This window comes from Rheinheimera lutimaris (genome assembly GCF_013283795.1).
GTDB classification, from domain to species: Bacteria; Pseudomonadota; Gammaproteobacteria; order Enterobacterales; family Alteromonadaceae; genus Alishewanella; species Alishewanella lutimaris.
The window spans coordinates 1-57,671 of sequence record NZ_JABSOD010000002.1 but is presented as its reverse complement, the minus strand read 5'-3'; the positions used below and the strand labels follow the sequence as shown (position 1 = coordinate 57,671).

56 protein-coding genes (1 of these 56 running past the window's edge) are annotated in these 57,671 nt (G+C 49.9%); 28 read left to right on the top strand and 28 right to left on the bottom strand.

What is annotated here, in order from left to right:
- From rnd to HRH59_RS01825, 3 genes are all read right to left on the bottom strand, one after another.
- Positions 1-306: the start of a ribonuclease D gene (gene rnd / locus HRH59_RS01835; RefSeq protein WP_173499573.1), read on the bottom strand. It extends 828 nt beyond the left edge of the window; the window shows 306 of its 1,134 coding nt (coding positions 1-306); its start codon is at positions 304-306; its stop codon lies off the left edge, out of view.
- Positions 307-372: 66 nt separating this feature from the next.
- Complete coding sequence (fadD, locus tag HRH59_RS01830; RefSeq protein ID WP_173499572.1) at positions 373-2,028, bottom strand: long-chain-fatty-acid--CoA ligase FadD; 1,656 nt, start codon at positions 2,026-2,028, stop codon at positions 373-375.
- Positions 2,029-2,182: 154 nt separating this feature from the next.
- Entirely contained in the window at positions 2,183-3,010 is an 828-nt protein-coding gene (locus tag HRH59_RS01825; protein ID WP_231702374.1) for a class I SAM-dependent methyltransferase, read from the bottom strand.
- 284 nt (positions 3,011-3,294) lie between these two features.
- Between HRH59_RS01825 and HRH59_RS01820 the strand changes: the two genes are divergently transcribed.
- Positions 3,295-4,593 carry an alkaline phosphatase gene (locus tag HRH59_RS01820; protein ID WP_173499571.1) on the top strand — a complete coding sequence of 433 codons (1,299 nt, stop codon included), beginning with the start codon at positions 3,295-3,297 and terminating at the stop codon, positions 4,591-4,593.
- 208 nt (positions 4,594-4,801) lie between these two features.
- Here the strand turns inward: HRH59_RS01820 and HRH59_RS01815 are convergent, their stop codons facing one another.
- From HRH59_RS01815 to HRH59_RS01785, 7 genes are all read right to left on the bottom strand, one after another.
- A complete protein-coding gene (locus HRH59_RS01815) occupies positions 4,802-5,314 on the bottom strand; it encodes a chalcone isomerase family protein (protein WP_173499570.1) in 513 nt (170 codons plus the stop codon).
- Positions 5,298-5,798, bottom strand: a complete 501-nt coding sequence (locus HRH59_RS01810; RefSeq protein WP_173499569.1) for a DUF2878 family protein — start codon at positions 5,796-5,798, stop codon at positions 5,298-5,300. Before HRH59_RS01810 ends, HRH59_RS01815 begins: the two co-directional genes overlap by 17 nt.
- An 11-nt stretch (positions 5,799-5,809) precedes the next feature.
- Positions 5,810-6,550, bottom strand: coding sequence for an SDR family NAD(P)-dependent oxidoreductase (locus tag HRH59_RS01805; protein WP_173499568.1), 741 nt, complete (start codon positions 6,548-6,550; stop codon positions 5,810-5,812).
- A 61-nt stretch (positions 6,551-6,611) separates the two neighbouring features.
- Entirely contained in the window at positions 6,612-6,914 is a 303-nt protein-coding gene (locus HRH59_RS01800; protein ID WP_173499567.1) for a hypothetical protein, read from the bottom strand.
- A gap of 128 nt (positions 6,915-7,042) precedes the next feature.
- Positions 7,043-7,741, bottom strand: a complete 699-nt coding sequence (gene tsaB / locus HRH59_RS01795; RefSeq protein ID WP_178089459.1) for a tRNA (adenosine(37)-N6)-threonylcarbamoyltransferase complex dimerization subunit type 1 TsaB — start codon at positions 7,739-7,741, stop codon at positions 7,043-7,045.
- A 1-nt stretch (position 7,742) separates the two neighbouring features.
- Positions 7,743-9,668: an ATP-dependent DNA helicase gene (locus tag HRH59_RS01790; RefSeq protein ID WP_173499566.1), complete on the bottom strand. Its 1,926-nt coding sequence runs from the start codon at positions 9,666-9,668 to the stop codon at positions 7,743-7,745.
- Positions 9,669-9,759: 91 nt separating this feature from the next.
- Positions 9,760-10,011, bottom strand: coding sequence for a hypothetical protein (locus HRH59_RS01785; RefSeq protein ID WP_173499565.1), 252 nt, complete (start codon positions 10,009-10,011; stop codon positions 9,760-9,762).
- 448 nt (positions 10,012-10,459) lie between these two features.
- On the opposite strand from HRH59_RS01785, the gene hisG reads away from it, so the two are divergent.
- From hisG to HRH59_RS01735, 10 genes are all read left to right on the top strand, one after another.
- Complete coding sequence (gene hisG, locus HRH59_RS01780; protein WP_173499564.1) at positions 10,460-11,368, top strand: ATP phosphoribosyltransferase; 909 nt, start codon at positions 10,460-10,462, stop codon at positions 11,366-11,368.
- 2 nt (positions 11,369-11,370) lie between these two features.
- Positions 11,371-12,690: a histidinol dehydrogenase gene (gene hisD, locus HRH59_RS01775; RefSeq protein WP_173499563.1), complete on the top strand. Its 1,320-nt coding sequence runs from the start codon at positions 11,371-11,373 to the stop codon at positions 12,688-12,690.
- A gap of 7 nt (positions 12,691-12,697) precedes the next feature.
- Complete coding sequence (hisC, locus tag HRH59_RS01770; protein WP_173499562.1) at positions 12,698-13,798, top strand: histidinol-phosphate transaminase; 1,101 nt, start codon at positions 12,698-12,700, stop codon at positions 13,796-13,798.
- Positions 13,795-14,865: a bifunctional histidinol-phosphatase/imidazoleglycerol-phosphate dehydratase HisB gene (hisB, locus tag HRH59_RS01765; protein WP_173499561.1), complete on the top strand. Its 1,071-nt coding sequence runs from the start codon at positions 13,795-13,797 to the stop codon at positions 14,863-14,865. The genes hisC and hisB overlap by 4 nt, the downstream gene beginning before the upstream one ends.
- A complete protein-coding gene (hisH, locus tag HRH59_RS01760) occupies positions 14,865-15,458 on the top strand; it encodes an imidazole glycerol phosphate synthase subunit HisH (RefSeq protein ID WP_173499560.1) in 594 nt (197 codons plus the stop codon). The genes hisB and hisH overlap by 1 nt, the downstream gene beginning before the upstream one ends.
- A complete protein-coding gene (gene hisA / locus HRH59_RS01755; protein ID WP_173499559.1) occupies positions 15,455-16,192 on the top strand; it encodes a 1-(5-phosphoribosyl)-5-[(5-phosphoribosylamino)methylideneamino]imidazole-4-carboxamide isomerase in 738 nt (245 codons plus the stop codon). Before hisH ends, hisA begins: the two co-directional genes overlap by 4 nt.
- A complete protein-coding gene (gene hisF, locus HRH59_RS01750; protein ID WP_173499558.1) occupies positions 16,174-16,947 on the top strand; it encodes an imidazole glycerol phosphate synthase subunit HisF in 774 nt (257 codons plus the stop codon). Before hisA ends, hisF begins: the two co-directional genes overlap by 19 nt.
- Positions 16,948-17,260: 313 nt before the next feature.
- The gene (hisIE, locus tag HRH59_RS01745) at positions 17,261-17,875 is read left to right on the top strand and encodes a bifunctional phosphoribosyl-AMP cyclohydrolase/phosphoribosyl-ATP diphosphatase HisIE (protein WP_173499557.1); all 615 of its coding nucleotides are present in this window, start codon (positions 17,261-17,263) and stop codon (positions 17,873-17,875) included.
- A gap of 96 nt (positions 17,876-17,971) precedes the next feature.
- Positions 17,972-19,669, top strand: coding sequence for a diguanylate cyclase domain-containing protein (locus HRH59_RS01740; RefSeq protein ID WP_173499556.1), 1,698 nt, complete (start codon positions 17,972-17,974; stop codon positions 19,667-19,669).
- Between the two features lie 162 nt (positions 19,670-19,831).
- Positions 19,832-21,985, top strand: a complete 2,154-nt coding sequence (locus HRH59_RS01735; protein ID WP_173499555.1) for a S46 family peptidase — start codon at positions 19,832-19,834, stop codon at positions 21,983-21,985.
- Between the two features lie 126 nt (positions 21,986-22,111).
- Here HRH59_RS01735 and HRH59_RS01730 read toward each other — a convergent pair whose 3' ends face one another.
- Complete coding sequence (locus HRH59_RS01730) at positions 22,112-22,543, bottom strand: CBS domain-containing protein (RefSeq protein ID WP_173499554.1); 432 nt, start codon at positions 22,541-22,543, stop codon at positions 22,112-22,114.
- Between the two features lie 214 nt (positions 22,544-22,757).
- On the opposite strand from HRH59_RS01730, the gene HRH59_RS01725 reads away from it, so the two are divergent.
- Positions 22,758-23,246, top strand: coding sequence for a fasciclin domain-containing protein (locus HRH59_RS01725; protein WP_173499553.1), 489 nt, complete (start codon positions 22,758-22,760; stop codon positions 23,244-23,246).
- 28 nt (positions 23,247-23,274) lie between these two features.
- On the opposite strand, the gene HRH59_RS01720 is transcribed toward HRH59_RS01725, so the two are convergent.
- The gene (locus tag HRH59_RS01720; RefSeq protein WP_178089458.1) at positions 23,275-24,165 is read right to left on the bottom strand and encodes an EamA family transporter; all 891 of its coding nucleotides are present in this window, start codon (positions 24,163-24,165) and stop codon (positions 23,275-23,277) included.
- Between the two features lie 315 nt (positions 24,166-24,480).
- Here HRH59_RS01720 and HRH59_RS01715 point away from each other — a divergent pair, with 315 nt between their 5' ends.
- Positions 24,481-25,764, top strand: a complete 1,284-nt coding sequence (locus HRH59_RS01715) for a DUF3422 family protein (protein WP_173499552.1) — start codon at positions 24,481-24,483, stop codon at positions 25,762-25,764.
- Positions 25,765-25,780: 16 nt separating this feature from the next.
- On the opposite strand, the gene HRH59_RS01710 is transcribed toward HRH59_RS01715, so the two are convergent.
- Positions 25,781-26,071, bottom strand: a complete 291-nt coding sequence (locus HRH59_RS01710; protein ID WP_173499551.1) for a YkgJ family cysteine cluster protein — start codon at positions 26,069-26,071, stop codon at positions 25,781-25,783.
- A 128-nt stretch (positions 26,072-26,199) separates the two neighbouring features.
- Here HRH59_RS01710 and HRH59_RS01705 point away from each other — a divergent pair, with 128 nt between their 5' ends.
- Positions 26,200-26,922 (top strand): lytic transglycosylase domain-containing protein, encoded by a 723-nt coding sequence (locus HRH59_RS01705; RefSeq protein ID WP_173499550.1) that lies wholly within the window; start codon positions 26,200-26,202, stop codon positions 26,920-26,922.
- Here the strand turns inward: HRH59_RS01705 and HRH59_RS01700 are convergent.
- The 3 genes from HRH59_RS01700 to HRH59_RS01690 are packed head-to-tail and all read right to left on the bottom strand — an operon-like array spanning position 26,919 to position 29,560.
- The gene (locus HRH59_RS01700) at positions 26,919-27,350 is read right to left on the bottom strand and encodes a CBS domain-containing protein (protein WP_173499549.1); all 432 of its coding nucleotides are present in this window, start codon (positions 27,348-27,350) and stop codon (positions 26,919-26,921) included. The two genes, HRH59_RS01705 and HRH59_RS01700, sit on opposite strands and share 4 nt — an antisense overlap.
- 26 nt (positions 27,351-27,376) lie before the next feature.
- The gene (locus HRH59_RS01695; protein ID WP_173499548.1) at positions 27,377-28,501 is read right to left on the bottom strand and encodes a PilT/PilU family type 4a pilus ATPase; all 1,125 of its coding nucleotides are present in this window, start codon (positions 28,499-28,501) and stop codon (positions 27,377-27,379) included.
- Between the two features lie 6 nt (positions 28,502-28,507).
- Positions 28,508-29,560, bottom strand: coding sequence for a type IV pilus twitching motility protein PilT (locus HRH59_RS01690; protein WP_173499547.1), 1,053 nt, complete (start codon positions 29,558-29,560; stop codon positions 28,508-28,510).
- Between the two features lie 30 nt (positions 29,561-29,590).
- On the opposite strand from HRH59_RS01690, the gene HRH59_RS01685 reads away from it, so the two are divergent.
- The 8 genes from HRH59_RS01685 to HRH59_RS01650 all read left to right on the top strand — a co-directional run bounded on the left by HRH59_RS01685 (position 29,591) and on the right by HRH59_RS01650 (position 36,175).
- Entirely contained in the window at positions 29,591-30,277 is a 687-nt protein-coding gene (locus tag HRH59_RS01685) for a YggS family pyridoxal phosphate-dependent enzyme (protein WP_173499546.1), read from the top strand.
- Between the two features lie 8 nt (positions 30,278-30,285).
- Positions 30,286-31,101, top strand: coding sequence for a pyrroline-5-carboxylate reductase (gene proC, locus HRH59_RS01680; RefSeq protein ID WP_173499545.1), 816 nt, complete (start codon positions 30,286-30,288; stop codon positions 31,099-31,101).
- A gap of 38 nt (positions 31,102-31,139) precedes the next feature.
- Positions 31,140-31,679, top strand: coding sequence for a YggT family protein (locus HRH59_RS01675; RefSeq protein ID WP_173499544.1), 540 nt, complete (start codon positions 31,140-31,142; stop codon positions 31,677-31,679).
- A complete protein-coding gene (locus HRH59_RS01670) occupies positions 31,676-31,972 on the top strand; it encodes a DUF167 family protein (RefSeq protein ID WP_173499543.1) in 297 nt (98 codons plus the stop codon). The genes HRH59_RS01675 and HRH59_RS01670 overlap by 4 nt, the downstream gene beginning before the upstream one ends.
- A 41-nt stretch (positions 31,973-32,013) precedes the next feature.
- Positions 32,014-32,436 (top strand): DUF4426 domain-containing protein, encoded by a 423-nt coding sequence (locus HRH59_RS01665; protein ID WP_173499542.1) that lies wholly within the window; start codon positions 32,014-32,016, stop codon positions 32,434-32,436.
- A 10-nt stretch (positions 32,437-32,446) separates the two neighbouring features.
- Positions 32,447-33,049 (top strand): RdgB/HAM1 family non-canonical purine NTP pyrophosphatase, encoded by a 603-nt coding sequence (gene rdgB, locus HRH59_RS01660; protein ID WP_173499541.1) that lies wholly within the window; start codon positions 32,447-32,449, stop codon positions 33,047-33,049.
- Positions 33,050-33,052: 3 nt separating this feature from the next.
- Positions 33,053-34,207, top strand: a complete 1,155-nt coding sequence (hemW, locus tag HRH59_RS01655; protein ID WP_173499540.1) for a radical SAM family heme chaperone HemW — start codon at positions 33,053-33,055, stop codon at positions 34,205-34,207.
- A 117-nt stretch (positions 34,208-34,324) separates the two neighbouring features.
- Complete coding sequence (locus HRH59_RS01650) at positions 34,325-36,175, top strand: DUF885 domain-containing protein (RefSeq protein WP_173499539.1); 1,851 nt, start codon at positions 34,325-34,327, stop codon at positions 36,173-36,175.
- A 54-nt stretch (positions 36,176-36,229) separates the two neighbouring features.
- Here the strand turns inward: HRH59_RS01650 and HRH59_RS01645 are convergent, their stop codons facing one another.
- The 8 genes from HRH59_RS01645 to HRH59_RS01610 form a co-directional block, all read right to left on the bottom strand.
- Entirely contained in the window at positions 36,230-36,766 is a 537-nt protein-coding gene (locus tag HRH59_RS01645) for a DUF924 family protein (RefSeq protein ID WP_173499538.1), read from the bottom strand.
- Between the two features lie 50 nt (positions 36,767-36,816).
- Positions 36,817-37,347 carry a DUF2569 domain-containing protein gene (locus HRH59_RS01640; protein ID WP_173499537.1) on the bottom strand — a complete coding sequence of 177 codons (531 nt, stop codon included), beginning with the start codon at positions 37,345-37,347 and terminating at the stop codon, positions 36,817-36,819.
- Between the two features lie 104 nt (positions 37,348-37,451).
- Complete coding sequence (locus tag HRH59_RS01635) at positions 37,452-37,811, bottom strand: Rap1a/Tai family immunity protein (RefSeq protein WP_173499536.1); 360 nt, start codon at positions 37,809-37,811, stop codon at positions 37,452-37,454.
- Positions 37,812-37,826: 15 nt separating this feature from the next.
- Positions 37,827-38,378: an AAA family ATPase gene (locus HRH59_RS01630; RefSeq protein ID WP_173499535.1), complete on the bottom strand. Its 552-nt coding sequence runs from the start codon at positions 38,376-38,378 to the stop codon at positions 37,827-37,829.
- A gap of 20 nt (positions 38,379-38,398) precedes the next feature.
- Positions 38,399-38,863, bottom strand: coding sequence for a methyltransferase family protein (locus tag HRH59_RS01625; protein ID WP_173499534.1), 465 nt, complete (start codon positions 38,861-38,863; stop codon positions 38,399-38,401).
- A gap of 56 nt (positions 38,864-38,919) precedes the next feature.
- Complete coding sequence (locus HRH59_RS01620) at positions 38,920-40,641, bottom strand: toxin-antitoxin system YwqK family antitoxin (RefSeq protein ID WP_173499533.1); 1,722 nt, start codon at positions 40,639-40,641, stop codon at positions 38,920-38,922.
- A 10-nt stretch (positions 40,642-40,651) separates the two neighbouring features.
- Positions 40,652-42,910: a hypothetical protein gene (locus HRH59_RS01615; protein WP_173499532.1), complete on the bottom strand. Its 2,259-nt coding sequence runs from the start codon at positions 42,908-42,910 to the stop codon at positions 40,652-40,654.
- A 95-nt stretch (positions 42,911-43,005) separates the two neighbouring features.
- A complete protein-coding gene (locus tag HRH59_RS01610) occupies positions 43,006-44,853 on the bottom strand; it encodes a cytochrome c/FTR1 family iron permease (RefSeq protein WP_173499531.1) in 1,848 nt (615 codons plus the stop codon).
- A 180-nt stretch (positions 44,854-45,033) separates the two neighbouring features.
- Here HRH59_RS01610 and HRH59_RS01605 point away from each other — a divergent pair, with 180 nt between their 5' ends.
- From HRH59_RS01605 to HRH59_RS01590, 4 genes are all read left to right on the top strand, one after another.
- Complete coding sequence (locus HRH59_RS01605) at positions 45,034-46,008, top strand: magnesium transporter CorA family protein (protein WP_173499530.1); 975 nt, start codon at positions 45,034-45,036, stop codon at positions 46,006-46,008.
- Between the two features lie 30 nt (positions 46,009-46,038).
- On the top strand, positions 46,039-47,388 hold the full coding sequence (gene mgtE, locus HRH59_RS01600; protein WP_173499529.1) for a magnesium transporter: 1,350 nt from the start codon (positions 46,039-46,041) through the stop codon (positions 47,386-47,388).
- Positions 47,389-47,519: 131 nt separating this feature from the next.
- Positions 47,520-48,437: a 30S ribosomal protein S6--L-glutamate ligase gene (rimK, locus tag HRH59_RS01595; protein WP_173499528.1), complete on the top strand. Its 918-nt coding sequence runs from the start codon at positions 47,520-47,522 to the stop codon at positions 48,435-48,437.
- Complete coding sequence (locus tag HRH59_RS01590; protein ID WP_173499527.1) at positions 48,437-49,492, top strand: succinylglutamate desuccinylase/aspartoacylase family protein; 1,056 nt, start codon at positions 48,437-48,439, stop codon at positions 49,490-49,492. The genes rimK and HRH59_RS01590 overlap by 1 nt, the downstream gene beginning before the upstream one ends.
- A 30-nt stretch (positions 49,493-49,522) precedes the next feature.
- On the opposite strand, the gene HRH59_RS01585 is transcribed toward HRH59_RS01590, so the two are convergent.
- The 4 genes from HRH59_RS01585 to HRH59_RS01570 form a co-directional block, all read right to left on the bottom strand.
- On the bottom strand, positions 49,523-50,284 hold the full coding sequence (locus HRH59_RS01585) for a DUF2884 family protein (RefSeq protein WP_331460141.1): 762 nt from the start codon (positions 50,282-50,284) through the stop codon (positions 49,523-49,525).
- 99 nt (positions 50,285-50,383) lie between these two features.
- Positions 50,384-52,042, bottom strand: a complete 1,659-nt coding sequence (locus HRH59_RS01580) for a FapA family protein (RefSeq protein ID WP_173499526.1) — start codon at positions 52,040-52,042, stop codon at positions 50,384-50,386.
- A 107-nt stretch (positions 52,043-52,149) separates the two neighbouring features.
- On the bottom strand, positions 52,150-52,485 hold the full coding sequence (locus HRH59_RS01575) for a hypothetical protein (protein ID WP_173499525.1): 336 nt from the start codon (positions 52,483-52,485) through the stop codon (positions 52,150-52,152).
- Between the two features lie 59 nt (positions 52,486-52,544).
- Entirely contained in the window at positions 52,545-53,207 is a 663-nt protein-coding gene (locus HRH59_RS01570) for a DUF2982 domain-containing protein (RefSeq protein ID WP_173499524.1), read from the bottom strand.
- A gap of 235 nt (positions 53,208-53,442) precedes the next feature.
- Here HRH59_RS01570 and HRH59_RS01565 point away from each other — a divergent pair, with 235 nt between their 5' ends.
- Entirely contained in the window at positions 53,443-54,495 is a 1,053-nt protein-coding gene (locus HRH59_RS01565; protein WP_173499523.1) for an efflux RND transporter periplasmic adaptor subunit, read from the top strand.
- Positions 54,496-54,497: 2 nt separating this feature from the next.
- Positions 54,498-57,623: an efflux RND transporter permease subunit gene (locus HRH59_RS01560; RefSeq protein WP_173499522.1), complete on the top strand. Its 3,126-nt coding sequence runs from the start codon at positions 54,498-54,500 to the stop codon at positions 57,621-57,623.
- Positions 57,624-57,671: the final 48 nt, after the last annotated feature.

The following is a 57,671-nucleotide window of genomic DNA, read 5'->3' as shown; positions in this document are numbered from 1 at the left end:
GGTATCAAACAATGGCGTTATTTGACTAATGCCGATAGTCGCCAGAGCCTCGAGATCCTCACTGCAGGAATGCAGCAATTTAATAATTCCCTTATCAGCAAACAGGCAGTTTAGCGGTTGCCAGTCGGTAATACGTAACGGATCAACCAGCGCCAGTGCCTGGCCGTCAAACAACTGAATTAAACCCAGCTTGGGATATAACGTACTTTGACGGATAAACTCGGTGTCCACCGCTAATACGGTATGGTTTGCTGCCTGGCTACAATAAGCAGCCAATGCCTCGTTATCGGTAATTAACGGAATCATGCGTTACCTGTTGTGTCTTGTGAAAACAAAAGCCGGCTTCAAGGCCGGCTTTTGCTGTAAAGCGTACTAACCACGAAGTTCTCGCCGTAAAATTTTACCGACATTGGTTTTCGGTAATTCTGTACGGAATTCTACCTGCTTAGGCACTTTATAGCCCGTTAAATGTTGCCGGCAGTGTTGGATCACTTCCTGCTCCGTTAAACTGGCATCTTTTTTCACGATAAATAGCTTCACTGCTTCGCCGGTAGCTTCGTTGGGGACGCCAACAGCAGCTACTTCCAGCACTTTATCGCTCATCGCTACGACTTCTTCAATTTCGTTCGGGTAGACGTTAAAGCCGGAGACTAAAATCATGTCTTTTTTACGATCGACAATATAAAAGAAACCTTCTTCGTCCATCCGCGCAATATCACCGGTATATAACCAGCCGTCTTTCAACACCTTGGCAGTTTCTTCCGGCCGGTTTAAATACCCCAGCATTACCTGTGGGCCCTTCACCAGCATTTCGCCAGGCTCTCCGGCGGCAACATCCTGGCCTTCTTCATCCACCAAACGAATATCGGTAGACGGAGCCGGCAGGCCAATACTGCCGTTAAAACTGGTTAAATCATAAGGGCTTACTGTTACCAATGGGCAGCATTCGGTCAAACCATAACCTTCCATTAACCGGGTACCTGTTACTTTTTGCCAGCGCTCTGCCACCGGGCGTTGTACCGCCATACCGCCACCGATTGAAGCTTTAAGGCCGCTAAAGTTTAACTCAGCAAAACCCGGCGTATTCAACAAGCCGTTATATAAGGTGTTAACACCGGTAAAAATAGTAAAATGAAACTTCTGCAGCTCTTTGACAAAGCCTTTCATATCGCGCGGATTCGTGATCAGCAGGTTAGTGGCGCCATATTTAAAGAAGGTGAAGAAATTCGCCGTTAAGGCAAAGATATGGTACAGCGGCAGCGCGGTAATAACCCGCTCCACACCTTTTTCCAGTAAATTATCTAAACAACCACTCACCTGTTCCAGGTTACCCACCATATTACGATGCGTTAACATAGCACCTTTTGAGACGCCGGTTGTACCGCCGGTGTATTGTAAAAACGCAATGTCTGAACCTTTCATTTCAGGCTTACTGTATTTTAGCGTTGCGCCTTTTTCCAGGGTGCTGTTAAAGCGAATGGCTCCGGGTAGTTTATAAGCCGGTACCAGCTTCTTAATATGCTTAACCACCAGGTTAACAATAGTGCCTTTAACCGCGCCTAAGCGATCACCCATGGTGGTTAGGATCACATGGTCCAGTTTAACCTTACCCGCAATTGCACTTAAGGTATGGGCAAAGTTTTCTACGATAATAATGACTTTGGCCTTGGAGTCGTTTAACTGATGCTCCAGCTCGCGCGGTGTGTACAGCGGGTTTACATTAACCACTACACAACCGGCACGTAATACGCCCATTAAGGCAATGGGGTATTGCAGTAAGTTAGGCATCATAATGGCGACAGCATCGCCCTTTTTTAGCCCCAACTCTGTCTGCAGATAAGCCGCAAACGCGGTGCTTTGCTGATCCAGCTCACGGTAACTGATACTTTTACCCATGTTGATAAAAGCGGTGTTATCCGGATAGGTTGCAATACTTTGTTCAAAAATATCTAATAATGACGGGTAATGATCGGCATTAATTTCTGCGGGTACGCCTGACGGGTAACGTTTTAACCAAACTCTATCCACCGTCCTCTCCTTTTGTCTAAGGTTATTATTGTATAGATATAAAACCACGCTCACGCAATCTGTCGTTGCGCTTAATTACTACAGTGGCTTTATTGGAGTTTTTACTCTAACGGCTAATCATCCCACAATTACAGGCGTTGCACAATTAGCCCTGCTATTCCTTCGGCTTTACGAACTTCAGCGTCATACGATCACTTTCACCAATAGCGACGTACTCTGCTTTGTTATACTGCCCCATCGCCAGGGTCGGAGGCAAGGCATAAACGCCTTTCGGATAGTTTTTCATGTCGGCGGAGTTGGCATTAATCTCACTGCTGGCGACCAATTCAAAACCTGCCATCTGCGCAGCCTGAATAATATAAGACTCATCCAGATAGCCATCGACGGCTGAGCTGGAGATATCGGATAATCGCGCCGCACGATGCTCTACCATACCTAAGGTGCCGCCGGGTTTAAGCGCCTGAAAAATGCTCTGTAAGGTGCCAAACAAATTACCGTCTTCATTCCAGATATGGGAATTGCGAAACGTCAGCACCATATCAAACTGCTCATCCTGTAATGGCAATAATAAGGGCGGATCTAACTCAATCATCGCCACATCGCCAAAATAATCTGCCTGCTCAGCGATGCGTTCAGCTAATTTTTGGCTTACACGCGCCCAAAAAATACTGCGATCATCCTTTAACGAACCATCATTGTGACGAAACTGCGCTAATGTCAGCTTACCCTGATCTTTAACAAAAGGTGCCAAAATTTCAGTGTACCAGCCATGGCCAGGCCAAATTTCTAAAACCGACATATTCGGTGTCAAACCAAAAAATTGCAGTGTTTCTGCCGGATTACGGTACTGGTTTCGTTGTTTATGCCCCTGGCTACGCTGCGCCGCGTCAGCCAGCTTGGTCAGTTGTGCAGTATAATCGGTATTTTGTGCAGCCGGCGAAAAACCTGAAATAGCGCAGAATAAAGCAAAAGAGTACAACATTGTCTTTCTTGTAATTTTTTTTGACATATACAACACCTTGGTTTTGTTGGCACTTTGAAAATCGGAATTTGCAAAGCGTAAACAGGGAACTGTACAAAATATGCACATAAGAGTCGGCAAATTCAATACAGTTCATTTTGTATTAAGTGTTCAGCGACATTTTTAAGCCGGAAATAAACCTCTGACCATAGAAAACCTGATAACCGTCGACATCTTTTTGCCATCTTGCCGCTATAAAGTACACTAGCTCACAAGAACATCAAGCTGTTATAAGGTAAAACTCTATGCGCATATCTTTGCTCACGCTGGCACTCTTGCTCTCTCCCGCTTTGGCATCTGCCGCACCCAAAAACATTATTTACATGATTGGTGACGGTATGGGGCCGGCTTACCTCGCCGGTTACCGGTATTTCAGTGATGACAAAGCCACAGCTGAAGTGGAAAACACCATTTTTGACGAGCTATGGTTGGGCATGGCCAGCACCTATCCGGACGACGATACCTATGTTACCGACTCAGCCGCCGGCGCTACCGCACTGGCTACCGGATTTAAAAGCTACAACGGTGCGATTTCGGTAAACCGCCAACATATCCCTCTTGGCACTATGATGCAGTTGGCGAAAAAACTGGGCAAAGCCAACGGTATTGTTGCCAGCTCGCAGGTAAACCACGCTACACCGGCATCTTTTTTAGCCCACAATAAAAGCCGGCGCAATTACGACGAAATCGCCGATATGTATCTGGATTACCGCATCGACGGTAAAACCGTTGCCGATGTTATTTTAGGTGGCGGCACCAAGTATTTTATCCGCGACGAGCGTAATCTGGTCGATGGTTTTAAACAGTTGGGTTTTCAGTACACCGATAGCTGGCAGCAGTTAAATACTTTAACTAACGCACCGGCGCTGGCATTATTGGCTGAAACAGCTTTACCGGCTGTGTTAAACAGCAATCAGGACAACCAACTGGCTACCCTGACAGAGAAAGCCCTGACACTGTTAACACCGGCTAAAAAAGGTTTTGTATTAATGGTCGAAGGTAGCCAGATTGACTGGTGCGGCCATGACAACGATATCGCCTGTGCCATGGCTGAAATGGACGATTTCGCCAAAGCTATTGCGGTGGCCAAAGCCTATGTGGATAAACACCCCGATACCTTACTGGTTATTACTGCCGATCATGAAACCGGCGGCATGTCGCTGGGTGCAGCTGGCGAGTACCAGTGGTTACCGGATGTAATACGCAAGGTAAAAGCCACCGGCCGCAGTATCGCAGAGCAACTGAAACAAGCCGATTCTGACGCCGCGGCATTGGCACTTTGGGCTGAGCTTACGTCAATCAACTTAACCGAAGCAGAACAGCAAAGCTTGCTGGCAACCCGGCAACAGGATGAAACTACACTACGTAAATTATCAAACCAATTGGTAGCAAAATACTCTTATACCGGCTGGACAACTGGTGGCCATACCGCTGCAGACGTTGCTGTACTGGCTTACGGTAAAAACGCAAAAGACTTTATTGGCTTTCAGGATAATACTCAGATCGCTAAAAAGCTGATGCAGTATATTCAGCAAACTAAGTAAGTTGCTTTCCGGTAATTACTCCGAAATAAGAACCGATTTGCTCTAAGCTAACCGTTGAAGGCATGGATGCCTGACAAATTCGCTGGGAGCGAATTTGAACAGCTCCGCTGGCCCGACGGGTAAACTTCAAGGAAGAAGTTTATAGTCGAGCCCCCATGGAAGGGTTTACGGCGCGTTAGCGTGGGCAAACCGGTTCGTTTGTATACTACTAATTAATCGCAATTAACTGGCGGCGCAACTTCGGTGCACTGGTATCCGGGTGCAACCAGATATCAAAAAACGCTGCACCAAAAGCGGTATCGTCCAGCACGCCGGTTTCAGCACCGTTCAAATAAAACCTGACACGGCCATCAGCTAACAATAACGCCGCCAGGGTATCGCCTTCTTTCACATCCTGCCACAGGCTTTGTAATTGTTGCGCCCACTGCTGTTGCTGCTCTTTACTGCTTTGGCCCAGCTTTTGCCATTCATCTACCGTGGCATCAATAAACTGCTGCTTACTGATATCACGTTTATAGGTCAGCTCCAGCAACAACGGCGTGCTTTGTGTATAACTTTCAAACTGGCCGCTTTGTGTCGCTAAACGCGCATCATACAGCTGCCAAAACAGGTAGCGGTAAGATCCCTCGCCCACTGTGGCCAGCTCCGGCACTGCCACAGCATTAAAACCGACACCGCCGGTAAGCCCCAACAGCAACACCACACTATATGGCTTTAACATACCACCTCCTGCTTTGCCCCAGCGCTATAGCAATCAGCGCCCATACAGCAATTAACACTGCTGCCGAGTATAGCGGCATCGGAAACTGCATAGCCCCACCGCTTAATGCGGCACCGCCCCAATAAGATAACGGCCCGCCACCGGCACCTAATAGCGCCGCCAACCAGGGTTTAGTCAGTACTTTTGCCATAAACTCCACCGCCGCCAGGGCGAATACGGCCCAAAGTAATACAAACCACAATGGCAACAGACCACCACTGCTAAACTGCAACACGTTAAGCTGTACCAACAGTGTATCGAGCACTACACCGGCACTAAGCGTTACAAGCACAGCAATGCGCCCGGCCGTGCTTAACCGCCACATGCCATAACACCAATACAGCAGCACCGGAATAATCGCAAGCTGCTGCCAATACACCAGTGCTAACCAGCACAATTCAAAACCGATAAGCGCCCGCCAATTAAAGGTTGTTTTGTCACTCATTACTTTACCGGTCACTGCTGTTTCATCCGCGTCGCTACACTGTTACGTAAGTTGTACGGCAACATTGATAGCAGCTTTAACATCACACTTAAGCGGCGCGGGAAACGAATACGACTTTTACCGCGCAGTAAACCGCTATAAATACGCTCAGCAGCGTCGCCAACGGATACTAAAAACGGCATCGAAAAATCATTCTTTTGTGTTAGCGGCGTGTCGACAAAACCCGGTTCAATCAAATGCACGCTGATACCACTACCGGCCAGGTCAACCCGCAAGCTGTCGGTAAAATAGCTGACGGCGGCTTTACTGGCACCATAGGCCTGACTGCGGGTAAACGGGAAAAAATGTACCATAGAACTGACGATAGCCAACTGTGGTGCTAACGAAGCTTTTAACAATGGCATAAAGTATTTGGTTGCTGCCACTACGGCATGAAAATTAATGGCGAAAGTGCGTTCAAACGCGGCTAAATTCAAATCATACGCATCGACATACTCACAGGTACCGGCATTTAGCAGCAGCAGATCCAACACCACGCCCTGCTCCAGCATATTTAAGGCTGTAGATTGCAAAGCAGTATTGTCAGTAAGATCAAGTGGTAAAGCATGAATGCCGGCATTTTTACTCAGCTCATCAAGCTTATCTGCAGAACGCGCCACCGCGTAGACTGTCCAGCCATTGGCAGCATAATGCAGCGCCAACTCGCGGCCAATGCCGGAGCTGGCACCGGTGATTAAACAAGTAGAAGTCATAATCATCTCAAAACAAGTAAGTACTGTTTAGATTACGACAGGAGCAGAGAATTGGATTTACTCAGGCGTAAAGATCGACGCCGAGAAGGTTTTGCACTTCACTGCGGCGCTGCTCATTGGCCTGGCTTTGATAAGCATCTATCGCTTGTTGGCTGCGCCGGTCATTGCCGGAGCTGAAATTGGTTTGCTGGCGGCGTTCGTCATCCAGCCGGTTTATTACCTCTGAGCTTGCCCGTACACCACGGCCTTGCGGCAACTCCGTTGCGGTGTCGTTGCGCGGCGTGGCACGGCGTGGCTCAGCACCGTTAAATACGGTACCGATGCTTTGGGTAGCATTTGCAGCAGCATTAATATTCAGTGTCATAATACGCAACCGAGCCTGACATAGCGCTAATTATAGCCAGTGCCGCCAACAAACCAAGCATTTTATGCCCCGGATAGCCAAACTAATTGAAGTTGCAGCCAACACCGCTGCAGCTTCAAGTAGGACGGTTATCGGCCGGGCAGTTTTTGCCAGGTCACATCATCACGCACATACACCGGCTCTGCCAGTTCAGCAGCAATAAACTGCCCGGCAGCAAGTGCCGGCAACGCCAGCGTCAACATATCCTGCGCCGACGGATATAAAATATCAGCAGCGATAACAGCAGGCTGCAGTTGTAACAGGGCCTCTGCATAAGTCTGCCAACCGGTACCGACAGCATGCACTTCACCACTGAGGCTAAAGCCGCTGATGTCCTGCGGTTTAATAGCAACTTCACTGCTGCCGGGCTGCATCAGACCATTTTGTAACACAAAGCTGCCGATATACACTTCTGCCATCCGTGCATCTATCGCAGCAATAACCTGCTTTGCACCGTGTAAACGCTGTGCCGCCTGTGCCATCGCCGCTAACGTTGACACGCCATACACCGGCACATCTGCCCCAAACGCCAGCCCCTGGGTAACACCGACACCAATGCGTACACCGGTAAAACTGCCCGGGCCACGGCCAAACACAATACCATCGAGCTGATTAAGGCTGATACCGGCCTGGCTTAACAGCTGCTGCACCATCGGCAATATACGTTTGCTGTGCTGCTGCGGGCAGACTTCATCCAGCGTTAAAATATCTGTGCCAACCTGCAAGGCTACTGAGCAGGCCTCGGTTGAGGTATCAAGGGCAAGTAGTTTAAGAGTGGCTATGTTCAACTTAATTGTCCTGTTTCATCTGTTGTAAAAAGTTTACCGCTTCATCCAGTGAGCGGGTGCGGCGCATTGGCGGTAAGCTGGTTAAAAATACTTCACCATAAGGTTTGGTGACTAAACGGTTATCACAAATAACCATTACGCCGCGATCGGTAACATCGCGAATTAACCGGCCCACGCCTTGCTTTAGCGTAATAACGGCTTGCGGTAACTGCACTTGCGCAAAGGGATCCTGGCCGCGCATAACGCAGTCTTCACTGCGGGCCTGCAGTAAGGGTTCATCCGGCGAGGCAAACGGCAGTTTGTCGATAATCACGCAGCTTAGCGTATCGCCACGTACATCTACGCCTTCCCAAAAACTGCCGGTGCCCAGTAGCACGGCATTATCCAGCTTAACAAACTGATCCAGCAGCAGCCGTTTACCGATACTGCCCTGCACCAACACCGGTTGACGGATCAGATCCGGCAACTGCTTTGCTACAACTTGCAGCATGCGATGGCTGGTAAACAAGAAGAAGCAGCGGCCGTTATTGGCTTCTATCAGCCGCACTGCAATTTGCAATAACTGTTTTGCCATGCCCTGCTCGTGCGGTTCGCTAAGGTAGCGCGGCACACAGAGCAACGCTTGCTCGCCATAGTTAAACGGGCTTTCCAGCAACAGCGTTTTGGCATTGTTCAGCCCCATCTGCGCGGTGTAATGGCTAAAGCCGTGATTTACCGACAAGGTAGCCGAGGTAAATACCCAGCTACGCTCATCAGCAGCGACAATATCGCGGAACTTGTCGGCAATACTCAGCGGCGTTAAATGCAGGCTCACATGCAAACGGGTGGTTTCAAACCATAAACTGACGCCGCTTTGCTGCATATCGGTCAGCTTTAATAAGCGTGCTTTGCACAGGGCTAAACGCTCAAAGGCATTATCAATTAAATCGCTGCGGCCAAGGCTGCTTTTCATTACCAGATACAGCATATCTATCGCTTCAGCAACACGGTTCAGCGCCGTTTGCATCTCAGGTTTCTGATACAGCTCGCGCCAGTTACCCTTAGCCGGTTCAGTACCAAATTGCAGCCGCCAGTCTTTAATCAATAAGGCAACTTTATCGGCAGTTTTGGCTAATTGCGGGTGGTCGCGCAGTTCCGTTTTGCAGGCGGTATTGATATCACGGCATAAATCGAGCAATAGCCGGCTGGAGACATTTTCACCAAAATAGTCGCTGGCAATATCCGGTAACTGATGGGCTTCGTCGAAAATAATCACATCCATTTGCGGCAACAGCTCACCAAAACCGGTGTCTTTCAGCGCTAAATCAGCGAAAAATAAGTGGTGGTTTACCACTACCAAATCAGCCGCCTGAGCCTTTTTGCGGGCTTTCAATAAGTGGCAGTCTTCATATACCGGGCAGTCTTTACCCAGACAATTGTCGGTCGTGCTGGTAACGTACGGCAAGGCTTTGGAGTCTTCACTGATATAACTTAACTCGCCAATATCACCGCTTTGCGTTTCGGCCGACCATTTTTTGATCAGGCTTAGATCCTGAATAAGCTGCTCATCCTGCATTGGCACATGGTTGTAATGCTGCTCTAAGCGAAATAAACACAAATAATTGCTGCGGCCTTTTAGCAGCGCCAGTTGCAACGGACTGGCCAGCGCTTTTACTACCTTAGGTAGATCGCGAAAATACAGCTGTTCCTGCAGGTTTTTGGTACCGGTAGACAACACGACTTTTTTACCGCTAAGCAGCGCCGGTACTAAATAAGCGTAGGTTTTACCGGTGCCGGTACCGGCTTCAACCACCAGAGCGCCCGGTGTTTCAATTACGTCGGCTACCGCCTGCGCCATTTCTACTTGCGCCTCGCGGGCATTAAAACCGGCAATGTGCGACGCCAAAGCGCCGCCCGGCGCAAAGGCGCTGACAACCTGCTTACGCATAGCAACTCAAAAGGTGATTAAATAGACCAGATAGCACTGCGACAACCAACAATAAAATAAGGCGGTTATTATGCCTTAATCGCGGGCAAATTCAGACAAAAATATCCAGATGGCCGTCTTTATCCACATGCTGATCTTCTTCCGGCGTGGTGTAAGGCGCATCCGGCCAGGCTTCCTGACGTGGATCACGTTTGCGCGCCTGTCGGGTTAAAATAAGGTACTTCTGCTCGTTAGGCTTGATTGGGCTTAAACGCGCATCCTTAAACACCGGCACCACCTGCTTTGGATCAGGCTCGACCGGCGTACCGGGTACGCGATGTATAAAGGGCATAAAAGCGTCCATCACCGTCTCCTGCAGGTAATTATCCCGTTATCGGCCTGGCGGGAATAAACTTAAACAATTGCCAACATTGACTATACAAGCTGACCACTATTTATGCATTAAATTCTGATTTTGGTATTTATGCTATAAAATAATTTTTCTGAAAAGACGATCAAAAAACACGAAGCAATTAAATTTCAACAACTTGCAAAATAATCACTTTTCAATTGTTATCAAAACCTACTTGCACTGCCGCCCTGTCACAGGTAACTTGTATAACATCTTAATAAGTAAGAAACCGAATATGAAGCTTGTTACTGTACTACACCATCATAGCGACTAGCCGTCCGGAATTTTCGGAGGGCTATTTTCTGGCGCTCCGGTGGTACAGCAATAAAAACCCCGAGCCCAGGCCCGGGGTTTTTATTTATTTGCATTATACATTTTAATTATCGTCACGGAGACCAGTATGAGTCCGGCAACAGAATCTAAACGCTTACGTATCGCCATGCAGAAATCCGGCCGTTTATCGGTCGACTCCCAGGCCCTGTTCACCAGCTGCGGCTTAAAAATCAATCTGCGCGAGCAGCGCCTTATCGCCCATGTTGAGAATATGGATATCGATATCCTGCGCGTGCGCGACGACGATATTCCCGGCCTGGTGATGGACGGTGTCTGTGATTTGGGCATCGTCGGAGAAAACGTGCTGGAAGAAGAATCACTGCAGCGCAAGCTGGATAACGACAGCTTTGATTACACCGTATTAAAACGGCTCGATTTTGGCGGTTGCCGCTTATCGATTGCCGTACCGCAGGAAGAAAACTACAGCGGTGTTGCCTCTCTGGACGGCAAAACCATCGCTACTACGTACCCGCGTTTGCTGGCGCGTTATTTAAAAGAACAAGGTGTCAGTGCCCGCATCGTTAATTTAAAAGGCTCGGTTGAAGTGGCGCCGCGTGCCGGCCTGGCCGATGCTATCTGCGATTTAGTCTCTACCGGCGCGACCTTAGAAGCCAACGGTTTAAAAGAAGTTGATGTGATTTACCGCAGCAAAGCGGTGCTGATTCAGCGCAAAGGCTTAACCGATGAGCGCCAGCTAAAGCTGATTAATAAGCTGATGCCACGTATTAATGGCGTAATGCAGGCCAATGAGAGCAAATACATTATGCTGCACGCGCCACGTGCCCGCCTGGATGAAGTGATTGCGCTGCTGCCGGGTGCTGAAAACCCCACTATGCTGCCACTGGCGGGTAACAATGACATGGTCGCCATTCATGTGGTCAGCAGTGAAACGCTGTTTTGGGAAACCATGGAGCAGTTAAAGGCACTGGGCGCCAGCTCCATTCTGGTACTGCCAATTGAAAAGATGATGGAGTAGCTATGACCCGCGTTATTAACTGGCCAGCCTTATCAGTAAGTGAGCAACAAGCTGCCTTGGCGCGGCCCAAGCTTGCCGACTCTGCTGCGTTAGGTGAGCAAGTACGGGCAATTATTAATACCGTGCGCCAACAGGGCGATGAGGCCTTGGTAGCTTATAGCCAGCAGTTTGATGGCCTGACGGCTAACTCACTGCGCTTAAGTGTAGAGACTAAGCTGGCGCAGTTAAATAAGCTTTTGCCCGAACGTAAAGCCGCCATCGAGCTGGCCTATGACAACATTCGTAAATTCCACGCGGCCCAGTTACCACGTGATATCGAGGTAGAAACCAGCGCCGGTGTGATGTGTCAGCTAAGAAGCCGCGCCATTGCCGCAGTGGGCCTGTATATTCCAGGCGGCAGCGCGCCACTGCCCTCTACGGTGCTGATGCTGGGTGTGCCGGCGCAGTTAGCCGGTTGCGAGCGTATTGTGCTGGTTACACCACCGGGCAAACCCGAAGCGGGCGATATTGCGCCAGAAATTCTGTACGCTGCAGAGCTGTGTGGCATTAGTGAGATTTACACTATCGGCGGCGCTCAGGCCATTGCTGCGCTGGCTTATGGCACCGAAACTATTGCCAAAGTGGATAAAATTTTTGGCCCGGGTAACCGTTATGTAACCGAAGCCAAACAACAGGTGAGCCAGGATGCCAGGGGCGCGCAAATTGATATGCCGGCCGGGCCGTCTGAAGTGCTGGTACTGGCCGACAACAGCGCTAACCCGGCCTTTGTTGCCGCCGACTTGTTATCGCAAGCCGAGCACGGCCCGGACTCACAAGTGATTTTAGTCAGCGACAGTACCGCATTAATCGAGGCCGTGCAGGCTGAAGTTGCCAGTCAGTTAGCCCAACTGCCACGTAAAGACATTGCAGCAGCCGCGCTTAGCCACAGCCGCTATATCTTAACTGCCGATTTAGCTCAGGCTGTGGCGGTAACCAATGCTTATGCGCCGGAGCACTTAATCGTGCAAACCGCGGCAGATGATGAGCTGACAGCACAATTTAACAGTGCCGCCAGTATCTTTGTTGGTAAATGGACACCGGAGTCGGCCGGCGATTACGCCAGCGGCACTAACCATGTGCTGCCCACTTATGGCTACAGCAAAACCGTGTCGAGTTTGTCATTGGCCGATTTTTACCGTCGCTTTACTGTACAAACATTAACGGCACAAGGTATGCGCAATATTGGCCCGGCCATAGTCACGCTGGCAGAAGCTGAAAGCCTGGATGCGCACGCTAATGCAGTGCGCCTGCGTCTGGCTGAACTGAATAATGTTGAGGGTTAAGCAAATTATGTCTGATAACACCCCTACTGGCGTGAATAACTTAGCCAGACAAATCGTCAAAGATCTGGTGCCTTACGCATCAGCGCGCAGCAGTATGAGTGGCGGCGCAGTGTGGCTAAATGCCAATGAAAATGCATTGGCACCGGGCTATCAGTTAGATGGCACTTTTAACCGCTACCCGTCCTGCCAGCCAAAAGCGGTAATAAACGCTTATGCAGAATATGCCGGTGTCGCGCCTGAGCAGGTACTGGTTAGCCGCGGCGCCGATGAAGGCATTGAGCTGTTGATCCGCAGCTTTTGTGAGCCTAAGCAGGACAGTATCACTATTTGCCCGCCGACTTATGGTATGTATGCGATAAGCGCTGAAAGTAACCAAACCATGGTGAATAAAGTGCTGCTGATTAATAACGAGCAACTGGATTTGGCCGGCATTTTTGCCACCAGCCCTAAACTGGTGTTTATTTGCAGCCCGAATAATCCAACCGGCGATCTGATCCCACGTGAGCAAATTATTGCGGTACTGCAGCACTTTGCCGGTAAAGCCTTAGTGGTGGTCGATGAAGCCTATATCGAGTTTGCCCCACAGGCGTCGGTAGTGAATTTACTTAGCCAGTACCCGCATTTAGTTATCCTGCGCACCCTGTCTAAAGCCTTTGGCCTGGCCGGTTTACGCTGTGGCTTTACCCTGGCCTCGGCGGAAATTATTAACGCGCTGAAAAAGATGATAGCGCCCTACCCGATTGCCGAGCCGGTAGCGCAAATTGCCGCCCAAGCATTGTCGGCAACGGGCATAGCGCAAATGCAGCAAAGCGTGGCAAGCATTAATCAGTTGCGTGATGACTTTATCGTCTTTGCCAAAACACAAAGCGGCATCAACAAGGTATGGCCCAGTAACGCCAACTATGTGCTGCTGCAGGTAGACAACGCCGCAGACTGTGTTAGTGCGCTGATTAAGTCCGATATTTTAATTCGCAATCAGTCCAGCCAGCTGGGCTTATCGCAAGTGGTGCGGGTGTCGGTTGGCACCGCGGATGAAATGCAGCGCTTACAGCAGGCGATGCAACAGTATTTTTTAAATAACCAAGCAACTAAGAGAGCACGCGCATGAGTGGCCAGCCTATTTTATTTATCGACCGCGACGGCACCATGGTAGAAGAGCCGCCAATTGACAAGCAGCTGGATAGCCTGGAAAAACTGGCTTACGAGCCTGGCTTAGTGCCCGCCTTATTAAAGCTGCAAACAGCCGGCTACCGCCTGGTGATGGTGACTAATCAGGATGGCTTGGGTACCAGCAGCTTCCCGCGCGAAACCTTTGATGCACCGCACAATAAAATGATGCAGCTGCTAACTTCACAAGGCATCGTGTTTGATGACGTGCTGATTTGCCCGCACTTTGACAGTGACAACTGCAGTTGCCGCAAACCGAAACTGGGGCTGGTAAAAGACTATCTGCAACAGGGTAAAATCGACTTTACCAACTCTTACGTGATTGGCGACCGCTTAACTGATGTGCAGCTGGCAGAGAATATGGGCCTGCCGTCGTTTCAATATAACCGCGATTCGCTGGGTTGGGCTGAGATCACCAAGCAGTTGCTCAGCCGCGGGCGTAAAGCCACCGTGCGTCGTACCACCCGTGAAACTGACATTGAAATCAGTGTTGATCTGGATAACAGCGGCAATAACTTTTTCGGCACCGGCGTGGGCTTTTTTGACCATATGCTGGAGCAAATTGCCACCCACGGCGGCTTTTCGCTGCAGGTAAAAGTTACCGGCGATTATCACATTGACGATCACCACAGCGTGGAAGACACCGCACTGGCACTGGGCCAGGCGTTAAAGCAGGCGCTGGGCAATAAACGTGGCATTAACCGCTTTGGCTTTGTGTTGCCGATGGATGAATGCCGCGCCGAGTGTGTGCTGGATTTATCCGGCCGGCCGTTGTTTGTGTTTAACGGTGAGCTGGGCGACGGCGCAGTTGGCGGTTTAACTCTGGAAATGGTGCCGCACTTTTTCCGCTCGTTAAGCGATGCCATGCTGATGTCACTGCACTTAAGCATCACCGAAGGCAATAAGCATCACAAGGTCGAAGGCCTGTTTAAAGCCTTTGGCCGTGCACTGCGCCAGGCCATTACCGTATCGGGCGAGGCGCTGCCAAGCTCAAAAGGAGTACTGTAATGCAACTGGTGATTGTTGATACCGGCTGCGCCAATATCAGCTCGGTGTATTTTGCTTTTAAACGCCTGGGCGTAGACGCCATTATCAGCCGCGATGCCAAAGTAATCAAAGCCGCCGACAAGGTGCTGCTGCCGGGCGTCGGCACCGCCCACAATGCGATGGCCAGGCTTGAGCAAGCAGAACTGATTGACACCTTGCAAGGCCTGCAGCAACCCTTGTTAGGCATTTGCTTAGGTATGCAAATGCTGACCAGCCACAGCATGGAAGGTGATGTTGGCTGTTTAAACCTTATTCCGGGCGAAGTACTGCCGATGCAAAGCGCTGGTTTGCGCCTGCCGCATATGGGCTGGAACACCCTGCACAGTATTAGTGAGCACCCGTTAATGAGCGGTTTTTCTGTCACAGACTATGTGTATTTTGTCCACAGCTTTGCCGTAGCACCCGGCCCGCACGCATTGGCACTGTGCCATTATGGCAGCGATTTTGCCGCAGTAATTGGTAAAGACAATGTCGCCGGCGCGCAGTTTCACCCCGAGCGCTCGGGTAAAACCGGCGCGCGTTTATTGCAAAATTTTCTGGAGTGGCAGCTATGATTATTCCCGCCATTGATTTAATTGACGGCACTGTGGTGCGGCTGTATCAGGGCCGTTACGACAATACCACGCAGTACGATTTCAGCCCGCTTGGCTTGCGTAATCAGTACGCCGGTGCAGGTGCCGATTGGCTGCATATCGTGGATTTGTCCGGCGCCAAAGATGCCACTAAACGCCAGCTGGCATTACTGACTGAGCTGATGACAGCTTCCCCGCTGCATATTCAGGTTGGTGGCGGTGTGCGCGCTGAGCAGGACGTTAAAGACTTACTCGACGCCGGCGCCGGTCGTGTTGTTATCGGCAGTTTAGCCATTCGCCAACGCGAGTTGGTGCAAGGCTGGGTGCGCAAATACGGCGGCGAGCAAATCGTGTTGGCGCTGGATGTGGCGATAAACGACAAAGGCGAGAAAACCCTGCCCTCGCACGGCTGGATTGAGCAATCCAATATTACGCTGGAGCAGGTGCTGGATGGCTATATCGAAGCCGGTGCTCAGCATGTGTTATGTACTGACATTAGTAAAGACGGTACCTTAACCGGCTCTAATGTGCAGCTGTATAAAGAGCTGGCAGCAAATTACCCGCAAATTCAGTGGCAGGCCTCCGGTGGCATCGGCAAGCTGGACGATATCCGCGCCTTAATTGGCAGCGGCGTCGCCGGCGTTATTTTAGGACGTTCACTGCTGGAAGGTAAATTTACGCTTGAGGAGGCCGTAGCATGCTGGCAAAACGGTTAATTCCCTGCCTGGATGTACGCGATGGCAAAGTGGTTAAAGGCGTGCAGTTTCGTAACCATGAAATTATCGGTGATATAGTGCCACTGGCACAGCGCTATGCCGAGGCCGGCGCGGACGAGCTGGTGTTTTATGATATTACCGCCTCCAGCGATGGCCGCGTGGTGGATAAAAGCTGGGTTAAACGCATTGCCGAGGTGATAGACATTCCGTTTTGCGTCGCCGGTGGCATTAAAACCGTGGCCGATGCCGGCAAAATACTGGAAATGGGTGCCGATAAAATTTCGGTCAACAGCCCGGCGCTGTCCAGGCCAGAGCTGATAAACGAGCTGAACCATAATTTTGGCCAACAGTGTGTGGTGATTGGCATCGACAGTTTTTTTGATGTCGCGTCGGGCCAGTATCAGGTATATCAGTTTACCGGCGATGAAAGCCGCACCAAAAAAACACAATGGCTTACCCGTGATTGGGTAGCAGAAGTGCTAAGCCGTGGCGCCGGTGAAATTGTGCTTAACTGCATGAACCAGGATGGCGTGCGCCAGGGCTATGATATCGCGCAGCTGAAAAGCATCCGCGATATTTGCACGGTGCCGTTAATTGCCAGTGGTGGCGCCGGTACTATGCAACATTTTAGCGATGTGTTTAACCAAGCCGATGTCGATGGCGCCCTGGCTGCCAGTGTGTTTCACAAAGGCATTATTGAAATAGCGGCGCTTAAAGCCAGGCTGATTGCTGACGGTATCAGCATCCGACCGTAACAAGGGCTGAAATTATGCCAGCTAAGGCGTATGTACTTTTTTCAGCGACCGTTGGAGGCCATGGATGGCCGGAATCGAGCCCCAGGGAAGGTTTATGGCGTGTCGCAGAAAAAATGTACGGAGTCTTTGCGATTTTCGAAGAGCCTGACTTTTGATGCAAGCTTTGAGACCTGACTACACGCAGAGACGCCGTAAATACCTCCCTGTAGGCTCCTCTGTGGCATCCATGCCACAGACGCTCTGCTTAGCAGTCAGGTCTCGCCGCTCATAATATTGCTGCGCCATCAACACAAAAAAGATACGAGAAAACACAATGAACATAGAACAGATCAAAGCGCTAAGCTGGCCCGATAACCAGTTATTACCCGCAATAGTGCAGCACGCCATCTCCGGCAAAGTGCTGATGCAGGGCTATATGAACACAGAGGCACTTGAGCACACACTGCAAAGCGGCAACGTGACCTTTTATAGCCGCAGCAAGCAGCGGTTGTGGACCAAAGGCGAAAGCTCAGGCCATACCTTACAACTGGTCAGCATAGACAGCGACTGCGATGCCGACAGTATTTTAGTGCTGGCACTACCACAAGGCCCAACCTGCCATGTCGGCACTGAAACTTGCTGGCATGACAACAGTGCCAACAGCCCGCAGCTGGCATTTTTATACGACTTAGAGCAAGTGATAAAAAGCCGTGAAGGCGCAGATCCTGCCAGCAGTTACACCGCCAGCTTATTTGCCAAAGGCGTAAAACGCATAGCGCAAAAAGTTGGTGAAGAAGGTGTCGAATCCGCACTGGCTGCGATGGCCGGTGACCGGGAAGAACTCGCCAACGAAGCGGCTGATCTGATGTTTCACCTGTTGGTGTTGCTGCGCAGCCAAAAGCTGGAACTGAACGATGTCATTAAGGTGCTGCAACAGCGGCATAAATAAGCAAAGCAACTGACGGCATCACTGTACAGCAGCAGACATAATTCATTTGCGTCAACTGTGGCGGCGCAACATTCTGCTAACTACACTTAAGCCGTCATGACAAACAAATCGCCGCATTTGCATCGCGAGGCAAACCTGATCCAAATGTTGGACCCCATGGCCACCGACTGGAATCAGGCATTGCCCACCCCTGATAGCACAGTAACCAGTAAGCTGGTTGCTGCGCTCGACTTTTCCCGCTTAAACACCTTATTTGAAAACTTCCTGCAGGTGATGAATGTGCCGATAGCGTTAATTGATCTGCACGGTAAGGTGCTTGCATCATCGCGCTGGCAACGGGCCTGCGTACAGTTTCATCGCCAGTCAGAATCCACCTTACAGCGCTGTCTGGAGAGTGATCGGGATTTAGCGCTACAGTTAGAACAAGGCAAAAACTATTCTGTTTACCGCTGTCGCAATGGTTTAACTGACTGTGCCACACCAATTGTGCTCGATGGCGAACATATTGCTAATTTGTTTATTGGCCAATTTCTGCTGCAGGAGCCGGATCCGGCGTATTTTACGGAGCAAGCCGCACAAGCCGGGTTTAACAAGGATGAATATCTGGCAGCGCTGGCAGAAGTGCCGATTGTCGATGAAAGCAAACTACCGGCAATGTTAAATATGCTGGCATCGTTGGCGCTGCAAATTACCGAACTTAGCCTGGTTAACCTGCAATATCAGCGCAACTTACAACACATCGAACAACAGGTACTGCAACGTACTCAGGAACTGACACTGCAAAATCAGATTTTAAGCCAGATCAGCGAAGGTGCGGCGTTAAAAACGGTATTACATAATTTGGTTACCCAGGTAGAGCTGCAGCACCCCGACATGCTTTGCTCAATCTTACTGCTGGATGAAGACGGCAAGACCTTGCGTCATGGCGCAGCTCCCTCGTTACCGGATGCATACAACCAGGCGCTGGACGGCGTTGCTATTGGCGTGGGTGTCGGTTCTTGCGGTACCGCAGCCAGTATCGGTGAAACCGTAATTGTGGCCGATATAAGCAGTCATCCATACTGGCAACCATACCAGGCACTGGCGGAAATGGCGCAGGTAAAATCCTGCTGGTCACAACCGGTTAAGAATGCCCGGGGCAAGGTACTGGGCACCTTTGCGATTTATCAGCGGCAAACAGCAGAGCCATCAACTGAACTGCTGGAAAAAATTAAAACCTATGGCAATCTGGCAGAGCTGGCAATTAGCCGTAGCCTTAGCAGCGCAAAAATTCGCCGGCTGGCGTTTTATGACAGCCTGACCGGCCTGGCGAACCGTCGCCTGCTGGAAGAGCATTTGCTGCAAGCTATTGCTGCCGGCAAACGCAGCCAGAAATACTGCGGTCTGATGTTTATCGATCTGGATAACTTTAAACCGGTGAACGATATTTACGGCCACCGCATGGGCGATAACCTGCTGGCCGAAGTAGCCCACCGTCTGCAAAGCTCAGTGCGCTCTGCCGATACAGTAGCGCGCTTTGGTGGTGATGAGTTTATTGTATTGCTACGTGATATTGATACTGACACCCACCGCAGCCAACAGCATATGCAACTTGTCGCAGCCAAGATAGTTCAGGAACTGTCGCGGCCCTACCCGGTTACAAACAGCAGTATGCACCAATGTGCCTGTAGTATTGGTTTAGTGCTGTTTAAAGGCGACACCGACTGTGACGAGCTGTTGCGCCAGGCCGATACTGCCATGTATCAGGCCAAACGTAAGGGCCGGAATCAACCCTGCTGGTATACAGCTCCTTAGGCACTGAAGCACTTTAAACTAATTGACGCAACTCTGAGCGCAATCATCGCATTAAAATGTAACAGCCTTTGTCTGCATCTTGACAAGCCCGCCGTTGAGACAGACTATAAGCCCCGTCTTGCGTTTAACACTTCTGTTAACACTAAAATAAAAAGAGTTTCTATGAAAAAATCCTTACTCGTACTGGCTTTAGCCAGTAGCTTCGCCATGGCAGATGAAGGCATGTGGATGCCTCAACAGCTGCCGGACATTGCTAAAGAATTAAAAGCCGCTGGTTTAGCACTTAACCCGGCTGATTTAACCAAGCTAACCGAATTTCCGGCAGCGGCCATTGTAAGTTTAGGCGGCTGCTCTGCCTCTTTTGTTTCACCCAATGGCTTAGTTGCAACCAACCATCACTGTGTCTACGGCAGCATTGCACATAATTCCACACCGGAAAACGACTTACTGGCCAATGGTTTTTTAGCCAAAACCCTAAGCGATGAAGTTGCCGCAGCCCCGGGCAGTCGTATTTTTGTTACCAAAGCCGTAGATAACGTCAGCGACAAAGTGATTGATGCCAGCACGGCTAAACTGAGCGGCAAAAAGCGTATTGATGCCATTGAAGCTAACCAAAAAGCCATTGTTGCTGAATGCGAAAAAGACGAAGGCCACCGCTGTACGGTGGCGGCCTATTACGGCAGTCTGGAATTTTACCTGATTAAACAGCTGGAAATTAAAGATGTGCGTTTAGTACATGCGCCGGCTGAGGGTGTGGGTAAATTTGGCGGAGATACCGACAACTGGATGTGGCCACGCCATACCGGCGATTACAGCTTCTACCGCGCTTACGTAAGCCCTGAAGGTAAATCTGCCGATTTCAGCTTGGATAACGTGCCTTATAAGCCAGATTATCACTTAACCCTGGCTAAAGACGGCGTAAAAGCCGGCGACTTTGTTATGGCACTGGGTTACCCGGGCCGCACTAACCGTCATCGGTTACCCAGCGAAGTCAGCGACACCTTCGAATGGGCCTACCCTAACACGGTAGCGCAATTTAAAAATACGCTGGACATTATCGGCCGCGAAACCGCCAATGATAAAGACGCTGAGCTGAAATACGCCAGCCGTGTCGCCGGTTTAAACAACTATATGAAAAACCGCCAGGGCATGCTGGACAGCTTTGCTGACAGCGATTTTCTGGCACGTAAAACAGCTGAACATGCTGAACTGACCAAATGGGTTAACAGCAGCCGCGACAATAAAAAAGCCTATGCTGATGACTTAAAAACCATCGAAAAGCTACTAAAGCAGCGCCAGGACAAAGACCATAAAGACTATTTACTGGATAACGCCAAGCCACGGCTGTTAACAGTCGCTGGCGCGTTATATCGCTTAGCAGAAGAAAGTACCAAACCCGATACAGAGCGTAAAGCCGGTTTCCAAAGCCGCGATTTACCGCGCTATAAAGCCTTTGTTGCCGGTATGGAGCGTAATTTTGCCGTTAGCGTGGAAAAAGCATTAGATTTATATAACCTGGGCCGTTATGCCGCCCAACCGAAAAAACTGCGCGATAGCGATTTTGATAAGGTGATGGGCATTAAAGATGGCATGACTGAACAGCAGCTTAAAACGCTGATCGACAGCTGGTATGCCAACACCACGTTAACTGCGTTGGATAAACGTAATGCTCTGCTTGAGATGACGCCGGCACAAATCGCTCAAAGCGACGATGCCTTTGTTAAAGCGGCAGTTGCACTGCACAAATGGAATTTAAAGCAAGAGGCGGCGGAAGAAGAGCTGGCCGGTAAAATTCAGCAGGCTTATGCCAGCTATATGCGCGCTAAAATTGCCTTTATGCAGTCTAAAGGCCAGGCGGTTTACCCGGATGCTAACAGCACCCTGCGCATTACTTACGGTAACGTGACAGGTCGCGGTCATGGTAATGAAGATGGCAACGCCTGGGCGCCGTTTACCACGCTGCGCGGTATTACCGCTAAAGCCACCGGTGAAGGTGAATTTAACGCACCGCAAAGCCAGTTAGACGCTATCAAAGCCAAACAATATGGCCCGTACAAGGTAGACAGCTTAAATTCGGTACCGGTTAACTTTTTGGCCACGCTGGATATTACCGGCGGTAACTCAGGTTCGGCAGTACTTAACAGCAATGCCGAGCTGGTTGGCTTAGCCTTTGACGGTACGTTGGATTCGATTATCTCTGACTGGGATTACAACCCGGACAACACCCGCTCTATTCAGGTAGATCACCGTTTTATGCTGTGGCAAATGCAGCTGGACGGCGCTGAAAACCTGTTAAAAGAAATGGGTGTTAAATAAACATCCGCCAAAAGGGCCGCAAGGCCCTTTTTAATTCACAGCTTCGAGTCGAACCGACTTGTCCACACAGACACGCCGTAAATACGTCCCTGTAGGCTCGATTCTCACTAAATCCGGGCCTTATCTCTAATTTGCCTTCTCCAATAATTCCGCCGCCAACCGGACAAAATCCGACGAAGTCAGAATACCTTTTAGCTTATTGTTTTCATCTACCACCGGCATACAGCCATGACGGTTCTTGACAAAAAAACCGGCTACGTCTTTTAAAGATTGCTCCGGTGTAATAGCAGCAAAGTCAGTTGCCATCATATCAGCCACCAGCTGTTGCTTTTCTTTGCGCTCCAGCGCGGTAGCACCATATTGCGCCATTAAGCCCATTACCTTAGCCACCATAATTTTCTGCGTTAGCATACCCACCAGCTCGCCTTTAGCGTCAATAACCGGGATGTGACGAATGTTTTTATTGCGCATTAAATCATGGGCGTCTTTTAAGCTGGCGTCCCGTGTTACGCATAGCGGATCAATCGTCATTAATTCAGCAACAGTGGCAATAGTCATACATAGCTCCTTTAGCAATATCCGGATATTAACTGATAGATATAGCGAAAAATGACCGCTGCTGCACCGAACTGGATCAACTTTTTTCGCGTACGGCCAATAAAATTGCCTAGTTTAGCAACAGCTGAAAAATATAAATCTGATCTTATTTTGCCGCCGTGGCGTTGTTATAGCCGACTGTTATGTCCAACTTTGCACTAAAAAAGGAAATATTATGAAACTGTCACATCTTATTACCGGTTCTTTATTACTTGGCTCACTGCTGATTACTGCTCAGGCGCACAACCATAAAATGAAGGCCGATATTGTTGACACCGCCGTGGCTGCAGGCAATTTCTCTACTTTAGTAACCGCGGTGCAGGCTGCTGAGCTGGTTGATACGCTGAAAAGCAAAGGCCCTTTCACCGTATTTGCGCCTAACGACGCTGCTTTTGCCAAAATCCCTGCAGCAGATTTAAATGCCCTGGTAGCGGACAAAGCTGCACTGACTAATGTACTGACGTACCATGTGGTAGCAGGCAAAGTAATGGCCGCTGATGTGGTAAATCTGACGTCTGCCAAAACAGTACAGGGCCAGGATTTAGCAATTGAAGTAAAAGATGGCAAAGTCTATGTAAACGGCGCTCAGGTGATTGCCACTGACATTGAAACCAGCAATGGTGTCATTCACGTGTTAGACAGCGTGGTTATGCCAAAATCTTAAGGTATAAGTCTTGATACGTAAGCCTTAATTACGCCGTTACCTCCTCTGAGGCAGGTTTTGCCTCAGAGGACGTTAACGAACTGCCAAGCGACGCCATAATTACCAAAGCAATCGCTAACCACTGCCATAGCGTCAATAGTTCGGCCAGTATCAAAAAACCCGCCAAAGCCGCAATAGCCGGCTCCATGCTCATAAACACACTGAAGTTTTGTGATGTCATATTTCTAAGCGCTACCATCTCTAATGAATACGGTAAGGCGCTGGATAAAATACCCACTACCAGCCCCAACGGCAACACTTCCCAACTCAGCAGCGCCATACCCTGACTGATGGCACCAACGGGCACCAAAAACGCAGCCGCCACCGTCATGCCCAGCGCCACCGTAATGCCGCCTGAGGCCTGCGCATTTGTTCTTTTACCAAATAATATATAGCCTGCCCAGCAGGCGCCGGCAGCCAGTGCTAACACCACACCAACCGGATCTAATGCATCCACACCGCGCATATCCGGCAACAACAATAAAATACCGGCGATGGCAAAACCGACCCAGATTAAATCGCGCTTACGCCTTGAGGAAAACAGCGCCACCGCCAGGGGCCCGGTAAACTCCAGCGCCACGCCAATACCAAGCGGAATACGCGCTATAGCCAGATAAAACAAAATATTCATTCCGCCAAGACATACGCCATAAGTAACGATAGCAGTCCAGTCGCGCCTGGTATTTGGCAAGCTGCGCCATGGCCGGAACACCAGCCACAGTACCAGCGCCGAAAAACCCAGCCGCAGCGCAGTAGTGCCTTCCGGGCCTATCAGCGGAAATAATTGTTTGGCGACAGAGGCGCCGGATTGAATAGTGATCATCGCCAACACCACGCTGACAATAGCCACAACGATACTGCGATTAAGCAACACAGGCATAAACGATATAGTCCAACAGGAAAGCACACCAGGATAAGACGCTAATTGTAGCCCGCGACAAGGGTAAAAGTATCGCTGCACGCACCGTATTGCGCCATTTTTGCGTTATTACAGGGCAAATGGTAGCCCACCGGCCGGCAGCCCGTCAGCATTTTCGCCACAGCGTCAGAAAAATATCATTAGTTAGCAATAATTTAGTCGCAAAGCCGCTCTACACTGCGCCAGACCATAGAGCTGGCATGGCGTCTGCTTTAGCCACACTAACGGTATTTATGCTCATCCGCGTGTTTTGTCCTCTGACTAAGGAGCATTTGTATGACCGGATTACATAACCGCAGCCATCCACTGCGCGATGTATTGGATAAAGAACTGCAACAACGCACTTTTCCGGCGCTCAGTGCCCCATGCCGCTTGTGCCAGTTTATGCTGACGGTGTCACCGGCATCGCGCAGCAGCGAACTGAGCTTTATGCAGCAGCTGGCCAGTCAGCAAGGCAGCCATTTCAGTGAAACCGACCATGATATTAATCTGCCACTGTTCGGTGGCACACTGCGCTTTGAAAAACACGGCGAGTTTTCCAGCTATGTGTTTATTCAACCGGGTAGTGAAAAACAGCTGTTTGACGATCCGCTGGATTTTTTACCCGGCAAAAACTGGCTGGATGATATCCCGGGTCAGGTTTTTCGCGTGGTGCAGCTAAGCGTGGTTACGCCGGCGCAGCTAAAAGCAAACGGCAATATTAATATGTTGTTTAACCCGGATAACTGCATCAGCAGCCTGCTGGCGGGACAAAAAGCACGTATCTGGACGGATTTTCAAAAACATGCTGAAGGCGCCGGCCGTATGCTGTTACTGGATCAGGGTTTAAGCCCGGCAGCGCTGGGGCGCCTGGTGCAGCAACTGTTCGATTTGGGTAACTACCGCAAGCTGTCTTTGCTGGGCTGGCCGATGTCACGCCAGGCGCTGGCCAAGCTTAATCTGCTGGAGCAACAGCTGTCAGATATTACCCAACGCATAGAACATCAGCGCAGTGATGACGAACGCTTACTAAACGAAATTACCACTATGGCGGCGCAAACTGAACATTTAATAGCCGAAACCAGCTCACGTTTACAAGCCACGGCAGCGTATTATCAACTTACGCTGGATAGAATAAAAGGCTTAAATGAAACGCCGATAGAGGGCTTGTTATCCTTGCAGGACTTTACCGAGCGGCGCTTAACGCCGGCCTTTCGTACCAGCGAGTCAGTGGTGTTTCGCCAAAATGCGCTGTCGGGCCGGCTTGGCCGCTCTACCGAGTTACTACGCACCCGCATCAATTTAAAATTAGAGCAGCAAAATCAGCAGCTATTAGCGTCAATGGATAAACGCGCCAAACTGCAGCTGAATATGCAGCAAATGGTAGAGGGTTTATCACTGGTGGCCATCAGCTACTACGCCGTGCAGTTGGCTGACAAAGCGCTGTATGCACTGAGTTACTGGTTACCCGGGCTTAATGTCGGTAAATGGCAGAGCATAAGTTTGCCATTGGTGGTGGTAATTGTCGCTGGCGTATTGTTGTGGATAAACCGTCAGTTGCACCGCGATAAATCAACTTGAATAACCGGGCTGCGGTTTAACTGTGTGCCGCGCGCTCATCCAGACACTCATAGGAGCCCATTTCAAATTCGCGGCAAATCCACGGCCGGTTGTCATAGATGGTACAGCTTAAGGTGTCGCGATCTAACGCTGAGCACCAGCCATCGGCTAAGCGCAGCATAGTTTCGCCACCATCGGCAGCAACGGCTATATGCTCTGCCGGCACACCGGTATCGGAGATCAGCATCACTTCCAGCCGGCAACAACTGGCGCGACAGTTAGTACAGCTGACTTGTGACGCCGGTAAGTTAGTTATATCAATTTGCATCAGGATCCAAGCTAAAGGTTAGTGGCGCCATCATACTCTCTCTGCGGCGCTGCCGAAACCTGAAGATGTAACACTGCTCTGCTTGAGATTTCGCCGGCTTAGTGCTTTACTTGCGATCCCCTGACGAAATGGATCTGACATCAGTGCTGCGCGTTATTCTGTTTGCTTGTTACTTTAGCGGAGCTTTAGCCAGCCTTGTAGTGCAATCTGCAGAGGTTGAAGCTGACAATGGCAAAAAACAACTGAAGTTATCCCCGGACGACAGGCCACAAGCACTGCCAATACAGCCACAGCGTAAAGCCCTGCCTCAGGTTGCGGTTTATAAATCATTAAAAAACGATGGCACAGCCATTTTTTCTGATCGCCAGCCATTAAACCGGCCTTACCAGGTAGTGCGGTTTGATTGCTTCGCCTGTGATCCGAAATCAAAGGTCAACTGGCACACTACCCCGCTTTACATCCGGCCTTATAACCGCTTAATCAGTGCTGCTGCCACAGAACATCAACTGGACCCGGCGTTAATCCGTGCAGTGATCCATGCCGAGTCGGCGTTTCGCCCGGCTGTAGTGTCACGCAAAGGTGCGGTTGGCTTGATGCAACTGATGCCGAAAACCGCAGCAGAACTGGGCGTAGCCAATTCTAGCGCACCGGAGCAAAATATCGCCGGCGGCAGCCGTTATCTGGCTCAGCTGTTAAAGCAATACAATGGTGAAATGGCGCTGGCACTGGCGGCTTATAACGCCGGTAGCAGCAATGTGCGGCGTTACAATGGTATTCCGCCGTTTGCCGAAACCCGGGCTTATGTTGAGCGGGTGACTATTTTACACAAGCGCTATCAGCAGGCCGGTTAAACCGCCGGCGCGGCTGGCCTGGTTAACGCGGCGCGCATAATATCCTTCCACGACACCAACCCTATTAAATGTTTTTGGCCGTCGACAACCGGCAAACAACCGATATTGTGTTGCAACAACAGTGCGGCTGCTTGTTTTACTGTGGTGTTTTCGTTAACGGTAATAACCGGTGACACCATAACCTGATGTACCTTGCGGCTGCGGATAAACAAGCTTATTGCCGGGTCACTGGCCGAGTCCATTACCGGGCTCAGCTCACGAAAGTAATCTTTCACTGACACTATACCCACCAACCGGTTGCTGCTGTCTGTCACAGGCACGTGCTGAAACCGGGCTTTGGCAAAAACATCACGTAGCGAGGCCAGGCTGGCATCAGCCGCAGTAGTTACAAGGCGGTTACGATGGGTCATAATTTGTGCAATGCTCATGTACCGCCTCCAAAGGTTGCAACCGCTTATTCGTCTTTGTTTTCAAAGCCTTCAATTGTCACGCCAGACAGAAAACCTGCGCCTTTGGTGTCGCCGCTACGCAGCTTGATCATCAAACGCAGGTCGTTTGGTGAATCGGCATGATGCAGCGCATCGGCGTAACTGATTTGACCGCGCTGATATAAGTCATACAGTGCCTGGTCGAAGGTTTGCATGCCCAGCTCACGTGATTTGGTCATTACCGCTTTAATTTCGCCCATTTCGCCCCGGGCAATTAAATCGGCAATCAGCGGCGAATTAAGCAACACTTCTATCGCTGCAACCCGACTTTGGCCATCGGCCGTCGGCACCAGTTGCTGTGCTACGATACCGCGCAGGTTAAGTGATAAATCGAACAACAGCTTCTGGTGCATTTCTTTCGGCACCAGGTGCATTATGCGGTCTATCGCCTGGTTAGCATTATTGGCATGCAAAGTAGCAATACACAGATGGCCGGTTTCGGCAAACGACAGCGCATATTCCATAGTGTCCTGGCTGCGTATTTCACCAATCAGGATAACGTCCGGCGCCTGGCGCAACGAGCTTTTCAGCGCAGCTTCAAACGACTCGGTATCAATGCCTACTTCGCGCTGGGTAATTAAGCTTTTATGGTGTTCATGCACGAATTCAATCGGATCTTCGATGGTAAGAATATGGCCCTTGGCATTTTTATTGCGATAACCCAACAGTGCCGCCAGCGAGGTTGATTTACCGGTGCCGGTACCACCGACAAACAGCACCAAACCACGCTTAGACATAATCACTTCTTTCATAATGGGTGGCAGGCCCAAATCATCCACGTTCGGAATTTGGGTAACAATACGCCGCACCACCATGCCGGCGCAGTCACGCTGCCAAAACGCCGAGATCCGAAAACGCCCCAACTCATTGGCTATGGCAAAGTTACATTCTTTGCTGGTCATAAACTCTTGTTGCTGCTTGTCGTTCATCGCCGACAACACCAGCTTTAATGAGCCGGCATCAGTTAGCGGTGTCTCGTCTATCGGCAACAGCTCGCCGTTGATCTTTGCCGCCACCGGCATGCCGGCGGTAACAAACATATCCGAGGCTTTTTCAGCCACCATTTTCTCAAGAAAGTCATCCAGTTGCATAAGCTGTTATATCCTGCCCATGGCGCCGAAAGTGTTTTTATCCTGGGCTTTGGCAGCCGCATCTTTTTGCGACACCAAACCACGGTTGACCAAATTAACCAGACACTGATCCATGGTTTGCATGCCGTGCGCGGCGCCGGTTTGGATCACTGAATACATCTGGGCAATTTTATCTTCGCGAATAAGGTTACGAATAGCCGGTAAACCCACCATAATTTCATGCGCTGCTATACGGCCACCACCAACCTTTTTTAACAGGGTTTGCGAGATAACCGCACGTAACGATTCAGACAGCATTGAGCGTACCATGTCTTTTTCTTCGCCCGGGAACACATCGATAATACGGTCGATGGTTTTCGGTGCTGAGGTGGTGTGCAAGGTACCAAACACTAAGTGACCGGTTTCTGCAGCTGTCATGGCTAAACGGATAGTTTCCAAATCACGTAACTCACCTACCAGGATAACGTCAGGATCTTCGCGCAGCGCTGAGCGCAGAGCATTGCTGAAACTGTGAGTATCACGGTGCACTTCACGTTGGTTAACCAGGCAGGATTTATTGTTGTGGACAAATTCTATCGGGTCTTCAATGGTCAGAATATGATCATGGCGCGTGGTGTTAATATAATCGACCATCGCCGCCAAGGTGGTACTTTTACCTGAGCCGGTCGGCCCGGTTACCAGCACCAATCCGCGTGGGTTATCGGCAATTTTTTTAAAGATATCCGGTGCGCCCAAATCGTCCAGTGTCAGCACTTCGCTGGGGATGGTACGGAACACGGCAGAAGCACCGCGATTCTGCACAAAAGCATTCACCCGGAACCGGGCCAGGTTAGGCACTTCAAAAGAAAAATCTGATTCCAGGTTTTCTTCGTATTCTTTACGCTGCTTGTCAGTCATAATCTCGTACACTAACGCGTGCACTTCTTTGTGTGACAAGGGTGGAATATTCAGCTTACGCACGTCGCCGTCGACGCGGATAAGTGGTGGTACACCGGCTGAAAGGTGTAAATCCGACGCTTTATGTTGCACACTAAAGGCCAATAATTCGGTAATATCCATGACAATTTTTACTCCGCTTTGCCAATTAATATGAATAACATAGCAGAACAACTGGGCCTCGCCTATCACAACCTGAACGAAAAATGCAGCGCGCTGGCCATAGTAGCCAATAAGCCGCTGTTACTGGCGGTAAGCAAAACCAAACCATCCTCCGCTATCGCGTCAGCGTACTTAGCCGGGCAGCGGCATTTTGGCGAAAATTACCCGCAGGAACTGGCAGAAAAAGCCGCAGCATTGCAGCAATACCGCGATATTGTCTGGCATTTTATTGGCCCGCTACAATCAAATAAAACCAAATTAGTGGCCGAACACGCGCACTGGGTTCATAGCATTGACCGGCTGAAAATTGCCCAACGCCTGGCTGCACAGCGTCCTGAGACTATGCCTGCGCTTAAAGTGTTACTGCAAATTAATATCAGCAATGAAGCCAGCAAAGCCGGTATAGCGGCAACAGAGATGCTGGCACTGGCAGATGAAATAAGTCAGCTTGGTACGCTGGAACTAAAGGGCCTGATGGCGATACCGGCTCCAGGGCAAAGCGAAACGGCATTTGCGGCTATGCAGACGTTATCCATCAAGCTGCAGAAAAAGTACCCGAACGCCACCGAATTATCGATGGGAATGTCAGATGACTGGCCGCAGGCTCTGCGATACGGCGCAACTATGATACGATTAGGCACCGCAATTTTTGGTGCACGGGACTACGACAAGGAATGAACACACAGATGAATGACAATATGGTCGCCTTTATCGGAGCCGGTAATATGGCGCGCTGCGTTATTGCCGCTATGGTCAACGCCGGCTATCCGGCCGACAACATTATTGCTGCCAACCGCAGCCAGCCCAAGCTTACTGCCCTGGCGGCAGATTTTGGCATTCACGCTACGCTGGACAATATTGAAGCGGTTAAAAAAGCCGATGTCATTGTGTTAGCTGTAAAACCACAAATGATGCAAGAGCTGTGCGAAGCATTAATCAGCGCCGCGCCGGAAATCGGCGAAAAACTGTTTGTTACCCTGGCAGCCGGTATTACCGTGGCACGCTATCAACAGTGGCTGGGCCAGGTGCGTTTAGTCCGGGCTATGCCAAATACTCCGTCACTGGTTGGCCTTGGTGTTACCGGTTTATTACCTACCGCCTGCTCAAATTATGAAAAAGCCTTTGTTGATCATATGTTCAGCGGCACCGGTATGAATGTTTGGTTAGACAACGAAGCACAAATTGACCACGTTATTGCCGTTACCGGCAGCTCTCCGGCGTATTTTTTCTTTTTTATGCAAGCGATGCAGCAAGTGGCAGAGCAACTGGGTTTTGATGCGACGCAAGCCAAAAAAATGGTGGCACAAACTGCACTGGGCGCCGCAACGATGGCACTTAACAGTGAGCACAGCTTTGCCGACTTACGCGCCCAGGTAACCTCTAAGGGTGGCACTACACATGAGGCTGTCACCACTTTTGCCAACCAGGGCCTTGAAAAAATGGTTTCAGATGCCATGTATGCCGCTATTAAGCGGGCGCAGGAAATGGCGCAGAGTTTGTAATTTTCATCGTTTTTATACTTTAAGTTGCGGAGAACCCGATGCAAGCTGTGCTATTTCTGATTGATACTGCCTTTAGTCTGTACCTGATGGTGGTTATTTTACGTCTGTGGCTGCAACTGGTGCGGGCGGATTTTTACAACCCGTTCAGCCAGTTTGTGGTGAAGGCAACCAATCCGCTGGTACTGCCACTGCGCCGTATTATCCCGAGCTTAGGCCGTCTTGATACCGCCACTCTGTTACTGGCCTATGCCATAATGCTGGCCAAACTGGTGATCCTGCAACTTATTCAATCCGGCCAGGTATTGCTGGTGCCAAGTCTTATTTTGTCGCTGATTTTCCTGCTGAAAGAAATCTTTACCTTACTGTTCTGGATCTTAGTGATCCGCGCCCTGCTCAGCTGGTTTAGCCAGGGCAGAAGCCCGGTAGAAAACGTAATGCTGCAACTTACCGAGCCGCTGTTACGGCCGATACGGCGTATTTTGCCACCGCTGGGCGGCTTAGATTTATCAGTGCTGGTGGTACTGATAGGTTTGCAGTTTTTAAATATTTTATTCAGCAGCTGGTTTCCGGGCCTTTGACGGCAGCCACACTTAACGGTACAACACTGCGCTTAAGGCTGTATATTCAGCCCAGAGCCAGCCGCGATGACTGGGTAGGTCTGCATGGCGATGAAATTAAAGTCGCCATTACCGCACCGCCGGCAGATGGCAAAGCAAACAGCCATTTGCAGAAGTTTCTTGCCAAAAGTTTTGCCGTGGCCAAATCACAGGTCGTGATTGAAAAAGGTGAGCAGAGCCGGCATAAAACCGTACTTATCCTGTCGCCGGTAACGTTACCGCGCCTGATAGAAAACCAACTGACAGACACCTGAGTAACTATACTTAACAGCCATAGCTGAAACCGGGATGAACTATGAACCGCATTATTATTACCCTGCTACTGAGCCTTGCTGTTAGCTTTGGCGCCGGCGCTGAGCAAAAAAAGCAACTGGGTAACTGGGATGTACACTACATTGCCTTTCCGGCTGCGCTGCTGACACCGGAAGTGGCGCTGCAATATAAACTGCAGCGCAGTAAATACAACGGCATTATTAATATTTCAGTATTGGATAGAACCACACAACAAGCGCAAAAGGTGGCAATCAACGGCATTGCCAAAGATCTCACCGGCCGGCAACGTACCTTACAGTTTAGCGAAGTAACCGAGGGCGATGCGGTGTATTATCTGGCACAACTGCCATTTCATCATGAACAACGATTCAGTTTCAGTATTAATATCATCAGCGGTAACAACACCGAACAGCTGACGTTTGAACAAACTTTCTACGTAGATTAAACAAAAACTTATGACAAACAAAATTGTACTTGCCACCGGCAATAAGGGCAAAGTGGCAGAGCTGTCACAGATGTTGGCCCCGTTGCAGTACCAGATAGTACCGCAAAGCGAACTGGCGGTAAGCGACGCTGATGAAACCGGGCTGACCTTTATTGAAAACGCCATTATTAAAGCGCGCCACGCCGCGCTGGCTACAGGATTACCAGCCATTGCTGATGATTCCGGCCTGGCAGTAGATGCGTTAGGCGGGGCACCTGGCATTTACTCGGCACGTTATGCCGGTGAAGCCGCCAGCGATGCCGATAATATTAAGAAGCTGCTGCAGGCTTTACAAAACGTGCCCAAAGCGCAGCGCAGCGCGCAGTTTCATTGTGTGCTGGTGTACTTACGCCACGCCGAAGATCCTACGCCATTGGTATGCCATGGCGTTTGGCACGGCGAAATTAGCCTTACTGCCACCGGCAGTGCCGGCTTTGGCTACGACCCGGTGTTCTATATCGCAGCAGAGGGCTGCACCAGTGCAGAGCTGAGCCGCGAGCGTAAAGCACAACTGAGCCATCGTGGTAAAGCGTTGGCACAGCTGGTCAGCCAGCTTACACAGTTGCAGGCTTAAGCCGTGGCGCTGCGGTTACCGCCACTGGCGTTATATATCCATATTCCCTGGTGTATTGAAAAATGCCCTTACTGCGATTTTAACTCGCATGCCGTAAAACAAGGTATACCGGAGCAGGAATACATAGCCCACTTACTGGCCGATTTAGACCAGGACTTGTCGCTGGTTAACGGCCGCAGTCTCAGCAGTATTTTTATCGGCGGTGGCACCCCAAGCGTCTTCTCTGCTGAGGGCATTGGCCAAATACTCGACGGCGTTAAGCAACGCTTACCTTGTGATACCGATATGGAAGTCACCATGGAAGCTAACCCCGGTACCGTAGAGGCAGAGCGCTTTGCCGGCTATGTTGCTGCCGGCGTAACACGGTTTTCTATTGGTGTGCAAAGCTTTCAAGCGGCGCAGCTAAAGGCGCTGGGCCGTATTCACGACAACGCTGAAGCAGTACACGCGGCACAGCTTGCCGCGGCACTAATGAAAAGTCAGCCATTGCAAAGCTTTAACCTGGATCTTATGCACGGCCTGCCGGGCCAGGATATCGACGGCGCCCTGGCCGATTTGCAACAAGCAATAACATTGGCGCCACCGCATTTATCCTGGTATCAGTTAACCATTGAACCCAATACCGCCTTTGCGTCGCGCCCGCCAATACTGCCGCCGGACGATACCTTGTGGGATATTCAGCAACAAGGCCTTGAGCTGCTGGCACAACATGGTTACCGCCAGTATGAAATTTCTGCTTACGCCAAACCCGGTCAGCAGTGCCGGCATAACCTGAATTACTGGCGCTACGGTGACTATTTAGGTATCGGCTGTGGCGCGCACGGTAAAATTACCCTGCCCTCACGCAATGCTATTTTACGCACGGTAAAAATTAAGCACCCTAAAGGCTATATGGATATCAGCCGCGGCTATATGGACAGCCGCGAACAAGTCGCAGCAGAAGACCGGCCGTTCGAGTTTTTTATGAATCGCTTCCGGCTGCTTGAACCCTGCCCGAAGGCCGACTTTACCGCCTACACCGGCTTACCGCTGAGCAATATCAGCAGCGCTATTGCAGAGGCAGAGCAAAAACAGTTACTGACGGTAACCGACAGCCACTGGCAAATTACCGACCACGGTGCGCGCTATCTGAATGACTTACTTACTCTGTTTATTTAATATTGCCCCGCGCTTATCCGGGGCTGATTAACATAGCAGCGCGATACTTTACCTTTTCATCCAGTGTCAGGCGGGTAGAATAAGTTAACTATTCTAACTAAAACCACAGGTATCACGATGAAAAAAACCACCTTTACACGGCTGGCGCTATTGCCGGCTGCTATCAGCATTGCCCTGCTGGCCGCCTGCAGCCCGCAACAAAACGAGCATCCGCAACAAACGGCGGCGGCAACTGTCGCCAGCACGCAAACTGAGTCAGAAAAAGCCAACGCGCTGTTTGAACAAATTTTTATGGACAATATCCGCCGCAACCCGGTGCAACTGACCCGGCTGGGTATTAAAGACGACTACGACAAGTGGCAGGACTTATCTGACGAACACTTTGAAGCCGGCCTGGCCTTAACGCGTCAGCATCTCACCATGCTGCAAGCCATTGATACAGAACAGCTGGACGACAACAGCCGTGTCAGCTACCTGCTGATGCAACAAGAACTGCAGCAAACGCTGGACGATGCGAAATGGCGTTTATACAGCTACCCGGTTAATCAAATGTTTGGTACCCATTCGCAGGTGCCTTCACTGCTGATCAACCAGCATACTATCAGCGACGAAAGCGATGCCAAGGCCTATATTGCCCGCTTAAATGCCGTGCCAACCTTGTTTAACCAACTGCAACAACAACTGGAAAACCGTGCCGCGGCGGGCATTATCGCACCAAAATTTGTGTTTCCGCTGGTGATTTCAGCCAGTGAAAACGTGATTAAAGGCGCCCCGTTTGACGATGGCGAAGATAGCACCTTACTGGCTGATTTCACGAAAAAAGTAAACCAGCTGACGCTGAACGACCAGGCAAAAAAACTACTGTTAGATGAAGCCAAAGTGGCGCTGCTTACCAGCGTAAAACCGGCCTACACCTCATTGATCCGTTACCTGCAAGGCCTGGAACAACAAGCAGGTACCGATGATGGCGTTTGGCGCTTTAAAGATGGTGCAGCATTTTATAACAATGCGTTACAGCGCACCACCACGACCAATTTAACCGCAGAGCAAATTCATCAAACCGGTTTAGATGAAGTTGCCCGTATTCATGGCGAAATGCGCGCCATTATGGCTAAAACCGGCTTTGACGGTGATTTAAAAGCCTTTTTTAACTTTATGCAAACCGATGAGCAGTTCTACTACCCTGACACGGCAGAAGGCAAAGCCGCTTATTTAGAGCAAGCTACCGCCGTCATCGACGACATGCGTTCCAGGCTGGACCAGCTGTTTTTGCTTAAACCCAAAGCAGAAATGATAGTGAAAGCCGTTGAGCCGTTTCGTGAGAAAAGTGCCGGTAAAGCGTTTTACCAACAGCCATCGATGGACGGCAGCCGGCCGGGCATTTACTACGCCAATTTATATCGTATGAGCGATATGCCCAAGTATGAACTGGAAGCACTGGCCTATCATGAAGGCATACCAGGCCACCATATGCAGCTGGCAATAGCGCAAGAGCTGGAAGATATGCCCAAGTTCCGCCGCTTTGGTGGCTACACTGCCTATATTGAAGGCTGGGGCTTATACACTGAACTGTTACCAAAAGAAATTGGCCTGTATCAGGACCCCTACTCCGACTTTGGCCGTTTAGCCATGGAACTGTGGCGTGCCTGCCGTTTAGTGGTTGATACCGGTATTCACGCGAAAAAGTGGAGCCGCGAAGAGGCTATTCAGTACCTGCTGGATAACACGCCTAATCCGCCAACTGCAGTGGAAAAAGCCATCGAGCGTTATATCGTGATGCCATCTCAGGCCACGGCGTATAAAATCGGTATGATTAAAATTATTGAACTGCGCGAAAAAGCCAAAACAGCGTTAGGCGATAAATTCGATATCCGGGTGTTTCATGATGTAGTGCTGAAAAACGGCGCCGTGCCGTTGGATGTGTTAGAGCAATTGGTAGACGAATATATCGTCGCCACTCAAGCCTGATAGCGTATCGCTGAACAGCACAAAAAAGCCGGTCAATTGACCGGCTTTTTAATACTAAAAACCTGAACCCGGCTGTTGCAGAAACGCCTGCTCTTCCGCTGTCGAAGCGCGGCCTGAAATAGCGTTGCGATGCGGATAGCGGCCAAAACGATCAATAATCACTTTATGCTTTAGCTCAAACTGATAATTATTCTCCGGGGCATACTGTTTAAACAGCGCTTCGGCTTGCTGATGAATAGCGCGCGACTCGCTGTGCATGTAGGGCATTAGCAAAAAGTTACGCTCATCAGCATTAAGCTGAGCCAGTGCTCCGGCTGCCACGGCTTCTTGTGCCAGCACCAGCGCCATAGCATCCTGCGCAAAAGCCTTAACAGTATTACGATAGATATTGCGCGAGAACTGATCCAACACGATAATTTCCGCTAAACGCCCGGCGGCACTTTCGCGCCAGCTAAATAACTCCCCCGCCGCAGCCTGTTGCAACAACGCTGAAAAACGCTGTTTAATCTGCGCATCAAAGCCAGGCTCCGACACCCACCACTGCTTGGGATCTGATTCTTTAAACCAAAAAGTGAGTACGTCTTTAAACATTATGACCTCTTTGTGGTGTTAATTATCAGATATAATTCCTGCAGCCAACTTTAAGCAGAAGTGCTGGCTTCACTGGTGTCTTGCTGCTGTAATTCCCCCGGTAAATGCTCAACAAAAGTGGCTTTAACCCTTTCGGACACTAACATATATGGCACCCATATCGCCGCGCCGATTAATACCCGAACAAATGCTTTTGTTGTTTCAGGATCAAACATAGGTTCGTCAGTAATGACAAATGAGCCAAACCAAGCGTCAAGAGGGATAAATATTATGGAAATCAAGGCAACAGCAATATAGGCTTTGGGGAAAAGATAGTGCTTCGAAAAAAACAGATAGATTAAGCCAACAGCCGCGGTCAGCATTAACACATTAAAAACCAGTTCAAACATCAGAAGCGGCCACCACAACTCATGGTATGCCTCTGTACCTGGTGTAGTTAAGTATTCAAAACTGCCATTTGTAAACAGCGAATAAAACAGTGGACCCATTTCAAGTATCAGACGAAAAGGGCTGACTATCACTCCAATGCCCACAAGAATCAACCAACCACCCAGCCCCTGTAAATCGCTATTTCCACTCATGATTTTTCCATAAATATATATGTACAAACTGCCAAAAGGACTCCGGGCAATAATCCCTGCACATTTCAGAGCCTTGATTGAAACAGATAATCAGAAATATTCTATCAGCAAGGATATGCTTTAATAAATGCGGCCAGAGCTGCACCAGCATTAGGTTCTGACTGTGACTTGGTATTAGTTTCTATGTACGACACCACTGTCTTTATTTTATCTTCTACCCCAATATCGGTAGGGATACAAAACAACCCTGTTCCACTTCCTGCTTTTATTATGGTATTTAAGTCAGTTATACCACCAATAAAACCAATGCAGTAGCCAGCGTGCATACTCTCGATTTTGTCTTTATCGATACCCGCACCGATATCAAGTGCCAGTTGGCAATAGTTGGACAACTGCTTCCCGTCTGCGTGTGCATTTTGCACCATCAGAAAGATAAGCGTAAATATCGTTAAAAACTTAATCATAGTTCCCCCTGTTTCTCATTCCCCACGAATATGTGCGAACTCGTGAATACTTCTTTCAATTTCAACCGCCGACTCTTGCACATTTAGTTCAGTGTTGTCCAGGTCGAATGTTTTTGTTCCGGCAATATCTACTGAAAAATCAAACCTGCTCAGATAATTTTCCAGGTATTCTTTGGACTGAATCTTGTTTGTATTTTTCCGGCTTTCACTGGTCACTCTGCGCACATGCTCATTAAAATCGCAGGACAACCGGACAAAATCTGCCTCGATTCCAAACTCTTTCAGTAGCTCAAACAGGCCATCGATAAAATAGTTGCTGGCCGGGTACACATAACAGAAAGTAAATACAATGCCAGAAACATTTCTTTCAATCAGCGCTCTGAACGCCTCCATACAAATTTTGCGCTGGTATTTCTCAAAGCCATTATTGCCAAAGCCAACAACAGCGCAAGCAATGTCAAAAGCCAGATGTTGCGGGAATAAGTGCCAGCCATTTCGCTTTGCCAGTTCACGACCCACACTTTCTTTTCCGATGCCGGATGGGCCGTAAATCATCACAAACTTCATATCATTCCTCCTTGAGTTACCTAACACAGCCAGCGCGGTACTTTGGCGCAGTAAGCGCTGAAGTCAGCAGCGAATTTTTGCTGCATATAACGCTCTTCCGGCCGGATTTGAAAGCGGTTGATATAAAGCACAAACAGCGGCAATAGCAAAAACGGCAGCATATGCTGCAGGTAACAGGCAAAGCCAAGCAAGATCAGTAAAAAGCCCAGATACATCGGGTTACGGCTTAGCCGATAAATGCCGGCTACTACCAGCGTTTCCGCCTTATCCGGATTGCGCGGATCTACCGTGGTGCAGGCCTGTTTAAACGCATAAACCCCAGCCAGCACTATGGCAGCGCCGGCCAACGCACAAACGGAGGCTACAGCAACAGCCGCCGGCAACGCAATGGCTAATACCGGGCTGGCAGTTGCGAGCAGCCACATGGCGCCGGCCCATATTATTACCAGGGCTAGCGGCGGTAACCGTAGTTCAAGCCATTGCATGTGTTACTCCTTTACAACTTACCGACGGGTAATAACACCGACATTACAAAAAGGGTTTATTCTGCCGGAACAAGGCTGCCATGCAAATAGCGGTAAACCGAAACCGGCTCGCCTTGTTGGTAATACACTGAGCGGCCATGGCGCACGTTATCAAGATACTCGTCACTTTCTATCAGGCTGCCATCTTCGTGAAAGCTGTAGCTTTTGCCCTGCAACCGGCCTTTATCATCATATTGCGCCAGCCCCAGTAAGTGGCCGTTGGCAGAAAATGCCTGCCAATGCCCCACCTGGTGTCCGGCTTTATAATTGCCCCGCCACAGTTTGTATTCTGCACGGTACTGGCTATCGGCATCTTGCAGCTGCCAGGCTCCTTCGCGCCGGCCGTCGATATAGCGGCCTTTGGCCTGCAACTGACCATCATAACCACGCTGTAGATAATCGCCGTGCAACTTAGCGTTTTTGTAGTACTCTTGCTTTATTACCGTACCGTCAGCGGCCACTTCTGTTTGTGCGCCCTCTTGTTGCCCCTGCTGGTTAAATTGTTCTGTCAGGGTTAGATCCGCGGTTTTTGACACCCATTTTCCTACTTTAATGCCCTGCCGGTATTGGCCGCTGACTATGCTGCTGCCATCTTCTGACTCTTCACGATAAGGGCCATGCATTTTACCGTCAACATAGTTTAGCCGTTTGGTTGCATCACCCCAGCCAGGGCCAATATATAGCCCCTGGTTCTGATACTTTATCAGCTCTTCACGTCCGGTAAGTTCACCGGCATCATTAAACCGTTCACGCAGGCTCCAGTCACGGCTGTTGTCACGCTGATATTTGTAACTTAGTTGCTGTGCATCATTAAAGTGCTGCTCTGTGATAAGCTCGCCGCCAACCTTGTACTGCGTATCAACTTGTACTGTTACCTTACCCTTGTTGTCATATTTAATGCGCTGTATCTCACGGCCATCGTTATCATACTGCTGCTCTTCAGCTAATAGCCCGGGGCCATTAAAATGCTGCTGCAACCCTACTTGTTTGCCATGCTGATAATTTTCCACTGCACGTAAAATGCCCTTTGCCTGGTAAGTGCGCTGTTCACCATGCTTGTTACCATCAACATAATATTCCTGACTGAACAGCCAGCCGTCTTTAGCCCAATACAACCGTTCGCCCTGATATTTACCGGCCAGCATGTTAACTTTCTGCTCCGGCTTGCCATTGTCATGGAAGGTTTCATACAGCCCTTCTATACCATCAGCACCATAGGTTCGGCGTGATGCCAACTGACCGTCTGCATGGAAGCTTTCTGCCAAGCCAAACTCGCTGCCGTTTCGCCATTGCTGATGGCGCTGCAGTTGGCCGTTTTGATAATAGCTTTTCTGCTCACCGTTTAACCGGCCGTTTTGGTACTGATATTCGCCTTTTAGTGTACCGTCCGGCCAATAATGGCGGTGCAGTCCCTGATAATTAGCCTTGGCATCGCTGCTGCCCTTGCGCGACAACTGACCATTGTCATAGAAAAATTCAAAATCGCCGACAATATCATGCCCGTTTAAATCAGGACCATTTAAACTGCCGATAAACAATGGCTTGTCGGTTGACAGGTGAAACACTTGCAGTGGCCAAACGCCGTTTTGCTCTGCCGGCGGCTGGTTAATGTAATACATGACTTCGCCCGGCATATCAGAAGGCTGCCACTGTTGATCAAGTAAGATGCGCTCTGCCGCCAGCTTAAACGATAAGCTAAGCATCAGCAGCGGCGCACAGAGCTGTAAAATGGCTTTCATCAAGCGCTCCTTAAGGTAAAGCCGGAAAATGGCTGTGCCATTGCTTACTAACCGGCTCACCGCTTACGCTAAGCTGCTCAATAGCCTGGCTGCGGCCCCACACAGCAAACCAACGCCCGTTGTGTAATATCTGCTGCAACGGTTGCTGATAAAAATCATCAATCTGGTGTGGCAACACTAAAGGTGCTAACGCCAGGCCCTTTGCATTTAAAAAGCGGTAACGTTGCATAAATTCTGCCACGCTTTGCTCAGTATCGACCCCCGGCAACTGGTTGATATCGATCAGCCAGCTTTGCTGCGGTTGGTAATCAACGGCTTGCCATTGTGGTGTGCCAGTGCAGTTTAAGCTGCTGCTTACCTTGATATCGTAAAAGTTGCGCCGGATGCCATCGGCCGTAGTCAATTGATAGCGGGCATGTTTATCCGGCGAACCGCTGAGGTTGTTGCTGCTTTTAAGCCGGGTCCACTTCAGGCTATGGCCGTTTACCTTTGGTGCCTCACTAATGTTTACTGCACAGACGGCAGCTTGCTCTGCACTGAGCTGCAGGCTTAAGCCGTAACGGTTAACTATTTGCGGCTCAAGCAAAGCCGGATCGGGCTGCGCCGGCGCGGTGTCTTTAAACTCATCATAAAAACCGTCATAGTTGTCTTCGTTATACAACAGCTGCTCATGCGCCGGCGGATAAGCCGCATTTTGCTCGTATTGAGCAACCGGCCAAAAGGTAATCTCTTTGCTAAACACGCTATCGTCAGACACGGCATTAACATACAGCGTCAGCGCCGGTGGCAGCTGTTTAAAAGTAAACAGCACGATGCGCTCGTGATGTGTTGAAGATGCCAGCGCCAGCATAGTTTGCTCTTGCGTGCTGAGCCAATCTGGCGCCGCACTCTGCTGTGCGGCAAGCTGTGGCCGGGCAAACTGCACGGTGGCACCTTCGGCACCGTCATAACGCTGTAGCAGCCAGTGCTTATCACTGCCGCGGCTGACCAGGCGGTAACTGAGCGGATCGCCCGGCACCGGAGATAATTCCAGCTGTAAATCTTCATACTGTGCTGTCACCGTTTTGGCTGGATCCGGCGTCAGGCTAAGCGGCACCAACTTGGCGGCGCTATATTCAGCGGTAGCAGTAAACTGCGTAACCTGCTGCAACAATTCATCCGGTGCATTCCAGCCCAGCAGCAGGTTTTGTCGCACAGATTTATATAAACCATCCTGCTCAGGGTAGCTGTAACTGCCCATAGCGCCCAACTGCAACGGCAGCGCAATACCCTCAGCATTACGGGCAATAATGTTGCTTAAGCGAAGCTCCCCAGCAGCAACCGGTTCAGTAAAATCGTGCTGATATACCAGATGTAACTGATGGTCCTGTTGCTGAAAATAACCGGCATCAAACGGAAATACCGTCTGTTGCGACAAGGCCTTATTGACGTCATCTAACGCTAAAACCGGTAGTGTTTCATATTCAAAGGCCGGAAAATCATGCTCAAAGTTAAAGCGCTGGCTAAGATCTGCTGTTTGTGGCTGTTGCTCCAGCATCACCACATTGCTACGCACAGTGCCGTTATAACCGTAGCGCTCAAACGGTGCTTCGGCGATCAGTGCCAGCCGCACTAACCAGCCGCGCTTACGCTCCAGCAGCATATGGCCATAAAATTTGCCGTCAGCCTGCTCACTTTCTACTTTAGCCAGCAGATGTGTGTCTGTGAGCTGCAGCACAGTAAGCGTTGCGTCGGCCCGGCCCTGATACGCCGGTAGTTGCACTATGGCGCCGGATTTCGCCGGAATTTTGCTGAGAAAAGCCGATGAACTGAACAGTTTTTTCATTTCCTGCTCCAGTTCAGCACCACGTTCAGCCAGCAAAGCCTGCCACACCGGCTTATTCAGCGCACTAAAGCCGGTTACGCTACCACTGCGCAAATTGGCATTAAATTCAAAACCTTGTGAAAAAATAGCACGCATTTGGGGGTTGCGTGCAGCCGGGGCGGTGCTGCTGACGCCGCTGCCCTGACCATCGCGCATCTGCAGATAATCAACATGCACTTGAAACCGGCTGTTGTTGCCGGTTTCAATTACCTTGTAGCGCAATAACTGATGCGATGTGGTGTTAAGGGTTTCCGTGCGCCGACCGGTATCCAGTGTCATACTTGCGCTGCTGTATACCTGATAACGCCGCTCTTCGCCTTGGTCAGGATTGAATTCGACGTCCGCATCGACAAAAGAGCAGGCCGATAGCCAACAACATATTGCGGCACTAACCAGATACTTCATGGTTGTTCCTTGTATCTAAACTATAAAGCGCCGCATTATGCCCGTTAATTACATGTAAATAAAATGCTTTACCTTAAAAAATCTACGTTGTGCAACTACTGCTGTTGTTTGCTACGCCAAAGCAATACCAATGCCAGAGCAAGCACTAACAGCTGTGCGGTAATGCCCTGTATGGTCGGATAAATACCTAACCAACTGACTGTCGGCAACTGCAATTGGCTTACCGCCATAATGCCGGCTTCCTGCAGTGCCATTACACCTTTGCCGACCATTACCATCGCCAGCACTATCATCAGCAGTGCTGTGCTGCCAAAAAAGGTTTTCAGCGGCAGTTTAAGCGCAAATTTAAACAACGCGACTCCGATCACCAGCAAAGCAAGCAATGCTGCTGCAATGCCAGCGGCAAAGGCAAATTGATGTGCGTTACCGCCCTGCAACCACAGCGATTGATAAAACAAGATGGTTTCAAATACTTCGCGGTATACCGCCAAAAACACCACCAACGCCAGGCCAAAGTAGGCACCTGATGTCATGGCTTTACTTACCTGACGGCTGATAAACTGCTGCCACTGTGCAGCGGAGGTTTTGCTGTGCATCCAAAAGCCCATGTAAAACAGCATGGCGGCAGCAATTAACGCCGTGTAACCTTCGGTCAGCTCGCGCGAGGCGCCGGAAATGGTAATAACAAAGCTGGCCAGTACCCAGGTTAATGCGCCTAATGCCAATGCCGCTATCCAACCATAATGCACAGAGCGTTTTAATTGTGGCTGCTCCGTTTTTACCGCTACGCTGTAAATGGCGGCCACAACTAACAGTGCCTCCAGGCCTTCGCGCAATAAGATAAGTAGCGCCAGTAAAAATACGTTAACACCGGCCAGTTCGGTACTATCCAGTGCTTGCTGCGCCTGCTGCAACAGCTGTTGTATAGTGTTGATCTCGGCTTCTAACCCGACAGGATCAGCTTGCTGCTTTATCAACTGGCGTAACTGCAACATCCGTTGTTCAATCTGGTCTTTTAATGCTCCGTCTACTGCTGCCAGGTTGTTCTCTATCAGCTCAAAACCATCCAGATAAGCTGCGACCGCATGGTTGTATGCCTGAGCATACTGCTGTTGTTGTACCTGTTGCTGTACCAGTTGCAGCTGTTGCTGCGCAATAGCCAGTGGCGACAGCTGTTTGGCATGAAAAAACTGCGCCGGTTCACGGCGAAACAATGCCATCTGCGCGGCGCCCTGCTCACCGGCAGCAAGCTGCATATCGTTTGGTGTCGCCGTAAGCAAACCACTGATAGCCGATTGCGTTATCAGTGCCGGTGCCAGCGCGCTGACATCGGTATCCTCTGCGGCGATGGCACCAACATAGAAGGCTAAATCCCAACGGCTTTGAGCATCCAAATGGGCAAAAGACGCCATACCGGTGTCAGCCACACCCAGGCTAATGGTATTAAATAAGCCAAACAAACTGCGGGCGTTGTAGCGCGCGGTTTCCTGAAAATTGGTTGGTGCAGGGTCCAGTGCACTGCCGGCAGGGCCATCGCCGGCGCCGCTACTGCCGTGGCAAACTGCGCAGTTTTGCTGATACAGCGCTTTACCGCGGGCATGGTCCGGCACCTGTTGCGGTAGCGATACTGCCGGCATTGCTGCAATCACCGCTTTACGCATAGCGGCTGTCAGCTGCTGAATTTGTGCCTCATCTGCGTGTGTTGCCACCATTTGCTGTAACTGTGCAGCCTGCTGCTGCAGCTCTGCATGCCCGGCGGGTAGTTGCGCCGGAATAAGGCCGGCAAACTCCTGCATCTCAGCAAACTCTGCAGCATTAACTACTTTGCCCTGCTGCACCGCTTCTTTATAATCTGCGCCAATATATTCAATTAATTGAATTAAAGAATCAGATGCCTGTCCGGGTAACGCAACCAGTAATAAACACAACAACAGCTTTTTCATGCGACAACTCAAGCTTTAAAAAGGAATGATTCGCATTATAACGATTTTTAACTGCAGGTCCCGTATGTTATTGCTTCAATCGACGTAAAAAATGCTCTTCCCGGCGTATTTGCCCGTAACCGGCTTTTATGCGTATGCTGTACCATAAGCGTTAAAGCCAGCTGAAGTTGGAGAAACAGTATGATTTTACTTAGCTATTTTGAACCGGAAACCAACAGTTGGCAGCAAACTACCGCTACACAGCTACCATCTCATGTGACAACAGTATTGCCGGCCGATGCCAGACTGTGGATTAACCTGAACGACGCCAACGCAGCAGAGATACAACAAGTATTGCAACATTTTGCTATCGCGCCAACCCTGGCGGAAGATTTCAGCCGCCAGCGTCACCCGCCAAAACTGGAAGCGCAACCGGAATTCAGCCTGCTTATTATGCGCGGCTATGCCGATGCCGACTTTGCTGAATACAGCGGCAGCGCCCAGGTTAACTTGTTGTATTCAAAACAAATACTAATAAGTCGTATGCATTGTCATAACCCGCATTTATTGCAACAACTTGAGCCCCAGCTTAGTAACGGGACACCCGGCGCTATAGCCGACTGGGTAAAGCAACTTATTTTGGCCGTATCGGCCAGTTACCTGGAAAAACTGATTAACTTTGAGGATGAACAGAGCGAGTTGGAAGATGTTATGCTACACCGCGGCAATGACGAATATATGTCTCGTATAATGCGTTACCGCTCGGTGCTGCGTAAAATTAATCGTAACCTTGCGTATCAGAAAGACATTTTTTCCGACGCTATGTATGAAGAACAAAGCCCGCTGCTGCGTCATTTCAGCACAGCCGATATCCGCGATTTTTACGAAAAGTTTGAACGACTGCATAGTATGACCGATTTATATTACGATCAGCTCAGCGATTTGGTGGAAGGCTATTTATCGACAACATCGCATCAGATTAACGAGCGCATGAAAGTATTAACTATTGTCAGCACCATTTTTATCCCGCTGACCTTTGTTGCCGGTATCTACGGCATGAACTTTATTTACATGCCGGAGCTGCAAATGCCTAATGGCTATTTTATGGTATTAATTGCAATGGCGTTAGGCGGCATTGGCGGGCTGATTTGGTTTAAAATACGCGGCTGGTGGTAACTGCCATCAGCACGGACCAGGGAGTTGTATATGGCTGAAAACCAGGCTTTGGATATTGAAGAAATTGTTCGCGACAGCTTTGATGAAAATGAAGCTGAACAACTGAGCGACAAACTAAGCCAACTGGAACCGGAAGAAATTGCCATAGCACTGGAGGCAATGCCGGTTGAACAACGGGTAAGCACCTGGCTGGGCCTGCATCCGGAAGATCAGGTCGCCGCGCTAACCTATATGCGCTCGGACGCGCGGGAAAACATCTTTAAACAACTGGACGAACAGCAACTGCGCAGTCTGGTTGAAGGCATGGAAGTTGATGATCTGATTGAGCTGCTGGACGAATTACCACAGCGCATCTACGACTACGCCTGTTCACGGCTGGATGAAAGCCAGCGCCGTTGGTTGGATACCGCCCTGGCCTATGACGAAGACCAATGTGGCCGTTACGCTGACCATGATATGTTGATTATTAACAAGAATGCTAAGGTACGCGACGCTATCCGTCTGTTTCGTCAACTTGCAGAAGATGCGGAGTATCATGATGCCTTGTTTGTGGTAGACCGCACCGGCCGTTATGTCGGCCTGGTGCATGCAACCCAACTGCTGGGTCTGGGTAGCCATTTACCGGTAGAAACCTTTATCGATGATGATGCCCCCGTGGTAGAAGGCGCGATGGAGCTGGACCAGGGCTCAGACATTGTGTCGCGCTCCGGCTACACCGCACTGGCGGTAACTGATGCCGAAGGCAAGCTACTGGGCCGTTTATCGATTGGTGAGGCGCTGGAAAACGTGCGCCGCAGCCTGGAAAGCCAATTTATGCATACCGCCGGTTTAGACGAAGAGGAAGACTTATTCGCGCCGGTATTTAACAGTGCCAAACGCCGGGCGCTGTGGCTGGGTATCAACCTGTTAACTGCATTTCTCGCCGCCTGGACCATTGGCCTGTTTGAGGCTACGCTGCAACAAGTCGTAGCGCTGGCCGTGTTAATGCCGATAGTCGCCAGCATGGGCGGTATTGCCGGCAGCCAAACCTTAACGCTGATGATCCGCGGCCTGGCGCTGGAGCAAATCACACCGAAAACCTATATGACGCTGCTGCGCAAAGAGCTGGGCGTCGGTGCCATTAACGGCGTGCTGTGGGCACTGGTCATCGCCGTTATTACTTATTTTTGGTTTGACGACTGGATTATCGGCGGCATTATCGGCATGGCAATAGTGATTAATATTGTGGTGGCAGCCTTATCCGGGGTACTGATCCCGATTTGGCTGGAAAAACTGGACATCGACCCTGCCTTATCCGGCTCGGTGATCCTAACCACCGTTACCGATGTGATCGGTTTTTTTGCCTTTCTCGGCCTGGGCTCGCTATTTTTGCTGGCCTAGACAGGCCGGCAACAGCTGTACAGCCATGGAAAAGCAACAGAATTATTTAGTTTAAACAGCAGTATTGTTGCTGCCTTCAGGCGCAGACACTTTTACAATAGCGGCTGAAATCACCGCTTATCGGAGAGCGCATGAAAATTGCGATTTTATCGCGCAACGCAGAATTGTATTCCACCAAACGTTTGGTGGAAGCCGCAACAGCTCTGGGCCATGAGGTACAGGTTATTGATCCGCTGGCCTGCTATATGAATGTCAACCGCAGCAATTCTTCTATTCACCACAAAGGTGAAGTGCTGACCGGGTTTGATGCAGTAATACCGCGTATCGGTGCTTCTATTACGTTTTATGGCACGGCGGTGCTGCGTCAGTTTGAAATGATGGGTGTGTACAGCTTAAATGAATCAGTCGCTATCAGCCGGGCCCGGGACAAACTGCGTAGTTTACAATTGCTGGCACGCCAGGGCATAGGTTTGCCGGTAACCGGCTTTGCCGACAAACCGGGTGATATCCCCGATTTAATTGACATGGTTGGCGGCGCACCGCTGGTAATCAAGTTACTTGAAGGCACCCAGGGCATCGGCGTAGTGTTAGCTGAAACCCGCACCGCTGCCGAAAGCGTGATTGAAGCCTTTATGGGTTTAAATGCGAATATTCTGGTACAGGAATATATCCGTGAAGCCAACGGCGCCGATATTCGCTGTTTTGTGGTGGGTAACAAAGTGGTAGCTGCGATGAAACGCCAGGCCAAAGCCGGTGAATTTCGTTCTAACCTGCACCGCGGCGGCTCGGCCTCTGTCGTGCGGCTGAGTAAAGAAGAGCGCAGCACTGCCATTCGGGCAGCCAAAACCATGGGGTTAAATGTGGCCGGGGTTGATTTACTGCGCTCTAACCATGGCCCCGTGGTAATGGAAGTAAACAGCTCGCCCGGGCTCGAGGGCATAGAAGCGGCAACCGGCAAAGATATTGCCAGTCTGAGCATTGCCTTTTTGGAACAAAAAGTAGCCAGCCATAAAACGCGGCGTAAACTGAACACCAAAGGAACCGGCTAATGCAAACCAGCAGCAGAGCACCTTTTACCCTGGGAAACAGCAATATACCACCCGGCAGCCGTGCGGTAGTGGATATTCCTTTTGGTAAGCTGTACACCCATACTGAGCTGAATATCGGTGCTCATGTGATCCATGGTCGTAAAGAGGGACCGGTACTGCTGGTTACTGCGGCTCTGCACGGTGATGAAATCAACGGTGTAGAAATATGTCGCCGCTTGCTGAAACTGCCACGACTGAATCAGCTCAAAGGCACCTTGATAGTAGTACCTATAGTGAACACCTATGGTTTTGTGCAGCAATCACGCTATTTGCCCGACCGGCGCGATTTAAACCGCAGCTTTCCCGGCAGTGAAAAAGGCTCGTTGGGCAGCCGGATGGCGTTTCAGTTTACCGATAAAATTCTGCAAAATTGCAGTCATGCCATAGATCTGCACACCGGCGCTATTCACCGCTCCAACCTGCCGCAGGTAAGAGCCAGCGCTAAAGACAAGGTAGCACTACGCATGGCAGAAGTGTTTAACGCGCCCATTATTATTAAAGCCGCCAGCCGCGAAGGCACTATGCGCGGTACAGCCAATAGTCTTGGCATCCCCATTTTACTGTTTGAAGCCGGCGAAGCACTGCGCTTTGACGAGCAATCTATTAATGTGGGTGTTCGCGGTATTTTAAATGTAATGACCGATTTAGGCATGCTGCGGGCAGGACGTAGACGGCCGAATACCAAATCATTATTCTCAAAGAAAAGTAGCTGGGTACGGGCCGAGCATGACGGCATAGCCCGGTACTATGTCGGGCTGGGGCAAACGGTTAAAACCGGCGATGTGCTGGCGCATATCTACTCGCCCTACTCTGATTTTGAAGTGGCAGTACATGCCAGCTTTGACGGTATCGTTATCGGCCGCAACAACCTGCCGTTGGTGAATGAAGGCGAAGCCTTGTTTCATGTCGCTGAAGTCAGTTCGCTGGAGGAGGCTGAAAAAACTGTGGATGCCATCAATGATGAAGTGGATAACGCGATGCCACCGGTGCTGGGTGAAGAGTACGGCGTAGTCTGAGCCGGCGACGGTTACAATATGGTGCTCTGGCTAGTCTTTTTGGGCCACCACATCATATCGTAATAACGCCGGTACCCGCTGATGCAATTGCAGCTCTATTTTATCCAGTGCCTGCATACGCTGACAAAATAGCGCCGATTTCTCTTCCAGCTCTACCGCTTTGGCATCCAGCCCGGAATTTATCTTATTGACAAGGGCGCCAACCGATTGCCACTCCTGATTGTCTGTCCGTTCAAAGTTATTATCAGAGTGGCGTAATGCATCACGCAACGCCCCCCACACCGCGCCGACAGTATGTCGGGCAAGATTATCTAACTGCGGTTTAAGTTCTCCGTGTAAGAAATAATCAAGCTCATTCAGACTCTGCGGTGCCAGGTAAAAATGCTCGTTGGTGCGGACAAAACGCGACATCCACTGAAACGTGGTCTCGTTTACCAACTCACGCCACTCCGCTTGCTGTGCTTCGCTGCCGATACCGGTAAACATCGCTTCAATACCGGATAAGCCCAACTCAACACCGTCTACGGCAATACTAACAATTTCCGGTACAAACTTGCGTAACCCCTGACTGTAACGCTGTAATAAAGCGGTATCCTCTGCATTAAGTGTGGTCCATTCGCCGCGGATAAACAGTTGGCTGTCAGCGTTGATCTGCACATGGGTGCGGTTATTTTGCATAATACGAATATGTTCAGGCGCTATCAAAATACCATGCGCAAAAGCCATATTGCACTCTGCCGCTTGCAGCAAGGGGGTAAATAACGGTATTAACAGCAAATAAAAACGTTTCACACTTTGTGTCCGGCTACCTGATCATTTACAGCTTAAGCCAGCGAAGCAGCTAACGCATTACGCCGTGCCGCAGCTAAGCTGCAAACTGTCGAAACAACGTTAGAAGAAAGGTTCAATAGCAGGACTACCATCAACCAACAACACTTTAGACGGTCCATACTCCCGCCGGCTGCGCATCACATCCTTGCCAAAGTGCACCTCTACCGCAGAAAACAACTGTTGGCGTACCACAATAACCGTAGCCGCCAGCTTTTCTTTACGTTGCTGTTCCAGTTGCTTCACATCTTCAATCAGCGCGAGGGCGACGCTTTTATGTTCATCAAACTCGCTTTGCAACTCTTGCCGGCGCAACTCAATTTGAGCATTGCCTTCAATTTTTTTCAGCTTTTCCAGCTGCTCGCGAATATCTTGCATATCATTTTTGGCTGCAGTAATGCTGGCACGCAATACGTCTTGTTTTTCGGCTATCGGGTCAATCTGCCGGTTAAGTTCCACCAATACGTTGCTGCTTGACGGCGCGCCTAAATTGCCGGTAAAGATACCGTAATCCAGATAAAAATAACCGCCGATTAATTTACCATTCGGGTTGTCTTCAGGGCCGGCATATACTTTCGCAGCAGCAACAGCACAGTGCATCATCTGTTTATTAACATACACATTACCATCACACGACAACCTGGCATACTGGGCAATATTGCACTGAATATCACCTTTGGCTTTTAGCTCGGTGCTGTATTCGCTGTCTTTTTCTGCGGTTGGTAATTGGTGGCCAATTACCGAGCCACCGATTTTAATATCACCACCGGCCTCAATCAACGTGCCCTCAACAAAGCCTTTAACAAATATATTGCCGCCGGCAATAACCTTCATACCTTCGGTAACATCGCCGTTTACCACCACAGAACCGCGAAAAATAATATGTCCGGTGGCTAAATCAACATTCTTCACAGTAAATACTTCATCTACTGTAGCACCGTGCTCAATAACTCTGGGTAAGCCGTCACGTGCAGCTTGCAGTAAATCCGCGTCGGTTGCTGATAATTCACTGCCTTCGGCAACATTCCAATCAATACTTTGGCCGGGCACGGCCTGGATAGCGGTACCGGTAACCGTCATACCATCGATACCGGCTGTCGGCGGATGACGACGCATTAAAGGCTCACCGGCACGAATAGCCGGTATTACGCCAAAATCACGTAAGTCGGCTTTTTCATCGGATTGCAGCAGCGGCTTGTTACGCCGGCTTTCCATATCAGCAATAAGCGCTTCAAAGCGCGAATTCTCGCCGTTGACCACCGCCCGGCCACGGGCAATTACCAACTTCACCTTACTGCCGGGTTCAGCTTTACTGGCGTGGGTTACCAGCTTAATGATGTGTTCTTTACTAAAGCCAAACACTATGCCGGCTTCCTGCGCACCTTTCACCAGTGAATTTGCCGATACCGGAGCACCGCCCCAGGCGGCAGTGATAATTGCAGCAGCAGACATAGCATCGTCGGCAATATCAAAGCTGAGTTCAGCATCACGTTTTTCCGCTATACGATAAGTTAAGGTAGTACCTTCCGGTTGCAGTTGCTCTTTAACTTTTATTTGAATTTGCTGATATTCTACCAACAGATTAGTTATTTGGTCCTGAATAACCAAGCAGCGGCCAAAACCGGCAGCCTGCAGAGACGTTACTACGACATCAGCGCTTAACGCGTCTGAGGTGACAGGCACGGTTATTTTTATACTATTGTTGTGCTCGGTAAATTGCATAAGGCATCACACTTTTGATTACTGCAAGAAAGCTCAACTAATGAAACAAATAACCGCGCTAAAGGCAAGCTCTGTTTGGGGTTGCAGGGCCAATACAGCAGCAAACATCAAATATAGTTTTCCTGATGGATACGGATAAACAGATCTGTACCTTTTTTGCTGTAATCTACTTTGTATTCTTTATTATTAATCGCCTGAATAAACAATAATGTCTTAACTTCACTAAATACATCTGAACTGGAGATATCTACCACTTCCATATAACGGTCTTTTGCTTCACCACGATTGGCCGGTACGCTTTCAGTAAAAATTTTAACACCATGCCGAGTAACGATGACTGTCGGATCATCGTCGTCATTCACAAGCACTAAATCCAATTTTTTATTTTTATGGATCAGTGTGTTACGACCACTAACCAAATAAGGTTTTTCGTAATTATTCATTCACTAGCCTACGTAATATCCGATAATGCCAATATTATGATACAGACAGCCCAGAGTGTCTAGGTGACTGTATTTTGTATTAATTGTAGCCGGGCCTGATTAATCTGCCGACACAAATGTTCGCTATCGCTTTCAGCAAAATTTACCGGTACAAAAATGTCAAAACCGGTTGCAGCAGATAAGTGCTGCATGCGCCAGCCAAACGCGGCTTTAATACCGCTATATTGCTGCTGAGCTGTGCAAAACCGGCTGCTTTCTGCCAGAAATTCACTGGCACACTGGCCACTGCTGCAGCTTTGCCGCACGGCTTCTATGTATAGGGCACGTTGCTCTGTCATAATCCGCACCGCCAGGCGCAGCGGTAAATGCGCCAGAAAACTGTCGTAATCAGTCACTTTAAAGCCGATATAGCCAAGGCGCTGTTGTTGATACTGCGGTACACCACTATACAAAAAACTCTGCCACGGCAAACGCCAACTGCCATGACGATGGCAATAACAAACGCCTTTGTCATCATATTGCAGGAAATATTGTGGTTCAGCCAATTTAGCCCAGCCGGCGAAAAGCCCCAACAAAGCGGCAACCAGAGCAATGGCATATATTACGCCAAGCTGCTGTACCCATATCAACCCAAACAGCAGTGACAGCAGTACAAGGGCACTGAGTAACATAAGTTTCGCACCACCCCTGCTGGCCGGGCCCTGAATTCTGACCTCTTGCATTTGGACTATACCCCAAGCTTTCAATTACCAATTATGATGGCACGCTTTGTCCAATAGTTCAGCGTTGTGTCGCTAAATAAGCCAACCCGGTGAAGCAGAATTGTGCCGCTAACCGGGTTTAACAGCGTGCCTTAATCGACCAACACCGCTGCTACTGCGATAACAGGGAATCTAATGTGCAGTTTCTTCCATACAATAAGGCAGAAATTTAAATCAGGTATTACCCGGGGTTACTGTGGCAAAACTACATTCAAAATTAATTTGGGTGATCTTAATCGCTCTGCTGGTGTTTATCGGTTACTTATATTGGCTACCGGGGCAAAAAACTGACAACCGTCGTGCGACAGCCGCTGTTGCCGTCAGCACATCTAAAGTAGAAACCAAACCGATGATCCGCAGCGTAAATTCGCTGGGTACCGGCATTGCTAATCAATCTATCCAGTTAATAGCCCCTACCAGCGACTTTATCAGCGAGCTGAACATTCGCGAAGGTAAAGCAGTTAAACGTGGCGAAGTGATTGCCAAATTACAGGATGTAGACGAGCGCGCCAGAGTAACAGAACTGGAAGGTATTCTGGCCGAACAAAAACGCCAGTTAGACCGGTTAAAAAATCTGGCGAACACTCAGGCCACGGCACAATCACTGCTGGATGAACAGATTACCCGCGTAAACACCACCCTGGCACAGTTAAACAGTGCCAAAGCACAACTGGCTCAGATGACTATTACTGCGCCGTTTGCCGGTTATTTGGGCTTACGTCAGGTAAGCGAAGGCGCTTATGTCAGTAGCGGTACCGTTATTACTACGCTGGATGATTTAAGCACTCTGCGGGTAGCCTTCAGTGTGGCAGAACACTACCTGGCAGACATAAAACCAGGTATGCCATTAACCGTAACTAATGCTGCCTATGGCAACATCAGCTTTGCCGGTAAGGTTAGCGCTATTGATACCCGGTTGGATCCGATAACCCGCACGGTAACAGTGCATGGTGCTTTGGTTAACGACGACGTGCGTCTGCGCCCCGGCATGTTGTTAAATGTCAAACTAGAGCTGGATAATCGCATTGCGATGCAAATCTCCGAAAAAGCACTGGTGCCGCAGCAACAAAAACAGTTTGTGTATCGCGTAAATGAAAACAATACCGTATCTCAGACCGAAGTAACCATCGGCCAACGCGAGCCCGGCTGGGTAGAGATCCTCAGCGGTCTGGAAGAAGGCGACGAAGTGGTGGTAGAAGGCATTCAAAAACTGCGCTCCGGCATCACTATTAACCGTGTCGGGGGTTAACTATGTGGTTATCTGATACCTCGGTTAAACGCCCGGTTTTTGCTTCGGTTGTTAACTTACTGCTGATTGTATTCGGCGTTGTCTGCTTTAGCATGCTGCCACTGCGCGAATACCCGGATATCGACACCCCTATTGTCAGTATCAGCACCAACTACCCGGGTGCCTCGGCAGAAATTGTCGAATCCAAAATTACCCAACTGCTGGAAGACCGTATCAGCGGTGTGGAAGGTATTAAAAATATTAACTCTACCAGTCGCAACGGGCGCTCGAATATCTCCATTGAGTTTAATGTAGAACGCGATATCGACTCTGCGGCTAACGACGTACGCGATCGGGTGTCGCGGGCGCTGAACAACCTGCCGGACCAGGCAGACCCACCGGAAGTGTCCAAAGCCAGCGATGATGAAGATACCATCGCATGGTTTGTGTTAAACAGCGAAACCATGACCTCGCTGGAACTGACGGATTACGCTGACCGTTATATTGTCGAACGCTTTTCCGTGGTCGATGGTGTAGCCCGTCTGCAGCTGGGTGGCTCACGCGATTATGCCATGCGAATTTGGCTGGACCGCGATGCCATGGCGTCGCGCGGCGTCACCGTGCAGGATATTGAAGCGGTGCTGCGCGCAGAGAACGTTGAGCTGCCGGCCGGAAATATTAAATCAACCGAACGTGATTTTACCGTGCGTGTGGTGCGTACCTACAAAACACAACAGGACTTTCGCCGGCTGGTTATCAAGCGCGGCGACAATAACTACCTGGTGCGCTTAGGAGAAGTCGCCGACGTACTGCTAACCGCTGAAAACGAAGAAAGCGAATTTCGCGGCGATGGCAAAAACTTGCTCGGTATCGGTATTATCAAGCAGTCCAAAGCCAATACGCTGGAAGTAGTGCGTAACGCCCGAGCTGAAATGGAGCGCATAAAGGCCACCTTACCGGACGGTACCACTATTGAACCGGGCTACGACTCATCGTTGTTTATCGCTGAGTCTATTAAAGAAGTATATAACACCCTGGGCATCGCTATGGTGCTGGTGGTTATCGTTATCTTCTTATTTTTAGGTAATATCCGCGCTACCTTTATCCCGGCGGTAACGGTACCGGTAGCACTGGTGGCGGCCGTTACGGTGCTGTTTGCACTGGATTTTTCGGTTAATCTGCTTACCTTACTGGCGATGGTTCTGGCTATCGGCCTGGTAGTAGATGATTCTATCGTCGTGCTGGAAAACATTTATCGCCGCATTGAGCTGGGAGAGCACCCGTTAGTGGCATCCTACCGCGGTGCACGCGAAGTTGGCTTCGCCGTAGTTGCCACCACGCTGGTATTGATTTCGGTATTCGTGCCATTGGTATTTATGCAAGGACAGCTTGGCAAATTATTTACCGAGTTTGCACTGGCCATTGCCGCCGCAGTGGCCTTTTCCAGTGTTACGGCACTGACATTATCACCTATGCTTTGCAGCAAATTACTTACCCACCAAAAACGGGAAACCAAGCTTGGCTTATGGCTGCATGCCGCCTTTCACAAATTGGAAAATGCTTATCGTCGCCAATTGAATGTTGTCTGTGCCACCCGCTGGCCGGTCATGATAGTGGTATCTTTGTGCTTTGTTGCCAGCTATATGTTGGTAAAACTGCTGCCGGGCGAACTGGCACCGGTAGAAGATCGCGGTACCTTCTTTGTTATGATGAGCCCGGCAGAAGGCGCCAGCTACACCAGCAACAGTCGTAATATGCGCCTGATTGAAGATGTATTGCTGCCCTACTACCACGATGGTGAATTCAACCGCTTGCTGGTGCGGGTGCCAGGTTGGGGTAACAGCGGTGGCGTGGCCATTGTCGGCACTGAGAACTGGCATAACGGTAAGCGCCGTACACAAGAATTAATGGGCGAAGTAGGCCAGAAACTGAATGAAATTCCTGATGTTCGTGCTTTTACCTTTATGCGCAGTGGCCTGGGCGGCGGTGGCGGCGGCGGCCGGCCTATTCAGTTTGTGCTGCAGGGTAACACCTATGAAGAACTGGCCCGCTGGCGTGATATTGTGATCAACAAAGCAGCAGAAAACCCCAACATTCTGATGCTGGATCATGATTATAAAGAAACCGTACCCCAGGTACTGGTAGAAATTAATACCGAACGGGCCGGTGATCTTGGTGTATCTGTCGGTGCAATAGGTCGATCATTAGAAGCGATGCTGGGTGGCCGGCGTGTCACCACTTTCCTTGACCGCGGTAAAGAATATGATGTCATTCTGGAAGGTTTGGATGAAGACTTTGCCGAACCTGGTAGCATAACCAATGTGTACTTGCGCTCTGAAACTTCAGGCCAGCTGATCCCGTTAGACAACCTGGTTACCTTACGCGAAGAAGCTACCTCGTCCAGCTTAAACCGCTACAACCGGATGCGCAGCATTACGCTGACCGCCAGTATGGCGCCGGGTTACAGCTTGGGAGAAGCACTGGAATACCTGGAAAATATCGTAAAAACCGAAATTCAGGACACGGTAGGCATAGATTACAAAGGCGAGTCGCTGCTGTTCCAGGAAAGCGGCAGCTCTACATTGATGGTATTTATCCTTGCCCTGGTAATCACTTATCTGGTATTAGCGGCTCAGTTTGAAAGCTTTATTCATCCGCTGGTGATTCTGATCACGGTGCCGCTGGGCCTGGTGGGCGCCTTATCCGGTTTATATTTCAGTGGTATGACACTGAATATCTACAGCCAGATTGGTCTGGTGATGTTAATTGGTTTGGTAGCGAAAAACGGTATTTTAATCGTTGAGTTTGCTAACCAGTTGCGTGACGCAGGGGTAGAGTTCAGCACAGCTATTCAACAAGCTGCGACCCAGCGTTTACGGCCGATTGTGATGACCGCTTTTACTACCGCAATGAGCAGCATACCGCTGATAGTCGCCAGTGGCCCGGGTTCAGAAAGCCGGATGGTGATTGGTATGGTCATTTTCTCAGGGGTAGCTCTGGCGACACTGATGACAATCTACGTAGTACCGGTAACCTATATGGTTATCGCACGTAATACCGGCTCACCCAAGCGCTTAGAGCAAAAGCTGCATAAACTGGAAAACGAAGCACCGGATGAGCATGCTGCTGATGAGGTGCATCCGGGCTGATGTAGCTCACTGAGTAAAAATCCACCTCCATAGGAGGTGGCTTTGCGT

Excerpts from the sequence above, each read along its gene's own strand:
- HRH59_RS01825 (WP_231702374.1), bottom strand. The coding sequence starts at position 3,010 with ATGTTGTACTCTTTTGCTTTATTCTGCGCTATTTCAGGTTTTTCGCCG.
- HRH59_RS01820 (WP_173499571.1), top strand. The coding sequence starts at position 3,295 with ATGCGCATATCTTTGCTCACGCTGGCACTCTTGCTCTCTCCCGCTTTG.
- HRH59_RS01815 (WP_173499570.1), bottom strand. The coding sequence starts at position 5,314 with ATGTTAAAGCCATATAGTGTGGTGTTGCTGTTGGGGCTTACCGGCGGT.
- HRH59_RS01810 (WP_173499569.1), bottom strand. The coding sequence starts at position 5,798 with ATGAGTGACAAAACAACCTTTAATTGGCGGGCGCTTATCGGTTTTGAA.
- HRH59_RS01805 (WP_173499568.1), bottom strand. The coding sequence starts at position 6,550 with ATGACTTCTACTTGTTTAATCACCGGTGCCAGCTCCGGCATTGGCCGC.
- HRH59_RS01800 (WP_173499567.1), bottom strand. The coding sequence starts at position 6,914 with ATGACACTGAATATTAATGCTGCTGCAAATGCTACCCAAAGCATCGGT.
- HRH59_RS01790 (WP_173499566.1), bottom strand. The coding sequence starts at position 9,668 with ATGCGTAAGCAGGTTGTCAGCGCCTTTGCGCCGGGCGGCGCTTTGGCG.
- HRH59_RS01785 (WP_173499565.1), bottom strand. The coding sequence starts at position 10,011 with ATGGACGCTTTTATGCCCTTTATACATCGCGTACCCGGTACGCCGGTC.
- hisG (WP_173499564.1), top strand. The coding sequence starts at position 10,460 with ATGAGTCCGGCAACAGAATCTAAACGCTTACGTATCGCCATGCAGAAA.
- hisD (WP_173499563.1), top strand. The coding sequence starts at position 11,371 with ATGACCCGCGTTATTAACTGGCCAGCCTTATCAGTAAGTGAGCAACAA.
- hisC (WP_173499562.1), top strand. The coding sequence starts at position 12,698 with ATGTCTGATAACACCCCTACTGGCGTGAATAACTTAGCCAGACAAATC.
- hisB (WP_173499561.1), top strand. The coding sequence starts at position 13,795 with ATGAGTGGCCAGCCTATTTTATTTATCGACCGCGACGGCACCATGGTA.
- hisH (WP_173499560.1), top strand. The coding sequence starts at position 14,865 with ATGCAACTGGTGATTGTTGATACCGGCTGCGCCAATATCAGCTCGGTG.
- hisA (WP_173499559.1), top strand. The coding sequence starts at position 15,455 with ATGATTATTCCCGCCATTGATTTAATTGACGGCACTGTGGTGCGGCTG.
- hisF (WP_173499558.1), top strand. The coding sequence starts at position 16,174 with ATGCTGGCAAAACGGTTAATTCCCTGCCTGGATGTACGCGATGGCAAA.
- hisIE (WP_173499557.1), top strand. The coding sequence starts at position 17,261 with ATGAACATAGAACAGATCAAAGCGCTAAGCTGGCCCGATAACCAGTTA.
- HRH59_RS01740 (WP_173499556.1), top strand. The coding sequence starts at position 17,972 with ATGACAAACAAATCGCCGCATTTGCATCGCGAGGCAAACCTGATCCAA.
- HRH59_RS01735 (WP_173499555.1), top strand. The coding sequence starts at position 19,832 with ATGAAAAAATCCTTACTCGTACTGGCTTTAGCCAGTAGCTTCGCCATG.
- HRH59_RS01730 (WP_173499554.1), bottom strand. The coding sequence starts at position 22,543 with ATGACTATTGCCACTGTTGCTGAATTAATGACGATTGATCCGCTATGC.
- HRH59_RS01725 (WP_173499553.1), top strand. The coding sequence starts at position 22,758 with ATGAAACTGTCACATCTTATTACCGGTTCTTTATTACTTGGCTCACTG.
- HRH59_RS01720 (WP_178089458.1), bottom strand. The coding sequence starts at position 24,165 with ATGCCTGTGTTGCTTAATCGCAGTATCGTTGTGGCTATTGTCAGCGTG.
- HRH59_RS01715 (WP_173499552.1), top strand. The coding sequence starts at position 24,481 with ATGACCGGATTACATAACCGCAGCCATCCACTGCGCGATGTATTGGAT.
- HRH59_RS01710 (WP_173499551.1), bottom strand. The coding sequence starts at position 26,071 with ATGCAAATTGATATAACTAACTTACCGGCGTCACAAGTCAGCTGTACT.
- HRH59_RS01705 (WP_173499550.1), top strand. The coding sequence starts at position 26,200 with ATGGATCTGACATCAGTGCTGCGCGTTATTCTGTTTGCTTGTTACTTT.
- HRH59_RS01700 (WP_173499549.1), bottom strand. The coding sequence starts at position 27,350 with ATGAGCATTGCACAAATTATGACCCATCGTAACCGCCTTGTAACTACT.
- HRH59_RS01695 (WP_173499548.1), bottom strand. The coding sequence starts at position 28,501 with ATGCAACTGGATGACTTTCTTGAGAAAATGGTGGCTGAAAAAGCCTCG.
- HRH59_RS01690 (WP_173499547.1), bottom strand. The coding sequence starts at position 29,560 with ATGGATATTACCGAATTATTGGCCTTTAGTGTGCAACATAAAGCGTCG.
- HRH59_RS01685 (WP_173499546.1), top strand. The coding sequence starts at position 29,591 with ATGAATAACATAGCAGAACAACTGGGCCTCGCCTATCACAACCTGAAC.
- proC (WP_173499545.1), top strand. The coding sequence starts at position 30,286 with ATGAATGACAATATGGTCGCCTTTATCGGAGCCGGTAATATGGCGCGC.
- HRH59_RS01675 (WP_173499544.1), top strand. The coding sequence starts at position 31,140 with ATGCAAGCTGTGCTATTTCTGATTGATACTGCCTTTAGTCTGTACCTG.
- HRH59_RS01665 (WP_173499542.1), top strand. The coding sequence starts at position 32,014 with ATGAACCGCATTATTATTACCCTGCTACTGAGCCTTGCTGTTAGCTTT.
- rdgB (WP_173499541.1), top strand. The coding sequence starts at position 32,447 with ATGACAAACAAAATTGTACTTGCCACCGGCAATAAGGGCAAAGTGGCA.
- HRH59_RS01650 (WP_173499539.1), top strand. The coding sequence starts at position 34,325 with ATGAAAAAAACCACCTTTACACGGCTGGCGCTATTGCCGGCTGCTATC.
- HRH59_RS01645 (WP_173499538.1), bottom strand. The coding sequence starts at position 36,766 with ATGTTTAAAGACGTACTCACTTTTTGGTTTAAAGAATCAGATCCCAAG.
- HRH59_RS01640 (WP_173499537.1), bottom strand. The coding sequence starts at position 37,347 with ATGAGTGGAAATAGCGATTTACAGGGGCTGGGTGGTTGGTTGATTCTT.
- HRH59_RS01635 (WP_173499536.1), bottom strand. The coding sequence starts at position 37,811 with ATGATTAAGTTTTTAACGATATTTACGCTTATCTTTCTGATGGTGCAA.
- HRH59_RS01630 (WP_173499535.1), bottom strand. The coding sequence starts at position 38,378 with ATGAAGTTTGTGATGATTTACGGCCCATCCGGCATCGGAAAAGAAAGT.
- HRH59_RS01625 (WP_173499534.1), bottom strand. The coding sequence starts at position 38,863 with ATGCAATGGCTTGAACTACGGTTACCGCCGCTAGCCCTGGTAATAATA.
- HRH59_RS01620 (WP_173499533.1), bottom strand. The coding sequence starts at position 40,641 with ATGAAAGCCATTTTACAGCTCTGTGCGCCGCTGCTGATGCTTAGCTTA.
- HRH59_RS01615 (WP_173499532.1), bottom strand. The coding sequence starts at position 42,910 with ATGAAGTATCTGGTTAGTGCCGCAATATGTTGTTGGCTATCGGCCTGC.
- HRH59_RS01610 (WP_173499531.1), bottom strand. The coding sequence starts at position 44,853 with ATGAAAAAGCTGTTGTTGTGTTTATTACTGGTTGCGTTACCCGGACAG.
- HRH59_RS01605 (WP_173499530.1), top strand. The coding sequence starts at position 45,034 with ATGATTTTACTTAGCTATTTTGAACCGGAAACCAACAGTTGGCAGCAA.
- mgtE (WP_173499529.1), top strand. The coding sequence starts at position 46,039 with ATGGCTGAAAACCAGGCTTTGGATATTGAAGAAATTGTTCGCGACAGC.
- rimK (WP_173499528.1), top strand. The coding sequence starts at position 47,520 with ATGAAAATTGCGATTTTATCGCGCAACGCAGAATTGTATTCCACCAAA.
- HRH59_RS01590 (WP_173499527.1), top strand. The coding sequence starts at position 48,437 with ATGCAAACCAGCAGCAGAGCACCTTTTACCCTGGGAAACAGCAATATA.
- HRH59_RS01580 (WP_173499526.1), bottom strand. The coding sequence starts at position 52,042 with ATGCAATTTACCGAGCACAACAATAGTATAAAAATAACCGTGCCTGTC.
- HRH59_RS01575 (WP_173499525.1), bottom strand. The coding sequence starts at position 52,485 with ATGAATAATTACGAAAAACCTTATTTGGTTAGTGGTCGTAACACACTG.
- HRH59_RS01570 (WP_173499524.1), bottom strand. The coding sequence starts at position 53,207 with ATGCAAGAGGTCAGAATTCAGGGCCCGGCCAGCAGGGGTGGTGCGAAA.
- HRH59_RS01560 (WP_173499522.1), top strand. The coding sequence starts at position 54,498 with ATGTGGTTATCTGATACCTCGGTTAAACGCCCGGTTTTTGCTTCGGTT.